This window comes from Bacillus sp. PS237, from assembly GCF_037963345.1.
GTDB lineage: Bacteria > Bacillota > Bacilli > Bacillales > Bacillaceae > Bacillus > Bacillus subtilis.
Window position 1 is genome coordinate 216,031 of the sequence record NZ_CP150156.1, and the last position, 57,671, is coordinate 273,701.

The following is a 57,671-nucleotide window of genomic DNA, read 5'->3' on the forward strand; positions in this document are numbered from 1 at the left end:
TAGTTTAGGAGTGACTTCTCTGCTGTTTAACTTATTGGAGAAAAAGCAATATTTACGAATTTCACCTGAGCTTTCTAACCGAACTGTCTTTCTATCAGGTTTTACCTTTAGGCAAGGATTGAATATGAGCATACAAAGTTCAATTGGAGAAGAGGTCATCTATCGGCTATTAATGATTCCAGTCATTTGGTGGATGAGTGGAAATATCCTCATCTCCATTATTGTATCTTCCTTTTTATGGGCGGTGATGCACCAAGTAACTGGATATGACCCAAGGTGGATACGTTGGCTGCATCTATTTATATTCGGTTGCTTTCTGGGAGTTCTCTTCATCAAATTTGGTTTTATTTGTGTATTAGTAGCTCATTTCATTCATAATTTAGTACTCGTCTGTATGCCGCTGTGGCAGTTCAAGCTTCAGAAACATATGCATCATGATCAGCCAAAGCATACTTCACTCTAATGATTAGGAGAAGATTTGATGCAATTGATGCAAGTACAAAATTTAAGCAAATGCTATCGAAATGGTGATGGGGTTGAACATTTGTCTTTCTCAATTCAACGAGGAGAAATCGTGGCGCTATTGGGGCCAAATGGAGCTGGAAAAACAACGACAATTCGATGTTTGACAGGTCTCTATAAGCCGGATAAAGGAGATATCCTCATTGAGGGTTCTCCTCCAGGAGATATAAATGTTCAAAAAAAAGTCGCGCTTATTCCTGATCAGCCATATTTGTATCCCGCTTTAACTGCTGCTGAACATATTCAGTTTAGGGCAAGAGGATATCATCCAGGTAAAAAAGATGTAAAAGAAAGGGTTTATCATGCATTGAAGGAAGTGCACTTGGAGGAGAAAGCAAACCAATTGTGTGGTCAGCTGTCAAGAGGCCAAAAGCAGCGGGTTGTCCTGGCGGGGGCGATTGTTCAAGACGCTTTGCTGTATATATTAGACGAACCGACTGTGGGCCTTGATATCCCATCAAAACAGTGGCTCTCTAACTGGTTAAAAACTAAAACCGATCAAGGGTGTTCAGCATTTGTATCAACTCATAGTCTAGAGTTTGTTATAGAGACAGCAGACAGGGTGATATTAATTAGAGACGGCAAACTCATGCAGGATTTGTATGTTCCTCAATTCGAAGAACAAGCGGAATGGAGAAAAGAAGTGATTCGTCTTCTAGGGGAATGGTCAGATGAATAATATCATTTCTTTTTTATGGCTTCAGTCAAAAAGGCGTTTTGTAAGTCAAGGTCAGGAAAAAAAAATGCCTTTTTTGATCATGCTCCTTTTTGTTGGGGCCATCGGATTTCAAGTAAGTTTTGTTTCTAGATCTACGACATGGGATATGAGTATTGCTGGTTGGGTACTTACAGGTGTTTTTATCCTTTATACGGCATTTGGACTTTTTTCAAATCGATTACCAAGTCAAATGGCAGATATTATATGGCTTTATGGCACTGCCACATCTTTTTCAAAAGTTGTGTATAGTGTTTTATTTTTCAGCGTCACTTGGAAGGCGTTGCTTTGGATCATCTCAGCCATATTCGGTGATGTATTAATTGTGCTTCTGTCTGGTGATCATATCAATTTATTAGGCCGATCCATAATTTTTGTAGGGCTCTTTTTTATCGCTGAAGTGTGGTTGATGTCGGTCTCTTGTGCCAGAACAGTGAAGAAAATGAAAAGGGTATACGTTTTAGTCTTTCTTCTAATGTTAGGCATTTACTCCATATGTCTTTATCGCTTCTTCTTTCTCCAACATTCATCTGGGATATGGGAGAGCATTGCCCGTTTTATTAGTGGCGTTGGATTAGTGTTTGATACATTGTCACCGTTGTATGTGGTTGTATTTATTGGGATTATCACAGTCTCTTTTATGACAATTGCTTTTACGAGCCGTCAGGTAGAAATGAAGGAATCGTTGGTGAAAGAAGCTGAATTCTGGGAGGAATTTCAAGAACGTCAATTTGGTTCAGGTCAAATTATACAGAAACCAAAAACGACTTGGTGGGGCTTGCAAGGTCTAAATGGCATTTGGTCTTTTCTGTGGTTGGAACTGTTGCTTTTTAAAAAATATTTATTTTTTCATAGCATTCATACGGTCATGCTCAGTGGCGTCTTTTATGTCGTCATTTTCATGTATCCAGAATGGTTTTATCTTCTATTCTTTCTTATCGTCTCGGCAGTCATGTTAAGTTCCTATTATTCAGGAATTGTCAGACATTCTCAATCAGGCACCCTTCATTTATTCCCCGGTGCCCTTTGGAAAAAAATCATTATTCTAGAGCTGACGAATACAGTCTGGTTGTATATTCTTTACTGTGTTTCTATTACTTTTATGGCAGTTGGGAATTTAGTTTATTGGTATATATATGGCTTAGGGATATATATATGGTTCATGACAATAAGGCTTTTTGCTTTTACCCATACAAACCGAAACGATATTAAGCTTTCATTGCCTCAATACTACAAGTCATTTTTTATGGCATTAGGCCTGAGCGGCATTTGTTTGTATGTCATTCATTTATTGACTGCTGACTGGTATACATTAGTGGTGGTCGTCTGCATAGGGAGCCTAAGTTGGTGCCTGTTTTATCGTTTCAGATAGTGGTTATGTAGAGTTATTGTTTTAAAACGAGGAGAGGGGCTCTTTTATGAATTCAAATGGTGATAAATTGTCGTTATCTGTTCAGAATTTAGCGAATACAAATGAGATCACAATTGTTCAAGCGATAGGTGAGCTAAAGAAATCGGGAAAAGATGCAATACCAGTTTTGGTTGAGGCCTTAAAAGAGGAAGGCTCTTTGTGTAATATTGCTGCAGCTGTTTTAGGTGAGTTTGGGGAAGACGCGAGTGAAGCAGCGGAGGAGCTATCATGTTTATTAAAAAGTCATGCGGAAGATACAAGAATGGCAGCGGCGATTTCATTAATGAGAATCGGGAAGCCCAGTCTGCCCTTTGTCATCAAAATCGCTCAAGAAAGTGAAGGGCAATCGTGCTTTTGGGCATCTTGGTGTATTGCATGGATTGATCCGTCTTGCATTGAACCTAAGATGTATAAATGTCTAAAATACGAGCATGAACATCCTTCAGGAATAGTTGCTCCGTTTGCGGCTGAAGAGGCATTAGGAAAGCTGATTGCTTTTCAGCTGAAAGATAAGGAGGACTGAAAGGATGAAAGATGAACAAATGTTGACTGAATGGCCAAGTCATTTACCATGGTTGAATCAATCACAGAATGATTTTACATTTCCAAGTGACACATATCTTCTTCTTTATTTTTGGTCAATGAGCTGTCCAAACTGTCACCAATTAACAGACAAAGTCCTTCAAGATATAAAGGATATGAATGTGAAAGTAATCGGAGTACATGTCCCCTATATAGAAGAAGAGAAATCTATGGAGGTTGTCTTGACGTATGCTCTTGATAGGGGACTAGCTATTCCGATTGTATTAGACCAAAACTATGAGATCGTCACAACTTGTCACGTACAAGGCATCCCCAGCTTTTGTCTATTAAGTCAATACGGTCAGATCATTACTAAAACGATGGGAGATGTTGGTTGGGATAAGATGTTAAAAAAGATTGCAGGCTTGTGAAATTTTCCGTCTTGTATGTGCGACAAACGGTTGAATATTATGATGAAACGGTCCTTCCTATAAGCAGGAAGGTTTTTTAATGAAATATTTTTTTATTAGTAGGTAAATTCATCAAATGTTCTGCTATGCTCCAAATGTACACCTTTCCGTAAGGGCAAAGTCAAATGTGAAAAAAAACTGTTCCAAAGTTAATCAGAAATTTATTTTCATATTGTATCCTTCGGTATCAAGTGAAAGGAGCATCATATGAAAACATTATGGAAAGTCCTCAAAATTGTTTTTGTCAGCTTGGCTGCTTTGGTTTTGCTTGTATCCGTCTCGGTATTTATTTATCACCATTTCCAGCTAAATAAGGAGGCGGCACTGCTGAAAGGTAAAGGCACAGTAGTCGATGTTGACGGTAAAAAGATGAATGTGTATCAAGAGGGAAGCGGGAAGGATACGTTTGTGTTTATGTCCGGTTCGGGTATTGCTGCGCCTGCTTATGAAATGAAGGGGCTGTACAGCAAGTTTTCAAAAGAAAATAAGATTGCTGTTGTAGATCGGGCAGGTTATGGATACAGTGAAGTGTCTCACGATGACAGAGATATTGATACGGTATTGGAACAGACGAGGAAAGCGCTTATGAAAAGCGGAAATAAGCCTCCTTATATTTTAATGCCTCATTCGATATCCGGGATTGAAGCGATGTATTGGGCACAGAAATATCCTAAGGAAATCAAGGCCATTATTGCGATGGATATTGGATTGCCCCAGCAGTACGTCACGTATAAATTGAGCGGAGTTGACCGATTGAAAGTGAGAGGGTTCCACCTGTTAACCTCGATTGGTTTTCATCGGTTTATACCTTCCGCTGTATATAATCCTGAGGTGATTCGACAGTCGTTTTTAACTGATGAAGAAAAAGAAATCTATAAAGCCATTAACTTTAAGCAATTTTTTAATGCAGATATGGAGCATGAGCTTTTACAGTCTTACCAAAACGGCAGCAAATCTGTGAATCTGCCTGCGCCAAAGGAAACTCCCGTCTTGATTTTAGATGCAGTCTCTGACCAAAATAGACATTCAAAGTATGCTATACAAAACCGAAAAGACTATGAAGCGTTTGCGGCTCAATTCAATACTGCCGATATAAAGGAACTGAGGGGAACACACAGTATTTATTTATATCAGCCTGATCAAATATATAAACTGTCCATGGAGTTTATGAGAAAGGTTCGCTAGGATGAAGGGTTATCGTATTTTAATCGTTGAGGACGATGTGATGATTGGTGATTTGCTGCAAAAGATTTTGCAGCGCGAGGGATATCGTGTGATATGGAAAACAGATGGAGCGGATGTGCTTTCGGTGATTCAGAAGGTGGATTTGGTCATTATGGATGTGATGCTGCCGGGTGAAGACGGGTATCAAATGTCTGCAAAAATCAAAAAGCTGGGGCTGGGCATTCCGGTTATTTTTCTCTCAGCCCGCAATGACATGGACAGCAAGCTTCAAGGTTTGCAGATCGGCGAGGATTATATGGTAAAGCCCTTTGATCCGAGAGAGCTGCTATTAAGAATGCGGAATATGCTTGAGCATCATTATGGGACCTTTACGCAAATCAAACATTTGTATATTGATGCGGTAACGAAAAAAGTGTTCAATGAAAGCCTGCATGATGAGGTATTATTTACTGCGATTGAGCGGAAAATTTTCTTTTATTTATATGAAAATAGAGACAGTATCCTGACAAAGGAACATTTCTTTGAATATCTATGGCAGCTCGAAGATAGAAACCCGAATATTGTCAATGTGCATATTAAAAAAATTAGAGCTAAAATCAATGATCAAGCGGGTGAGATGATTGAAAATATATATGGAGAAGGGTATCGGCTGAATACCGTTGTGAAGAAATGAAGCTCAAGACAAAATATCAGTTGTTATTGTTTACGGCCGTCATTAGTGTTCCGATGCTATTGCTGGCGGTCAGTGTTTTGATGTCGGTGATTTATGACAGCATGTTTAAACCGATGAATCATGGTATGCCCTTTCACAGGTCGTTTGCATACCCGGCAATGATCGTTGTATTTTTGATATCACTCTTATTGTTAGCTTTTTTATTTTCAAAGTCGATTCATTCTCTGTTGCATAAAATCAATCTATTAAATCAAACCATTCGGCATTTGGCGAGTGATCAAAGGGTGCCCGATAAAATTGAAGTGAAGCGTGCTGATGAAATCGGGGAACTGATCAAGTCGGTCAATTTGTTAATTGAACGGACGACATATCGTGAACTGGAGCTGAGACAGCAGGAGGAAATCAAAAAGGAGCTTTTGCAAAAACTGCGGCATGACATTAATACACCTTTAACGGCTCTCAGGCTGCAGTTATTTTATTTGGAAGACCAATGTCATGGTCAGGCTGTATTCGAATCATTGTATCAGCAAATCGAATATATCTCGGAATTAACTAATGAATTCAATCTATATTCCGCTGAGACGCTGGAAAGCTCTTATATTGTAAATGAAGAAGTGCGTCTAAACGAGCTATTAGAAACAGCGGTGAAAAAGTGGGATTATTTATACAGTATGAGTGGGATTGAGCTGCACTATAAGCCGGCAGATCAAGATGTGATATGGATGAGCAACACGTTATGGATGGAAAGGCTGTTTGATAATATTTTTCAAAATACGTTAAGGCATTCAAAAGCTAAAAAGATGGAAGTCACGATTGAACATGGCGATGTTTTTATTCGTGATGACGGTATTGGATTTGATCGGAATGAGAGCAGTGAGGGACTTGGGTTAAAGATTATTGAGGATACATGCAGGCTGCTTGCGATTACTTATGAGCTGCATACAAATGATAACGGAACGGGGTTCTTGTTTTCAAAAGAGTGACCCCGCTGATGTTTTTCTTTCTCCTATAAAATTTATATAATAGGGAGAAAGAAATGGGGTGAACATCATATGTTTAAAAAAATCATCAAAACGATTAAGTACCTCTCAAGCAGTTCTAGTGACCGATATCGCAGACACCGGCATTACAGCAGCAGCCGGCGCAGACATTATCGCAGCTACAGCAGCAGTTCGGGCAAAAGAAGACACTACGACCGTTATGGCGGCAGTCATCGTTACAAACGCCGGAGCTACAGCAGCAGTTAATCCAAAAAAAGTTCTTGTTCCGCTTTTGGGACAAGGGTTTTTTTATGTGACCGATTGAATGGCCCGGTTTAGATCCTCGCGAATGGAAGCGGTGTGCTGATACTCTTCCTCAATGCCCAATAATCTTTTCAGCAGCAAGGTTACTTCCTTTGTCAGTGTTAATTCCTCCAGCCAAGTGCCGTTTTTCTTCTTTTTTCCTTTATATTGAGAGTACAGCAAGAATAACAGCGTTTCTCCGAGATCGAAGAAGTCATCCTGTTTTCGTACCTTTATTTCCTCCATTTCTTCAGGAGTCAATTGTTTGGCAAGGCCGAAATCGATGAGGCAGAGCCTGCCATCATTGATGATGATATTAGGCGTTCTGATGTCGCTGTGGAAGATAAGGCGATCATGCAGGTATTCTATAATCTCAAGCAGCTGCGAAATCAGTTGTAACGCCATAAGCTCTGTGAACGGCTGTTTTCGAAAAAATAATAATTCTTCTATATTCTCTCCCTCAATGAACTGCATGACATAATAAGCCTGTCCGTCTATGATGAATTCATCTATGAAGCCCGGAATTTGCGGGTGGTGAATGTTTTTGAGCAGTTTTATTTCCTGCTGGAATCGGACTTTCTCTTTTTCCTTTTTGGCTTTTGTCGGCCGAAGCTGTTTTAAGACATAAGGTGTTTGAGCTAGGATATCGGTGCACAAATAAACCAAACCGTAGCCTCCCATACCGAGGCACTCTTCGATTTTGTATTGATGATTTAAGATAACGCCGTTCTTTAGAGGGCGGTCAAATAGCAGTTTTTTTAGAAGTTTTAATGCCATGTCTGCACTTCCCTTGGTTGTACTGACTATAGTTTACCTTCTAGACGGAGAATAAAAAAGAGCCGGATAACCGGCTCGGTATAAGTTAAAACTGCTTTGTCACGTCGTATTCATAATCTATTTTTGCTTTTACGTTGCTCATCGTCGATCTGGCTGTCGCTAATGTATTATATTTAAAACTCCATACCTTTGCCACACTGAGTTGATCCGACAAAGAGATATCATAAGACCCTGAAGTCGAGCTGTTTACAAGGGCACGGCTCCATTCGTTATTTTCGCTTGTCATGATCAGATGGCGTGTATTTCCCTGGCTTGGTGTTTGAGTGGCGGTTGTTTGAACTCTGGTTACAATGGCATCACGCGGTATCCCAGATTGGTTTGTTAAATCAACCTTGATCACGCTGGAGTCAGAACCTGAGGGGCTAAGGCTTGTATTTCCTTTATTTTCAGCAACGCCGCTGAATTGGAACGTTCCGCTGCCTGATTTGATTCGGTCTTCAATTGAAAGCGTAAAGTACATGTTTCCAGTATAGGTGCCTCGTGACACTTTCACATAGAAGGTATCCGTCGTGTTTTGGGCGTCTGCATTTGCATAAATAAAAGAAGAAAACGTATTAGGGTTAATAACTTCTGTCCCTTGAGAAACAGGTATTCTGTTCTTGTCATAAATTTCAATTTTCATCCCTGTATACGCGCTCTGGTATGTACTCCTCATGTATACTTTTTCTCCCTTATTAGCCGTAAAAGTGAAATAGGCTTCATCTTGACCAGCTTCCAGTATTGTTGTATCGATATTTTTATATTTCCAATAACCGATCGGCATTGCGGTATCAAATGAATTGTTTCCTGTGATAGCAGTGACTCCGACAGCTGATGCCGAATACGTAAAGGTAGATAAGACAGAAAGCATAACAGCGAATTGAATAAGCCATTTTTTCACCATGCAAACAACCTCCTTTTATTTCCATCATACATAATAACGATTTAGGTGTAAATAAATGTTTTTTGAGGTTAATATATACATTATATTCGCCGATAAAAAAGAATAAGAGAGAATACTCGGGAGGGAATTCAATGCGTCTGAATCGGCAATTTATCCGCACTCAGCTGATTGCACAGAACATATTGAGCAAGAATGCGCCTGCCAAACGGGAGAATGCGACTGAAAATCCAGCGGCAGTTCTGGAAAAGGCATATAGCAGGCTTAAGTCACAATCTTCAACTGGGGGAATCAATCAGTTCAATTATTCTAAAACCAGCGTGTCGGGAAACAGCGGGACGTTCAGCAAAGTGTATCAATCAGCGAATGATCGAACAGTGACAGACACAGGGGAAGAAACAGTGATTCAATCCCAAAACCCCTATGAATCTGAGAGTGATATCAGAATCAAAATACTAGATGAAAAATACAGCAGGATGAATGCGATTAATAAAACAAAGTCTGATCCATTAGGCTATATTAAGGATAAGTACCAAAATTCAAAGTCTCCTTATTTCAGAAGTGATCTGTCAGCTGCAGAAAGACAGGCCGCTTACGATAATGAAACAGAATGGTTATTCAAAGGGAAGGCGCAAAACTATAACCTTCAGGATGCTGTGTTTCGGAATGTCACATTTCATGGGGAAGTGGAAGCTGAGAATGAAAAGGTGTATCAGCGGGGACAGGTTAACCAGCAGCTGCAAGTACTGTTGAATCGAAACCATATTCATATTCCAGAGGGGACAGAGCTGACGTTTACAATCACACCGATTGACTATCAGGTGCGGGTAAGCGGGACAGACGATCAGGATCTGATCAAGCAAATTGAGCAAGTGCTGCAATCTGGAGACAACAGCAAAGAACTATTTTTACACATCATGAAAAGTCAAAGCAGTGATTCAGCACAATTTTCCGAAGAGGCCTATAAAAAGTATCAGGCAGCTCGTGAGATGTATGAAGTTACAGGCTACCATTTGAAGGATTTAGAAGTGATTGATGGGCGGTACGTCACGCCTGAGGGACGTGACTTAATGGATGTATATAAGGAAGAGCTTGAAAAAGATCCAGTGCAGAAACAAACGGCTTCTTATGCTATATCTTACTATCGTTCAGAGCTCAGTAAAATCGCGGAAGCCGGGTATAATGCCATTCCGGATTTCATCCTATCAATTGATTACAGCAATGGATCTCTGAGAGATGTGGGACAAAGCAAGAGCTATGGGACCGGAGATACCGGGTGGCTTGAAGCATTAAAGCGTCAAACGGGTGTGAATTATTAGGTAAGCTGTTCATGTAGGACAGCTTATTTTTTATGAGAATCTAAGGGGTGAATTAATCCCAATATTCAAATAATTTTATTATTTTTATATAAAAGATTTTAAAAGAAGTGAACGATTCAAAACTCTGAACAAAGGTGTTTACCTGAAAAAAACAATTGTATTTTCCAGAGAAATTTATTATGATGAAATAAGTAATTTAGGAGATTATATAACAATTTTAAGTTTGAATTTTCTGATTGTTATCACTGATTCATGTGAAGGCAAGCAGGTCTGCTGTTTTCTCATTTATGAGTATTTTGTTAGGAGGAGGAAGAGGAGTGGCAAATAAAGAATTAAAGAGGGGCCTGGGCGCGCGCCATATTCAGATGATCGCCTTGGGCGGTACAATCGGTGTTGGCTTGTTTATGGGTTCTGCCAGCACGATTTCATGGACTGGCCCATCTGTCCTTCTGGCTTATGCAATATGCGGAATTTTTATCTTTTTTATTATGCGTGCGATGGGTGAAATGCTGTATGTCGAGCCGAGCACAGGTTCTTTTGCGACGTTCGGCCATCAATATATTCATCCGATGGCAGGTTATATAACAGCATGGAGCAACTGGTTCCAGTGGATTATCGTCGGCATGTCAGAAATTATCGCTGTCGGTTCTTATACGAAGTATTGGTTCCCGGATTTGCCTGCTTGGATACCTGGTATCGTGGCAATGGTGATTCTTGGTGCGGCGAATTTAATTTCTGTTAAGTCGTTTGGGGAATTTGAGTTTTGGTTTGCGATGATTAAAATCGTGACGATTATCTTGATGATTATTGCGGGAATCGGAATTATTTTCTTCGGTTTTGGCAATGGCGGAGATGCGATCGGTTTGTCGAACCTGTGGTCTCACGGGGGCTTCTTTGCAGGAGGTTTCTCAGGTTTCTTCTTTGCACTGTCTCTTGTCATTGCAGCCTATCAAGGAGTTGAGCTGATCGGGATTACAGCGGGTGAAGCGAAGGACCCGCAAAACACGCTAAGAAATGCGATTCAAAGTATTATCTGGCGTATTTTGATTTTCTACATTGGCGCTATTTTTGTGATCGTGACGGTGTATCCTTGGGATGAGCTCAACTCACTCGGAAGTCCGTTTGTGTCTACGTTCTCGAAAATTGGAATTACGGCAGCGGCCGGCATTATTAACTTTGTCGTGATTACTGCGGCAATGTCCGGCTGTAACAGCGGTATTTTCAGCGCGGGCCGCATGCTGTATACACTGGGTGTCAATGGACAAGCACCGAAATTCTTTAAGAAGATTTCACGCAATGGTGTGCCGCTGTATGGCACAATTGCGGTGCTGATCGGTTTGGCTGTCGGCGTTGTACTGAACTATATCGCGCCGCCGAAGATCTTTGTCTATGTATACAGCGCAAGCGTGCTCCCAGGGATGATTCCTTGGTTTATCATTTTGATCAGCCATATCGGATTCAGAAAAGCGAAGGGTGCTGCATTAGATAAACATCCATTCAAAATGCCGTTTGCTCCTTTTACAAACTATTTGACGATTGCTTTCTTGCTGATGGTTCTGGTTGGCATGTGGTTTAACGATGATACTCGTATCTCCCTGATTGTAGGCGTGATTTTCTTAGCGCTTGTGGTCATTAGTTATTATGTGTTTGGGATTGGCAAACGCACGCAGGCCAATTTGACAAAAAGCGAACAAGCAGCTGAATAACGATAAAAAAGAGACATTCACGGATGTCTCTTTTTTTATTTTTCGCGTATGGATTTTCCCTATTTTAGCAAGCTATAGGGTAAAGATAGCAGAAGGAAAGGTGTTCATAAAATGGATGTTACACTCGGTTATTTGCGCGAATCACTTTCGAATCATCTAGAAAATGAAGTCTGCCAGCGTATTTGCAAGAAGATGCTGGCGAAGCGTTATGCAAATGAAGAGGAATTTGTAAAAGACTTAGATGATAATGAAATGTCTTTTTTGAACCATGTATTAGAAAAAGAAATTAAGTATGCCCAGAATGAACAGGATCAAAAACGGGCCAAGGAATTAAACGAGGTGTATGAATTACTGCTTTGAGAAAGGCGGGTAAGAAATGGGAGCAATTGAACGAAGCGGATATACATTTCAGCCGGAGTTTAGCGTTGTCCGTCAAAACGGAGCCATCCATGTGTACCATCAAGGAGAATTTGTGGAAGAAATCGAATTTGAATTTAACGGGGAATATCCCGATCATGATTTGATTGAAGAGCTTGTGAATCATTATTGTTTTGAGCATGAGATTTAGAGCCCTGCCGTGCAGGGCTCTTTTATTTAGGATGTAATCAGGCCATACTTTTTCAGGATATCCACGGTGATGTTTTTGGCTTTTGTGCCGGAATCATCGACATTGGTGACAAAGACATAAGAGCCATGCTCTGTTTTGATGAATCCGACAAACCATCCTAATCCCATATCAGTCAGGCGGGTTCCGGTTTTCCCGTAGAGCGTGTAATGATCGCCTTCCTCTTGAATCATCATGCGCTTGACGATTTTCATCACCGGCTTGTCAAATGGAAGCTCCTCTTTAGCCAGTTTCTCCAAAAAAGTTTCTTGTTCCAGCGGAGATATTGTGAGCGAGCTTTGCAGCCAAAACTGGTCGATTCCCCCGCTGATATCCTCGTTGCCGTAAGATAGAGTATGAAGCCATGTTTTCATTCTTTCCTCGCCGATATCTCTCGCTAATGCCTGATAATACCAGATTGCGGATTCGCGCATGGCCGAGCCAAGCGTATGGTCGCGGTTCCATGATTCGAATTCACGCTTGACCCCGTCCCATCGTTTAACATCGTATTCATCTCTTACAGCTTTGACCTGCAAACCGATTAAAGCGTTCACGACTTTAAAGGTGGATTGCGGAGTTTGTCTTTGATTTGCCCGTTTTCTGTTATAGACAAATGTCTGATCCTTTTGTAAATCGTGAAGAATGAAGGTTCCATCCGTATCCTTGAATTCATCATCGACATTCATTTTGCTGACATTCAAGTGTTTTTCATGAGCAGATGATGCTGCGTGGACGGAGAAGCCGCCGATCCCTGCAATACTCAGCACAAGCACAACATATATCCATTTTTTCATTTTGTTCTCCCCTTCGTTTTGATTAACTACCTTTTCTCTCTTTCGTTTGTTCTTCCTTTAAAAAATAATCAAAAAGCGCTTAAATTTGGTTTTGCAAACAAATACTGTTACTGGGTTTATAGTCGGAAGATAACGTGAAAATAGAGGGTAAAAAGGAAGGCAGGGTAAGCGGATGAATGAGCAGATTCCACATGACAAAAGTCTCGATAACAGTCTGACACTGCTGAAGGAAGGGTATTTATTTATTAAAAACAGAACAGAGCGCTACAATTCAGATCTGTTTCAGGCCCGTTTGTTGGGAAAAAACTTTATTTGCATGACTGGCGCTGAGGCGGCGAAGGTGTTTTATGATACGGATCGATTCCAGCGGCAGAACGCTTTGCCTAAGCGGGTGCAGAAATCGCTGTTTGGTGTTAATGCGATTCAGGGAATGGATGGCAGCGCGCATATCCATCGGAAGATGCTTTTTCTGTCATTGATGACACCGCCGCATCAAAAACGTTTGGCTGAGTTGATGACAGAGGAGTGGAAAGCAGCAGTCACAAGATGGGAGAAGGCAGATGAGGTTGTGTTATTTGAAGAAGCAAAAGAAATCCTGTGCCGGGTAGCGTGCTATTGGGCAGGTGTTCCGTTGAAGGAAACGGAAGTCAAAGAGAGAGCGGATGACTTCATTGACATGGTCGACGCGTTCGGTGCTGTGGGACCGCGGCATTGGAAAGGAAGAAGAGCAAGGCCGCGTGCGGAAGAGTGGATTGAAGTCATGATTGAAGATGCTCGTGCCGGCTTGCTGAAAACGACTTCCGGAACAGCGCTGCATGAAATGGCTTTTCACACACAAGAAGATGGAAGCCAGCTGGATTCCCGCATGGCAGCCATTGAGCTGATTAATGTACTGCGGCCTATTGTCGCCATTTCTTACTTTCTGGTGTTTTCAGCTTTGGCGCTTCATGAGCATCCGAAGTATAAGGAATGGCTGCGGTCTGGAAACAGCCGGGAAAGAGAAATGTTTGTGCAGGAGGTCCGCAGATATTATCCGTTCGGCCCGTTTTTAGGGGCGCTTGTCAAAAAAGATTTTGTATGGAATAACTGTGAGTTTAAGAAGGGCACATCGGTGCTGCTTGATTTATATGGAACGAACCACGACCCTCGTCTATGGGATCATCCCGATGAATTCCGGCCGGAACGATTTGCGGAGCGGGAAGAAAATCTGTTTGATATGATTCCTCAAGGCGGGGGGCACGCCGAGAAAGGCCACCGCTGTCCAGGGGAAGGCATTACAATTGAAGTCATGAAAGCGAGCCTGGATTTCCTCGTCCATCAGATTGAATACGATGTTCCGGAACAATCACTGCATTACAGTCTCGCCAGAATGCCATCATTGCCTGAAAGCGGCTTCGTAATGAGCGGAATCAGACGAAAAAGTTAAATTAAAAAGCTCTCTTCCTTTATCGAAGAGAGCTTTTTGATTACTTCTTTTTTTCATCGTAGTATTGGACGGGATACATGGAGCCTTCTGATACCATTTTGTTGTCCTCGATATCTTGCGGGTCCGGGTGGCCGGCTTTATCAACTGGGAACGTTTCCATGTCTGGCTGTTTTGTTATTTTCATCTTCATGCTGTGAATGAATTCTCTTGCCTTTTGGCGATTTGACGGGTCTTTTAATAGATAAGAAGTGATGCCGACAGTTGAAACAGCGAGACCTGAAAGTAACAGCTTTTGTTTCATGGTGATACTCCTTTCTATTTTAAGAATAGTGTTTCCTGTATCATTCCCGTTTTGGAAATTGCTAAACCTGTTGTGTTTTTATCATTGGAATTAACAGTAAATTCCATTTAAGAAGAAACTAGTGACTTCATTCCTGTATTGGAAGGTAATATACATTGACTTATTATAGATTTCAGTCAAAATTCGATAAATATTGACAAAGTAAAGTAATCAGAATAATAATATAATTAGCAAGAGAATGTCATCATACATGAAAGGTGTTTACGATATGAATCAATTGCATCGAAGAATGGGAACGTTTTCCCTCATGATGGTCGGGCTCGGGTCGATGATCGGTTCAGGCTGGCTGTTCGGGGCTTGGCGTGCGGCTCAAATAGCAGGACCAGCTGCTATTATTTCATGGGTTATTGGAATGGTCGTCATTTTATTTATTGCTCTTTCTTATAGTGAACTAGGTTCTATGTTCCCTGAAGCGGGGGGAATGGTCAAATACACGCAATATTCACACGGTTCGTTTATCGGTTTTATTGCGGGCTGGGCCAACTGGATTGCGATTGTGTCCGTCATTCCGGTTGAAGCGGTGGCCTCCGTTCAATATATGAGTTCTTGGCCTTGGGAATGGGCGAAATGGACAAGCGGTTTGGTGAAGAATGGAACGCTGACTGGGGAAGGACTAGCGTTTGCCTCTGTATTGCTTCTCATTTATTTTCTGCTGAACTACTGGACAGTCAATCTATTTTCGAAAGCGAATTCATTAATTACGATTTTTAAAATTATTATTCCGGGTCTTACGATTGGAGCTTTGCTGTTTGTCGGATTCCACGGAGAAAACTTTACTGGCGGTCAAAGCATTGCGCCGAATGGCTGGGCAAGTGTGCTGACGGCGGTTGCCACTTCCGGTATCGTTTTTGCGTTTAATGGTTTCCAAAGCCCGATTAATATGGCGGGTGAAGCAAAAAATCCGGGGAAATCAATCCCGATTGCGGTTGTTGGCTCTCTTTTTGTTGCGACAGTGATTTATGTCCTGCTGCAGATCGCCTTCATTGGAGCTGTGAATCCTTCTGATATTGCTCACGGCTGGAGCCATCTGAATTTTAATTCTCCTTTTGCTGATCTGGCGATTGCGCTGAATATTAACTGGCTTGTTATTGTGTTATATGCAGATGCATTTGTATCACCGTCTGGAACGGGGATTACGTATACGGCGACAACGTCCCGAATGATTTACGGAATGGAAAAAAACAAATACATGCCGAGTATATTCGGGAAGCTTCATCCGATTTACGGCGTTCCGCGACAAGCAATGTTCTTTAACTTGATTGTTTCGTTCATCTTTTTGTTCCTGTTCAGAGGATGGGGCGTATTAGCGGAAATTATTTCTGTTGCTACGTTAATTTCTTATATCACCGGCCCGATCACAGTGATGACATTGAGACGGACGGGGAAAGACCTGTACAGGCCTCTTCGTTTAAAAGGCTTAAATGTGATTGCTCCGCTTGGATTTATCTTTGCGTCACTGGTGCTGTATTGGGCGCGCTGGCCGTTAACAGGACAGGTTCTGTTTATTATCCTGATCGGTCTTCCGATTTATTTCTATTATCAGGCGAAGGCGAAATGGAAAGGGTTTGGCCGGAACTTTAAAGCCGGCGTCTGGATGGTGTTTTATCTGCTGGCCATGATGGTTATTTCTTATTTGGGCAGTGATAAATTCGGCGGCCTGAATGTCATTCATTATGGCTGGGATATGGTTCTGATTGCGATGGTATCCCTTGTATTCTATGTGTGGGCGCTGAAGAGCGGCTACCAGACAGAATACTTAAAGGATGCGAAAGAGATAAATTCTCAGCTGCTTAATGGACAGTCAGAAGCTGCTGCCGGAAAAGAATAAAATATAGAAGAAAACCTTGCGATAGTTGTCGCAAGGTTTTTTGCTTTTAATAACCCTTTTTTACTTTGTGGAAAAGATCAGGATAGTTGGTGAACACTCCTGTTACGCCCCAATCAAGCAGGCGATGCATATCAGCTTCATTATTGACTGTGTAAGGATGAAGCAGGAGGCCGTGGCTGCGGATCATACGGACGTTTTCTTGATTTAAAGCTTTATAATCCGGGCCCGCACCGACAGCGTATGTTTTGATTTCTTCCAGGGCAGCATCTGTCATTGACGCCATTTGTTTGGCTTCCAGCAATTGAACGGTCGGCAGGTTTGGCTGTAATTGATGGACTTTTACCAGGCTTTCTTTGCTGAACGATTGAATGATCACCTGGCCTGGCTTAGAATGCTTTCCCAGTAATTTATGTTTCTGCAAAGAAGCGATCAGTTTTTCTTCCATACCTGGGTAGGTGTCAGGCGATTTTGTTTCAATGTAGTAGTTCGCGTGCTTTCCGAAACGGTCTAATACCTCTTCTAATGTAGGAACTTTAAGGCCGACGTACTGCGGCTTTGCTTTTTCCGGATAGGCTTCATTAAACCAAGAACCGGCGTCAAGCTTCTTAATGTCTGCGAGCGTATGGTCTTTCACCCAACCCATTCCGTTTGTGGTGCGGTCCAGTTTTTCGTCATGCATGACAATCAATTTTCCGTCTTTTGTCATTTGCAGATCCAATTCAATAAAATCAGCTTTCATTTTCTGAGCGGTTTCGTAAGACAGAATCGTGTGCTCAGGCACATATCCAGAAGCCCCTCTGTGCGCGACGGTCAGGATACGGTCAGGTGACAGCAGGTTTCCTTTTGACGCTGCCGACACTGGCGTTACCATAAATGAGAGTAAGCCCAGCGACAGAACAAACAAGGCCAGTATTCTATTTTTTCTCATGATTTCTCCTCCTTATAGATAAGCACTACCTGTCTTTCATAATAAAAAACGGATGTAAACGGCGTGTTGGAAAACTATTAATCTTTTATGTGTCTTTCTTAAACATGCTCTGCCCGTTTTCCTGTATTCCACGTCAAAGCCAAGAAGACGATGGCAAGAATGCAGGATGAGATCAGCATGATAAAGCCGCCGTTCCAGTTAAAACGGTCCACGACAAAGCCCATAATGGCGTTTGCGAAGGCGGATCCGCCGATGTATCCGAAAAATCCGGTCAAACCGGCTGCAGTTCCGGCTGCTTTTTTCGGTGCTAGGTCAATTGCTTGAAGGCCGATCAGCATAACAGGTCCGTAGATTAAGAAGCCAATGCTGATCAGGGCGATATTGTCCACGAGCGGATTGCCGGCCGGATTCAGCCAGTACACCAATACGGCAATGAAAACACCCGCCATAAACAAAACGCCTGCCGGTGCCCGGCGGCTTTTGAAGAATCGGTCACTGATCCAGCCGCACAAGATCGTTCCCGGTATGCCTGCGTATTCGTAAAGAAAATACGACCAGCGTGAGTCTTCAGGAGAAAAGCCTTTGGCTTCTGTTAAGTAAGTAGGCGCCCAGTCAACCACGCCGTATCGCACGAAATAAACAAATACATTGGCAAAAGCGATGTACCAAAGAAATTTGTTGTTCAGCACATATTGAAAAAGAATTTCTTTTGTTGTTAATTCTTTTTCCTGATTTTTAAAAGCGTGTTTTGGATAGTCATTCCGATACTCTTCAATTGGCGGGAGTCCGCAGGATTGAGGCGTATCACGAACCAATAAAACAATTAAAAATGAAATGATAATGGCGATGATGGCAGGGAAGAAAAACACGCTTTTCCAAGTGACGAACATCGCGATCCCAAGAGTGACAAGCGGAGCAAGAATACCGCCGCCTATGTTATGGGCGACATTCCAGATCGACATTTTTGTGCCGCGTTCACTTATGGAGAACCAATGGGCCATCGTCCTGCCGCATGGCGGCCAGCCCATTCCTTGAAACCATCCGTTGATAAACATAAAAATAAACATGATGGTGACGCTCGAAGTCACCCAAGGCATTGAAACGAATAGAATATTAACGATTGCTGATAAAAATAGGCCTGTCGCCAGAAAATATCTCGGATTACAGCGGTCAGACACCATTCCCATGATGAATTTGCTGAAGCCGTACGCAATGGACACAGCGGCCAGCACCAAACCCAGTTCTGTTTTCGAAAATCCCTGTTCCTGCAGATAAGGAATGGCAAAGGCAAAGTTTTTCCGCAGCAGGTAGTAGCCTGCGTAGCCAATGAAAATACCAATGAATACTTGCAGTCTGAGCCGTTTGTATGCCGCATCCATCTTTGAATCATCCAGTCTCTCAATATGAGGAGCCGGTTTAAATATATTAAGCATTAATAATTATCCCCCTTTGCTGTTTGTGCTGGATGTGTGGCGTGCCTCCTTTCCCGAAAAACAAAAAGAGCCAGAAAACACCCCTTGTCAAAAGGGGTTGGATTCCTGGCTCTCCTCATCTCCATCCAAGCTATTAACTTATCATGATAGCGCTTTCTTAAATTATCATAGTCCGGAGCGAATGTAAACGGGTAATTTTCAAATTGGGCCTTAGGGAAGTGAATATTATCCTTTTACTAAATGCAATTATATTTTTTTACTAGTAACATAAAAATCTGGAGGGAGGCTGTTTAAAGATGGATGAATTAGATATCGCATTCTTTATTTTACCGTTAGGAATTATGCTGCTATCGATTGTCGGGACCTGTATTTGTAAAAACCCGTATCTGATGCCAATGCTTAGTTTGGTGATTTCTCTTGTGCTCACCTTTACCATTTTTAATCAATCATTTTTGGGATGGGCTGTTGTCTATAGCTTGGTTTCTCTGGCTTTATCCTATATCACATTGATTGTGGTAAGGAAAAGGAAGGAATCAGGAAATTAAAAAGACCTCACTTTCTAACATATCGTTGACTAAAGCAACTATATGTGATTATAATTGCTTTAGTCAACGATATTAGAAAGTGGGAATTGATTTGAAAACAAGAGAATCATCTGTCGGGTTAAAATTCAGAAAGTTCAATCGATTTTATACAAACGTCCTTGGTTTCCTTAATGAGCACATTTACGACAGCCCGTTTTCCTTAACAGAAACACGGATTTTATTTGAGATTTATAATACGCCTAATTGTACGGCAAAAGCTCTTCAGGATAAGCTGGGGCTTGACCGGGGATATGTCAGCAGGATTGTGAAGCAGTTTGAAAAAGAAGATTTGATTTATAAACAGAGGAGCAAAGATGACGCCCGCCACCATTACATTTTTGTCACAGAAACAGGAAAAACGATTTATAAAAAGCTGGAGGAGAAAGCCAACGAACAAGTAGAACTGATGCTGAAGGTAATCAACCAAAAGGAGCAGCACAAGCTTGCCGAGGCGATGGCAGAGATTGAAGCGATCCTTTCACAGTCGCTTTCTGCCAGAGCATCAGAGATATCGATTAGAGATTATTTTCTTTCGGAGGATCTTCAACTCCTTATTGAGAAACAAAGACAATTTTACGCGGAGGCTCACGGTTGGGATGACACGTTTTTAGCTTATCTTCAGGAGACATTTGACGCTGACATCGAAAAAATATGGATTGCGGAAAGCGGCGGGAAATTTGCCGGCTCTGTCGGGTTGGTCAAGCACGATGAAAAGACAGTCCAGCTCAGATGGTTTCTGGTTGATGCGGATTTTCGGGGCAGGGGGCTTGGCACGCAATTGCTGGAGCATCTGGTTGCATACTGCCAAGACATGAAGTTTGACCGCATTTTCCTTTGGACGGTGAGCACGATGGCTGAGGCTCGTCCGCTCTATAAAAAATTTGGATTCAGGATAAGTGAAGTAAAACAAGAAGCGCCATTATGGGGACAGCAGCTGACAGAAGAACGGTGGGATTTGGAGCTGTCATGAAAAGACTGCATTATGCGTGGATCATCGTCTCCGTCACCTTTTTGATCTTATTGGCGGTTCAGGGGGTGCGGCTGTCGTTTGGTGCGTTTGTGGAGCCGTGGGAACGGCAGTTTTCAATCGATAGAAGCACCATCTCGCTGATTTCGACGGTGAGTTTTATTGTTTATGGCATATCACAGCCTGTGATCGGTCGGCTTGTGGACAAATGGGGTGCCCGGGCTGTTTTGGCATGGAGTGCGTTACTGACAGGAGTCAGCATTTTCTTAACATACCTTGTGACTTCGCCTTGGCAGCTGTTTTTGCTTTACGGGCTGGGTGTCTCGCTTGGAGTGGGCGGAGCATCGAATGTGGCGGCAAGTGTATTGGTCGTCAATTGGTTCAGCAAAAAGCGGGGACTAGCCTTTGGGATCATGGAAGCAGGCTTTGGCGCGGGGCAAATGCTTCTCGTTCCCGGCTCACTCATGTTGATCCATTGGTTTAGCTGGAAGCTGACGGTTGTGGTGTTGGGACTGCTGTTAATCGTGATTGTCTTTCCGGCTGCGCTGCTGATGCTGCGGAACAATCCTTCAGAAAAGAATACAGAGCCGATAGGCGGACTGGCTGCATCAGAAAAAGAAACAGCACCCAAAACAACAGCTCTTTCAGTGGCCGGGATGTTTCGTATGAGGCAATTCTGGTTCTTGATTTTTCCGTTTTTGATCTGTGGATTTACGACCGTGGGGCTGATGGATACCCATTTGATTCCGTTTTCTCATGATCATGGCTTTTCAACGACAGTCACGAGTGCTGCTGTCAGTCTGCTAGCAGGCTTTAATATTGCTGGGATCTTGCTGTCCGGAATTGTAGCGGACCGGTGGAGCAGCCGGAAAATCCTGTGCATTTTATATGCGGTGCGGGCGCTGTCGATCGTGATTCTTATTTACAGCCACGAGCCCTACTTGCTTTTAGCCTTTGCGATTCTGTTTGGATTAGTGGACTTTGCAACGGTAGCACCGACTCAAATGCTCGCCACCCAGTACTTTCAAAACTACTCGATCGGCCTCATGATTGGCTGGCTGTCACTCGCCCATCAGATCGGATCGGCACTAGGTGCGTATGTGCCCGGCGTCATCTACACGGTAACGGGTGAGTATACACTGGCTTTTTATTTGTCGATTGGAATGCTCGTGCTTGCGAGCGTAATGAATGTGATGCTGAGGGAGCCAGCTGCGGTTACGCGTGACAGTGCGGCTGTGGTAGACAAGTGATGAGGACAAAGGGAAAGCATCTCTGATTTCGAGATTATTCAGAGATGCTTTTTTTGTATTTTTGTTCTAATACGAAGTCGATCATACCGACTATGCGGGCGTTTTCGGATTTTTGTTTGAAGCGTTCAGAAATTTGAACTTTTCTTGAAAATGGGGAAACAATAAAAACCCAAAAAAGGCCGATCAAGGCAAAAAACATTTGTACAGCTAATTCTATTAATTCATTAAAACGAGTGCTGAAAAAATAGAAGTATAACGTTATTAATGTCACAGTACATACGATTTTGGCAAGTGTGTTTGAATGTAAGCAATGGTTCACTAAAGAATACCTTTAATTGATTCAGCATGATTGAATCATATTTGTTTAGGAAAATAAGAAGTTCTTTATCATCTTTTTTATGTTCTAAAATAAAGTTGCTGTTTCTGTTTCTTTATATGTATGGTGGTCTACATTCAATATATACATCTCTTAAAGTATAAAAATTGAGTATTTCTTAGTAAGGATGAAACAAAATTACATGATTTTTTTGTTATATCTTTCAGTTAGAATAAAATCTATAACTCCTCTCATTCGCAAATATTCGGCTCTCTGTGCAAAGTGCAGAACAGTATGTAATTGTCCTTTTCTAGATATATTTAAAAGCTTTATCAAATCAATAAGGATTTTCAAGAAAATAATTAATAATAGAAAGATAAAAATGTGTGGTATGTCAATGTAATTGATTTGTCCTGAAAATAAAGAAGTTGCATAGACAACAATAATACTTCCGCAAAACATCAAACTCATATAATGTGGAAGGGAAAATGGACGAGTTGAAAAATATGCTTTTAATTGGCTTAGCATAGCATTATCTCTTGTATCTAAGTAGCCCAAAAGCTCTTTATCATTTTTACTAATTGTAAGAACATGATTCAATACAGCACTAAAATTCATTGAATCTTCATTATCAGAGGCAGTATGTTTATTAGCCTGTATGTTTTGTTGATCCATTTTATATTTTTTATAAAGTATTGTATTAATTAACTTGTTTTTCTCATAGAATTCAGATCGTTGATTAAGGGATGCTTTTCCTTTGTTTTTATTTCCTTTTTTTATGATTTTAGTATAAGTCATAAAAATACAAATGACTGTAAAAATAGAAAACACTGCAGGTGAAATATCTGAAAGAATAGTATTGGTGAAGACTTCTTTTGCTTGGATGAAAAGGAAAGAAGCTAAAGTCATAGATATAAACATGCATAAAACTGCTACTTTCACAAGAAACTGAAGCGGAAGAGAAGGTTCCGAATAATAGTGCTTCAACTGGTTGAGTGTCAGAGAATCTTGGCGAAAAAGATAATCTATTATCTCCTGCTGATTTTGCATCTGATTGATATCATGAGCGATGTTTTTTGTTTTTTCAAAAACTATTTGATCATTTTTCATTTTTGATAAACCTCCAAAAGACGATAGATAAACTAAAAAAACTGCATGAGCATATTTTAACTTATGTTCATGCAGTTTTGTATTAAAGTTAGCTAGTATAATAAGCAAAAATGGCCAGTAACATAGCAGATAATGCGGTAGCGACTTTGACTCCTTTATTGTTCGTTAAATCACTGCCCATATTCCCAATTAGTAAAAGTGCAGCAACACCTACAACAGGGAATAAATATTGATCATAAGACGGCCAATCTAACGCTAATTCACTCTCGGGAGACGTAACTGGTACTCCCTTGTACGTCTTTATTTTAAACGTAATCGTAGTCGTTAGTCCAGTTGTGACATTGTCACCGACTGGAATATCAGGTGTATAGATTTTAATTTGAATGTTTAAAGATTCAGCTGTTGGATTTACATAAACCTCCAAATAACCGTTGCGTACTGATAAGCTCAGACTATTTAAAAGGTTTTGATAAGAGTCGATTTGTGACGCAGTGAGAGACGTTTGAGTGTCGCCCAATAAACCCGTGATATAGGCACCTGGTTTACCATTTGTAATGGTAATTGTGTTTGGTGAACCTTCACTTGGTATGGTTGCCAGAAGTGAAGTTGATAGAATAATATCCAACTCAGGTGATGTGAAAATGGTTTCTGTCGTATCAAATTCAAACATCGCGTTTGCCAGACTTGTTAGATTTTCTAAAGCTGGAATGGTAGATAAAATGTCTGTCAGTGTACGCAGTCTTGCATCATATACCGGATCAGACGGCGGATTTACATTGCTTGCACCTGAGTCTCTTCCTGAATACCCGTCTTTATCAATCCCGATGCTTCCAGAGCCGCTTCCGATGGTTCCTTCATAAAATTGATCAAAGGCCCAGTTGTTTGGCATCGGATAGCCGAGATTGCCGCTAAATCCTGTTGACATATTTGCCACAAAACTATACTTTGTCAGTCCTGCTTCAGATGTACGGATACAAATGTTTCTTGGTCCGTAAACCCCTATTTCATACTTAGGTGCGGTTGAAAATGTCTGCATTTTTGTAAATGCTGACTTAATCTCTTGGAAATAAGGAATGATTTTATCGGTCACTTCATAATCGTATGCATCAAAATCGACAGCGAAATAAATGGTCGTGCCTGACGGAAAACCTAATCTTCTAGCAGCAGAAGCGGCACTATATGCATCTCTTGTGCCTTGGTCTTTGACAAAATAAGAAGATTCATAGCCGCCGTCTTGATAAATTGGGAAAACCTTCAATCCGGCATCAAGAATAACTGCAAGCTCTTTAGATGTCAGGGCTTTAGATGTGAGGCCGCTGCTTGTCCGCACATTTCCGGTCAAATATCTGCCAACCGTTTTATAACCGTTATTCCGCAGTGTTTGAGCTTTTTCTGCGGTTATAATTGTAGCAGTGTCACAAGCAGAAGCGGTGCGAGTTGTGTCTCCTGAGCTTGATAATAAAGCTTTAATGGTTGGCATATCTGCATAACCTGTTTGCGGCAGGCACATGAACTCTTGAAATGCTTTAACAGCTGAAACAACACCCACACCATATTTGCCGTCAAACTCACCAGGATCGAACGATTTTCCGTTACAATAGAGGGCGTACTGAACAATTAAGACAAATCCTGTTCTTGAATCGCCGGGAGTTAAAGTAGGGCACAAACTTGTGGTGCCGTTTCCGAAAAATCCATTGGCAACACTTGTGCTCATGCCTTCTTCTTTTTGCAGGGCATAAATAAGAGCTTTATTTGTATCGCGGCCATACAGTCCGTCACAAGGCATTAACCCGATATAGTCATTGTAGTCTCGATTTAAGTTTTGTTGAATCTGGCGAATTCTTGAATCACCCCCAGACACCAGCTTAAAAGCGCTCATGTCTAATAAGGCTTTCATAATTAACGTGGTGACAATCCCATCCTGTGTTGTCAGTCCGGCAGCTTTTTGAAATTCTTTTACCGCATTTTCTGTTTTTTCGTAAAAGACGCCTGTAAAACCGCCGGGATTAAAGCCTTTACACCATAAAGCCCCTTGTAAAATAAAATTCATGTTGCTTGGTTTTGAATCTGGAGCTTGGCGTTTAAGAGGCTTAAATAAGCGCTGTGTTGTCGGCCCGAAGTTATCGGCTGGCTCTGAGATACCCAATTCAATTTGAAGCGCCCGAGTCAGACCGTAGATCGTATCCCACCCAGTTTTCCCGCTTTCTTCAACTGGGTTATACCCATGTTTGCCGCTGTACGTATCGTTCAGCCATTGCTGTGTGATTAAGACCATTTCATCAACCATTTCGATTCCTCCTTTGTTAGATTGCGTTCATTTATAGGTGGCAAACGTAGGACAAAATAAAAAAATGGATGCCGTTAAGCATCCATTTTACATCCGTTCTCCAACAGCTTCGCTTTCGGTTTCAGCTCTGAAATGTAGAGGCCTAAAAGTGTAAGCGCGCCTCCTAGAAGAGCGATCCATGTCATGTTTTCGTGCAGAATCAGGACAGAAGCGGCGATCGTGATAACCGGGACCATGTAAATATACGCACTGGATTTGACGGCTCCGAGCACTCCAACTGAATAATTCCAAGTGGCGAAGCACAGGGCAGAAGCGCCAATCCCTAAGAAAAGCATGTTGAGTATATTTGAAGCAGATGAAAATCGGCTTAGGTCAAAATGGAAGTCGAACAAAAATAAAGCGGGAACCATAAACAATAAACCATACAAAAATACTCTCTGTGTCAGCTCGATGATGTGGTATTCGTAGGCGCTTAATTTTTTCATGAATATCGAGTATCCGCCAAACACGAGAGCAGCCCCGGCTGCCATGATGTCTCCGAGCGGATTTAGACGCAGTACCACATTGCCGTTAAACGTAATCAATAAAAGCCCGATCAGTGCCGAGATAAATCCAATCAAAAAAGTCAGACGCAATTTTTCGCCTTCGAGCAGAAAATGGGCCAAAACCGCAGTGATCATCGGTATAATGGACACGATCATGCCGACATTGGAGGCGTATGTATAGGTGAGAGCTATATTTTCTAATAGAAAGTATAAGGTTACGCCAAATAAACCAGCTCCGGCAAACAACAGCTCCTGCCGCCAATTTCTGAACGGAATCATGTTGGGACGGACGAGGATAAGAGCGATAAAGCCCATCAAAAACCGATAAAATAATATTTCCATTGGAGAGAAGTCAGCCAGCAGAACTTTTGTCGAAATAAAGGTCGTCCCCCAAATCAGAATGGTCACAATGGCTGCGATATGCCCCGAAGTTTCTCTTTGTATGTTCATCTGTGAAGCTCCTTTTCAAAAATCTTCATGTATTGCTTCGGCGTCAGCCCCACCTGCCGTTTAAAAAACTTCGTCATATGACTCTGATCGCTGAATCCTGTCTGAAATGCCGCATCAATCGGCCTTACCCCTTGTTCAAGGAGTTTTTTGGCTTGATTAATCCGGATTGTTTCCATGTAGCTATTAGGGGTAATGCCTTTTTGTTTTGTAAATGAACGCAATAAATGATACTTGCTCCAGCCTGTTAATTCACTCAAATCATTGAGTGTAACATTTTCGGCATAATGCTCTTCTAAAAATTCACAAACCATTTTGACTTCGTCTGATGGTTCTGGAACGCTGCTAAGGAACGTGACATCTGAATAATGGCGGATCAGCTCCTCTAATAGATGAAGAAACAGCTCCTCCTTACGCAAAGCTTGTTTTTCCTCGGATATCAAAATATGCAATTCCTGCAGGCTGGCTGTCAGCTCATGGCGGAATAACACATGCTGGGAGAAATAAGGGAGATGCCCGGAGCCAGTAATCTCTTTCACCGCCTTCTCCATGATATCCGGCATGACATTGATACACCGATAATCAAGCGTCCGGCCGTCAATCTGTTCACAGCTATGCGTGTCACGGGGGTTAAAGAGGAGAAGATCACCTGGATTGATGATATATTCTTGATCCTGACAGGCCAGATACCGTTGCCCTTTTTCAATAAATCCAATCACATAATAATCGTGAAAGTGGTTCGGGAACTTCTGCATAATTCCCTTGAAGCGGTAGGCTTCTATATGAAGGTGTGGGTCAAGCTGCAGTGTGCGGGTTTCGTTTTGCATGGGATGCCTCCTGTCGGTGTGGTGGTCTTGGATTAAGTGTAGCATGATTTTGGGGGATTTCTTGTATGATGTTGCTGTTTAGGAATAGAGAAAGCAGACCGTTATTTGTCTGCTTTCGTTTAAGAATTTAAAAGATTTTAACCCTCAATAATAATTTTATCTTTTTTAATAAAAATTTATTTTTCAAATATTTCAGTTATAATGGTTTGGAACAGATAGGAGGGGCAAAGATGTATCAATCAAAGAAGGTTTTATTGTTAGGTTCAGGTGAATTAGGTAAAGAGGTAGTGATTGAAGCCCAGCGTCTTGGGGTACAGACGGTGGCAGTTGACAGTTACGAGCATGCTCCGGCGATGCAGGTCGCGCATAACAGTTATGTCGTTGATATGCTGGACCCAGAGCAGATCAGAACCATCATTGAGAAAGAAAATCCGGATTTGATTGTGCCTGAGGTTGAGGCGATTGCGACGGATGAATTGCTGAAGCTTGAAGAGGAAGGATTTCACGTTATCCCGAATGCCCGTGCGGCCAAGCTGACGATGGATCGGGAAGGCATCAGACGACTTGCGGCGGAAACGCTTGGACTTGCGACAGCTGGCTATGAATTTGCGAATACATATGATGAATTTATACAAGCGGCAGCTCAGATCGGTTTTCCTTGTGTCGTTAAACCATTGATGAGTTCTTCTGGAAAAGGCCAAAGTGTGTGCCGCTCTGAAGCGGATTTAGAGAGCTGCTGGGAGACGGCGATGGAAGGCGGACGGGTGAAAAACGGCCGCGTGATCGTTGAGGAGTTTATCCCTTTCGAATCAGAAATCACACTCTTAACCGTACGTGCGGTTAACGGTACGGCATTTTGTGAGCCGATCGGTCATGTGCAAAAGGACGGGGATTATATCGAATCGTGGCAGCCGCATGATATGACAGAGCAGCAAATAGAAGAAGCGAAGCATATTGCGAAAACGATCACGGATGAGCTTGGCGGATACGGCCTGTTTGGTGTTGAGCTGTTCCTTGCGAAAGATAGGGTATATTTCAGTGAGGTATCTCCTCGTCCGCATGATACGGGTCTTGTCACGCTGGTGACGCAAAATTTGTCAGAATTTGCGCTGCATGTCCGGGCGATTCTCGGCTTTCCGATTACAGAAATCACACAGCTTTCTCCTGGCGCCAGCAGGCCCCTCAAAGCGCCGGAAGAATTAGCGGATTACACTGTTGAAGGATTGGAAAACGCACTGGCAGTCCCAAAGACTCAAGTGCGCGTCTTTGGAAAGCCGATAACAAAAGCCGGACGTCGTATGGCAGTTGCGCTTTCTGCTGCTGATTCAGTTGAAACGGCAAGAGAGAATGCAAAGAAAGCGTTGGACCAGCTAATTTTAAAATAGAGTTTGAACAGGTCTTGTCATGGGACAAGGCCTGTTTTTTTCTTTCTCCGTAAAAGTTTTATCATAAGAATCAGAAACCTGATTATAATGTAAAAGTCTTCCATCGATACGGGTGGTTGACACTAAAGGAGGGAGATGACAAAATGAAATTAGTTCCAAGATTCAGAAAACAATGGTTCGCTTACTTAACGGTTTTGTGTTTGGCTTTGGCAGCAGCGGTTTCTTTTGGCGTACCGGCAAAAGCGGCAGAGAACCCGCAAACTTCTGTATCGAATACCGGTAAAGAAGCTGATGCTACGAAAAACCAAACGTCAAAAGCAGATCAGGTTTCCGCCCCTTATGAGGGAACCGGAAAAACAAGTAAATCGTTATACGGCGGCCAAACGGAACTGGAAAAAAACATTCAAACCTTACAGCCTTCGAGCATTATCGGAACTGATGAACGCACCAGAATCTCCAGCACGACATCTTTTCCATATAGAGCAACCGTTCAACTGTCAATCAAGTATCCCAACACTTCAAGCACTTATGGATGTACCGGATTTTTAGTCAATCCAAATACAGTCGTCACGGCTGGACATTGTGTGTACAGCCAGGATCATGGATGGGCTTCGACGATAACCGCCGCGCCGGGCCGCAATGGTTCGTCATATCCGTACGGTACTTATTCAGGCACGATGTTTTACTCCGTCAAAGGATGGACGGAAAGCAAAGACACCAACTATGATTACGGAGCTATTAAATTAAACGGTTCTCCTGGAAACACGGTTGGCTGGTACGGCTACCGGACTACAAACAGCAGCAGTCCCGTGGGCCTTTCCTCGTCAGTGACAGGATTCCCATGTGACAAAACCTTTGGCACGATGTGGTCTGATACAAAGCCGATTCGCTCCGCTGAAACGTATAAGCTGACCTATACAACCGATACGTACGGCTGCCAAAGCGGCTCGCCTGTTTATCGAAACTACAGTGATACAGGGCAGACAGCTATTGCCATTCACACGAACGGAGGATCGTCATATAACTTGGGAACAAGGGTGACGAACGATGTATTCAACAATATTCAATATTGGGCAAATCAATAAATACAGCAAACTAGCCATATTCATGTCTATTTTGTTTTTATGCGGGTGCAGTTCGCAGACGCATTCTTCTCAAAAAGAAACGACTATTCCTGTCACTCTTCATGTGGAGGATGCTAAGGGGCTGCCGGTCGAAGGGGTTCAAGTGACGATTGTCAAAGCGCCCTCTTCAGATGAGGAGCCGAGTACAGAGATTGGCGAGATACTCGGTAAAACAGACAAAAACGGAGATATCAAATGGGATACCGGCAGAAAAGGCGATTACTCAGTCGCGTTGACGAAGGGTGAAACATCAGTAACCCATCACATCTCGTTAACAGAGGATAAAAAAGATCATGCCATTCCATTAGTCTTCAAAGAATAGCAGTTTCCTTGATTTTAAGGGAACTGCCTTTTTTATTTATTGCAGGAAACCAAACTATATACTGGAAATTTATTATGTGAGATAATAAGAAATAGGTATTTTTTCTTACGAGACAAAAGGGGCGTTATCCTTTATATCAATCAAACCCGGAGGAAAAAGAAGAAGATGATACAAGATTCAATGCAGTTTGCCGCGGTTGAAAGTGGTCTGCGCTTTTACCAGGCATATGATCAAAGCCTTTCTTTGTGGCCGATTGAGTCGGAAGCATTCTATGTTTCTACTCGTTTTGGAAAAACACATATCATTGCAAGTGGGCCAAAGGACGCACCTTCGCTCATTTTGCTTCACGGAGGCCTTTTCAGCTCTGCGATGTGGTATCCGAATATCGCAGCGTGGAGCAGTCAATTTCGTACATATGCGGTCGATATAATAGGAGACAAAAATAAAAGTATACCATCAGCAGCCATGGAAACGAGAGCTGATTTTGCAGAATGGATGAAAGATGTCTTTGATTCTCTTGGACTTGAGACGGCACATCTGGCCGGCCTTTCGCTTGGCGGGTCCCATATCGTGAATTTCTTACTCCGCGCGCCTGAAAGAGTAGAGCGGGCGGTTGTTATCAGTCCCGCTGAAGCGTTTATTTCATTTCATCCGGATGTCTATAAATACGCTGCAGAGCTTACAGGGGCAAGAGGAGCTGAATCATATATCAAGTGGATCACAGGCGACAGTTATGATCTGCATCCTTTACTGCAAAGACAAATTGTGGCGGGCGTGGAATGGCAGGATGAGCAAAGGAGCCTGAAGCCGACAGAAAACGGCTTTCCGTACGTGTTCACAGACCAGGAATTGAAATCAATACAAGTCCCGGTACTTCTGATGTTCGGTGAGCACGAGGCTATGTACCATCAGCAAATGGCCTTTGAGCGGGCTTCGGTATTGGTGCCGGGAATTCAGGCTGAAATCGTAAAGAACGCCGGACATCTGTTATCTCTGGAGCAGCCAGAGTACGTCAATCAACGCGTCTTGTCCTTTTTATGCGGGGGGATAAAATAGTAAGGAACATGAAAAGATTGGCATTCATTTTTCAAAAGGTAACAAATGTTGTATAATAATAGAATTTGAATGCTGCTTTTTTTGGGAGCATTCTATGTTATCATGCTTATTGGAGAAAAATTTTTCCTGTAACGCTATTCGATCACTATCGTCAAATAATATAGATGGTTTTACAATTGGAGGTTTGGTTACACTGTGAATTACATCCCCTGTATGATTACGATAGGAAACTTCATTTGCGGATTGCTGGCGATTCATTCCTTGCTATATCACAACATTCATTCAGCAGTGCTTTTTATTTTTACAGGCATGTTCCTTGATTTCTTTGACGGGATGGCTGCTCGTAAGCTGAATGCCGTTTCTGATATGGGGAGAGAACTGGATTCGTTTGCCGATCTGGTTACGTTTGGGGTGGCTCCTTCTATGCTTGCTTACAGTGTCGCGTTGTATACCCTGCCATTTATCGGGATCTTATGCGCATTGACGTACAGCATTTGCGGAATGCTTCGCCTCTCTAAATTTAACATTGAACAAAGCAAGCTCCCGACGTTTATCGGTATGCCGATTCCGTTTGCGGGCATGTGTCTCGTTATTCTAAGCTTCACCTATAACCCGATCCTTCTGGCAATCGGCACTTGCGGACTCTCATATTTGATGGTGAGTAAAATAAAATTCCCTCATTTTAAAAAACATGCGGCAGAAAACCTGGAGTCTGGGAGATGGAATTAGTTCAGCAGCTCATAGCGGATTACGGTTATCTCGCTATTTTTTTGATGCTGGTATTAGGAATTGTAGGATTGCCGATTCCAGATGAAGTGATGATGACCGTTGTTGGCTATTTCACGCATACCGATGTATTGAATTATGAGCTTTCGATATTGATTAGTTTTGTCGGGGCTTTGTTAGGTATGCTGATCAGCTACATGATTGGCAGAAAAGCCGGACGCCCGTTTATCGACAAGTACGGCAAGTGGGTCGGCTTAAAAGAAAAAAGAATGATGAAAGTGGAAAAATGGATGAAGAAATACGGTCCATATTCTCTTATTTTAGGTTATTTTATTCCCGGCGTCAGACATGTGACGTGCTACTTTTCGGGGATCGGCAAAATGGATCTGAAAACGTATGTTGCGTTTGCTGCAATCGGCGCCTTTTTATGGTGCTTTGTTTTTATTACAATCGGAAGGGTTATAGGGATTATTCATGTTTAATACGGCTGTAAAGATTCTGTATCGATCATTGATAGAGCTGACGAATCATCGTCTGTCATCCTATCTGATTAAAGGATTTTGCGAGTCGAAAATCAGCAAACCGGTCATTCCGCTTTTCTCAAAACATTTTCGGCTGAATTGGGATGATGTGGACGGTACGGCTGCTGATTACGGATCGCTGTCCGAATTGTTCATTCGACAAATAAATCTGGAGCGGCGCCCTGTGTCAAAAGAGGCGCATGCGGTGGTCAGCCCTGTTGACGGTGTGGTTCAGACGGTAGGAATCATCAACCCGAATCAAACCTTTACGGTGAAGGGAAAAGATTACTCATTCGCTGAGCTGACCGGCTGTAAAAGCGCAGACCATCAATACAACGGCGGATATTTCGTCGTGCTGTATTTAAGCCCGAGGCATTATCACCGTTTCCATTCTCCGATCAGCTGCAGGTATCAAAAGCTGGCCGAGCTCGGAAATCGCTCATACCCGGTAAATCAACTAGGCTTAAAATACGGGAAAGATGTGCTGTCGAAAAATTATCGGTTTGTGTACGAGCTGAATAGCGGCAGCCGAAATGTCCTGATGATTCCTGTCGGCGCGATGAATATTAATTCTATCGTGCAGACGAATACCCGTACTGAATTGGAGATCGGCGAGGAGCTGGGATACTTTTCATTTGGCTCAACCGTCATTTTGGTTTTTGAAAAAGACGCGTTCCAGCCGTCCGCCCATTTAGCAGAAGGCCAAGAAGTCCAAGTCGGAGAACTGATAGGTTACGAAGAATAAAAAGAGGAGCTTGCATAAACGCAGCGCCTCTTTTTTTGAAGAAAGGTGAGATTCATGGAGAAACAAATCATCAGCTGGATTACAGATTATCAGAACACCGGAGATGAAGCCGTCCTGCGGCAAGTGCGAGAAGTGTGCTGGCCGATCGTTGAAGCGGTTTTGCAAGAGAAAGTAATGGATGATGAACAAGCGAACAATTTGCGCGAAAAAGGAATCGAGCGGTTTCCATTCATCATCAGCAAATACCAAGCGGATGTGCAGCTTCCGGTTGAGACATTTTTACAAAATACGTATCGGTTTTACTTTCATCAGGTGATGAGAGAATCCAGCTAAAGCTTCTTTCAACAGAGAAGCTTTTTTTTGTTGGCAGGAAAAGGAAACTTTTTCTATATCTATCTCGTAATGACTAGAGAACCTAGCAGAAAAGGAGAGATAGAATTGAAACGAATGATAGTGAGAATGACCCTGCCGCTGCTGATCGTTTGTCTGGCGTTTTCTTCTTTTTCAGCCTCAGCCCGTGCTGCTTCTGAAGAAAAATATTGGGATCACTGGATTGAACGACATGCACAGCCTCTGGATGCTTCCAATGCTTCAAACAAAGACCTTCGATTTCTAAAAAAGGTGCTGAAGGGAAAACGAATCGTTCAGTTAGGAGAAACCACACACGGTGCTGGCGAAATCAATGCCACAAAGGTCAGAATGATCAAATACCTCCACGAAGAGCTGGGATACGATGTATTGGCCTTTGAATCCGGCTTTCCTGATACAAATGCATCCTACCTTAATATGGACCAATTAACCCCTAAAAGCACGATGAAAAACTCCATTTACGCTGTATGGCACACAGAAGATGTCGTCGAATTGTTTGATTACATGAAAGAGCAAAAAGAGAAAGGCGATCCGCTGATCCTTACCGGTTTTGATATTCAAAGCATGAAGAATTCATTCAATGTAGCTGCGACTCAATGGGTAAAAGCGGTGGACCCTGAGAAAGCAGAGTTGCTCTCCCAATCAGAAAATGATTTTTCAACATTAGTGACAGACAGCAATACGTTTGATGAATTTTCGCAAAAGAAGGAAAAGCTTGTGAAAAACTATCAGAAGCTGATCAAGTTCACTAAAACACATGCTTCAGAGCTAAAAGAAAACCTTCCAAAAGAGCCGAAAGCTTATGAGATGTTTATGCATTCTCTTCAGCTGAGAATTGACGTAATGGAAACATATATGCTGGAAGAAATGAAAGAAAAACTAGAGGAGTATCCGGAGAATATTGAGGATTTTTCATTCTTTATGAGAGACCGCATGATGGCTGAACAATTTCAGTGGGTAGCCGACACCCTTTATCCGAAAAAGAAAATCATTGTCTGGGGCCACAATTACCATCTACGCAAACAGAATACGAAGATGATAAAGGACTGGGTACAGCTAAACGGCCCTAACATGGGTGATTATTTGCCGGAGCGGCTGAAAAAACAAACATATACGATTGGCATTTATGCTTACTCAGGTGCGAGTCTTGATAGCTCCGATAATAAGACTGTTAAGCCGGTTACAAGCCCGCCGCCGTCTGGGAGCCTTGAAGCTTTGCTGAAAGCGGCGGACCGACCGGCTGTTTTTGTTGATTTTCTCCATACAAAAAACAAGAAAGGCACTTCGTGGATGTATACCCCGCGGACTGCGCTCTATTGGGGGTACATGGAAGAGCAGATGATCCTGAAGGAACAATATGACGGTGTCATTTGGCTGGAGCATATCACGCCCTCTGTCATTATCAAGTGAGCGGTGTCCCCTGTGGTAAACAGGGGATTTTTACATATCGCAAAAATAATCAAAACATATAATCCGTGATCCATTATTCTAAAACAGAAAGGAGATTGGAGCGTGCAATGTATTATGAAAAAGCTGTCCAGAAAACAATCAATTGGATTGAATCACATTTACATGAGCAAATATCAAACGAGGATATTGTTAACGTTTCAAGCTTTTCAAAATTCCATTTTCATCGGATTTTTCAAAAAGAAGTCGGCATGTCGGTTGCTTCTTATATTCGGTTAAGACGTCTTGCGAATGCGGCGGCAGCTTTGCTTTATACAGATCATCGTATTATCGATATTGCTTTGTATTATCAGTTTGAATCTCAAGAAGCATTTACGAGGACGTTCAAAAAGATGTATCACATGCCGCCAGGAGCATACCGAACATTTATGAAACGCTTTACTTCAAAAAAGGAGGAATCTTACATGGAGAAAAAAATGAAAGGCTGGGTATTGAGCGGGAGCCATCCGTTCCAATTCGAAATGGGGATTGACCGGGAAAATGTACATCAGGGAAAAGCTTCAGGGTATTTAAAGTCAACGATGGTTCAGGATATCGGTGAATTTGCGACGATGATGCAGCAATTCAAAGCAGATCGCTATCTAGGAAAAAGGCTTCGTCTATCAAGTTTTATCAAAACAAAGGGGGTGCAGCATTTTGCCTCACTTTGGATGCGGGTTGACAGTGCTGCTGATGATGTTCTCCAATTTGATAATATGAGCAACAGACCTATTACCGGAACAACCAATTGGAATCATTATGCTATCGTTTTAGATGTCCCAGAAAATAGCGCTGTGATATCTTTTGGCGTTCAATTATCTGGGCCGGGTCAGGTGTGGATGGATCATGTTGTTTTTGAAGAGGTAGATGAGAGCGTTCCTTCAACAAACCTTGAAATGCCGGGAGAACTTTTAGATGAACCGGTAAATTTATCTTTTGAAGAGGAACTACAAAAATAGTTTTCAGACAACTACTTTTATTAGTGAGTTAATGGAAAATACTATTTGTTATTAATAAACCCTTGTGCTGCTTAGGTTTGTAAGAGCTTGGATATTTTTATCAGTCTGGGCGGATCTGTTCATCTTTGCGGCATTTTCCTGTATGATATAGTAAGAGTGTGCATAGCAACTAACTATAATTGAACAGGGTGTTTAAAACATGGAAAAACAATACAGAGTATTACTTTACTATAAATATGTTCCGATTGAAGATCCAGAGGCGTTTAGAGAGCAGCATCTGGCTTTTTGTAAGGAGCTTGGTTTGTTAGGCCGTATCCTTGTTTCTTCTGAAGGAATTAACGGTACGGTATCAGGTACGGTTGAACAGACTGAAAAATATATGGAAACAATGAAAGCTGATCCTCGCTTTGCGGACATGGTATTTAAAATTGATGAAGCAGAAGGCCATGCCTTCAAAAAAATCTTCGTCCGCCATAAAAAAGAGCTTGTAACGCTTCGTCTTGAAGATGATGTCGATCCGAACGAAACAACAGGCCAGCATTTGAAGCCTGCAGAATTTTATGAGAAGATGCAGGATCCAAACACAATTGTCATCGACGCGCGTAACGATTACGAGTATGACCTTGGCCATTTCAGAGGTGCGGTCCGTCCTGACATCGAAGCCTTCCGTGAATTACCTGAATGGATTGAAGAGCACAAAGATATGCTTGAAGGCAAAAAGATTTTAACGTACTGTACAGGCGGCGTGCGCTGTGAAAAGTTCTCAGGATGGCTGGTGAAGCAAGGCTTTGAAGATGTAGCTCAGCTTGATGGCGGAATCGTGACATACGGAAAAGATCCAGAGGTGCAAGGCAAGCTTTGGGACGGCCAGTGCTACGTATTTGATGAAAGAATCAGCGTGCCTGTCAACCGTGTCGAGCATGTGATTGTCGGCAAGGACTACTTTACAGGAGAACCGTGTGAGCGTTATGTGAACTGCGCAAATCCATCTTGCAATAAAAAAATGATATGCACACCGGAAAATGAGTATAAATATATGCGCAGCTGCAGCCACGAATGCCGCACGAACCCAAGAAACCTGTATGTGAAAGAGCATAATATGACAGAAGAAGAAGTAAACGCAAGACTGGCAGCGATTGAAACAGAAGATCACGCTGCTGCTGAATAAAAAAAGAACACCTCGTATTGAGGTGTTCTTTTTTTCTATATGCTTTCAGTTTGGCTGTTTGCGGAAACCCATTCTTTTTGGCGGAAGGCCTTTTCCCATTTTGATACCACGATACAGGCGATCGCATGTCCCGGTACGTTCACGCCTGTTCTCGCCATGTCCATGACGCGGTCAACACCCGCGATAATGGCAACGCCTTCAGCCGGCAGTCCTACAGCATTGGCAGTCGCCAGAAGAACTACAAGCGATCCTGAGGGTACAGCTGCAATGCCTTTACTGGTCATCACAAGCACAAGCATCATGAGCAGCTGCTGGGACAATGTCATGTCTACTTGAAAGGCCTGTGCGAGAAAGATACAAGAAACCGATAAATATAAGCTGGAGCCGTCACAGTTCAATGACAAGCCGGAGGGAACGACAAATGATACCACTCGTTTGGGACAGCCGTATTTCTCCATTCTATCCATCAGCTGAGGGAGAATGGTTTCAGTGCTTGTGGTGGAAAATGCAATTAAAAACAGATCCCATATCATTTTCAATACTTCGAAATACTTAATCTGAAAGATGAGACCGACAAGCGGAAAGAGGACAAAGAGGATCAGGAACAGGCCAAGGAATACGGTGCCAACCAGCTTAAACATAGGGAGGAGGAGTTCAATGCCATATTGGCCTACAGAAGCAGCCATCAGGGCTAACACGCCGATAGGAGCAGTGACCATGACGATTTGCGTGAGCTTGAACATAATCTGAGCTGTAGATTCAAAAAACTTCATTACTGGTTCAGAAGCTTTGCCGATACCAGCTGCGGCGACACCAAATAAAATGGCGAAGAAAATAACGGCAAGCAAATCATTTCTGGCCATGACATCAATAATGTTTGTAGGGATAATATCCAGGATCATTTGCTTGAAATCAACAACTTTGTCTGTGTAGCCGGAAAGTTCATGAATATCTTTTTTTGCCAAATGGGAGAGGTCAAGCCCGACACCTGGTTTTAAGACATTCGCTAATAAAAGTCCAAGCCCTAATACCAACGTTGTAATCACTTCGAACCAAATGATCGTCTTGATGCCGAGACTGCCCATTTTTTTCATGCTTCCGCTTCCTGCGGCTCCAATGACAATGGTAGAAAATACAATCGGCACAACAATCATTTTAATCAGGCGGATAAATCCATCTCCGACAGGCCTCAGTGCCATCCCGAAATCAGGAAAAAAGTGGCCGATCACCGCGCCGACAGCCAAAGCGATTAAAATTTGAAACGCGATTAATTTTTTCAAATGAATCCCCCTTTAGAACGATAGAATGTAGGCATATTCATATCATTCGTGATTCAAATGCAAACACCTTTTTTCAAGTTATTTTATTTTGACAGCGCTTTCATTATGTTGGCGAAAAAGTCCCCCGCAGCAGGGGGGACTTTTTTACTTCATTTGAATGTGCTTTAGATCTTCTTCAGAGGTATTTGTGAAAATAACCGGTGTTATGGCTGAAGCGGCATGCTGCTTGATGTAATTGAGATCAAAGGTGAGAAGCAGTTCGCCTTGTTTGACGGCTTGTCCGCTTGTGACATGTGCTTCAAAGCCTTCCCCATTCAGTTTGACGGTATCGATGCCGACATGAATCAGGATTTCAGTGCCGCCGGCGCTCATAAAGCCGATGGCGTGTTTTGTCGGAAAAATCGAGACGATCTCGCCGTCCGCAGGTGCAACGACTTTTCCTTCTGATGGTATAATCGCAAATCCCTCGCCCATCATTTTTTCTGAAAAGACCTGATCAGGCACATCCCCTAAAGAGACTGTTTCTCCTTTAATCGGATAAATAAAGGTCTCATCGGAATCGGGCTTCAGCGGTTTGTCAGTTACCGTGTCCAGCGCGGCGGCGGTGGCAGGGACGCCTCCGGCCATGATTGTTTTGATGTCGTCTTTTAAGGCATCGGACTTGGTTCCGAATATTGCCTGGAAGTTGTTGTTGACCTCCAGCACACCTACTGCACCAAGCCGTTTTAATTCATCCTTGCAGACTTGGCTTGGCTGATGAACGGTCACACGAAGCCTTGTGATACATGCATCCAGGTTAGCGATATTTTGCTGTCCGCCCAAGGCCTGCAGCACGTGAAAGGCAAGCTGGTCTTTTGCAACTGGAGCTTTCTCCTCATTCTGACCGTCTTCATCTGTCTCACGGCCGGGCGTTTTCAAATTCCATTTCAGAATCGCAAATCGGAACAAATAATAATAAATGAAAGCAAACACGATCCCGACAGGAATGACAACCCAGCCGTTTGTAGACAGTCCGTAGTTCAAGACGTAGTCAATTCCTCCGCCTGAGAACGTATAGCCGTGGCGGACATGGAATAAATCACAAACGACAAAGATGACGCCGGCAAGAATAGAGTTAATCAAATAGAGCACGGGCGCAACGAACAAGAAAGAAAACTCAACCGGTTCTGTAATTCCGGTCAGCATAGATGTGAGCGCCGCAGAAATCATCACGCCGGAGATCATTTTTTTCTTTTCCGGACGCGCGGTATGGATAATGGCAAGAGCAACGGCCGGCAGACAGAAAATCATGTAAGGGAAATCCCCCATCATAAAGCGCCCGGCTGTCGGGTCTCCCGCGAAAAACCTTGTCAGGTCGCCGGTTACGGTGTTGCCTGTTGATGGGTCTGTGTATTCTCCCATCATAAAATAGAAAGGCGTATAAAAAATATGATGCAGGCCAAAAGGAATCAGCAAACGATAGATCGTTGCATAAAAGAACAGGCCGACTGTTGAATCGGCAATTAAACTGCTGGCTGCGTTAATTCCGTTTTGGATCAGCGGCCAAACGAATGAGAAAATGACGCCGATCACCAATGAACTGACGGAAGTAATGATCGGGACAAAGCGTTTTCCAGAGAAAAATCCAAGGACCGGATGCAGCTCGATTGATGAAAATCGCTTATATAAATAGGCGGCGAGAAGCCCGATAATGATTCCTCCGAAAACCCCCATATCAATCAGGTGCTCGGCTCCTTCATACGGAGGCTGAAGGCCGAGTAATTTTCCCATATTGTCGAGGGTGACGGTTAAAATTAAGTATCCGATGACAGCGGCAAGTCCGGCTACACCTTCTCCGCCGGCTAATCCGATCGCGACCCCCACGGCGAAAATCAGCGGAAGGTTATCGAATACAACGCCGCCCGCATCCTTTATAATAGGGATGTTCAGTAAATCCTTGTCTCCGAAACGGAGCAAAAGACCTGCTGCCGGCAGGACGGCAACCGGAGTCATCAACGCGCGGCCAAGCTGCTGCAGAATTTGAAATGCCTTTTTAAACATGACAGTCTCCTTTTATTGTGTTATGAGAATGATGCACTCTTTAATTTTTGAGCTGCTTTATAATCGGCGATAACGGTTACATGATTGTGTTTTTGAAGAATGGAGGCTGGTACATCTGTCGTGACAGGACCTTCAGCCATCTTTTGAATGGCGTCTGCTTTTTCCTCGCCGCTTGCTAAAAGCACAATATGTTTGCTGAATTCCATGATGGTTTTAATGCCCATTGAAATCGCGAGTCTCGGAACCAGCACCGGATCGCCGCCGAAGAATCTGGCATTTGCCTGTATCGTGCTTTCCGAGAGCTTCACAACACGTGTCCGGTCTTCAAAATCAGATCCCGGTTCATTAAAACCGATATGGCCATTGGCGCCGATGCCGAGAATTTGGACATCAATGCCTCCCGCCTGGCGGATGAGATCCTCGTATACTTTGCATGCCGCCTCAAGCTGCGGATTGTCTCCTTGCGGGATATGAATATGATCAGGCTGCATATTGATATGCTGAAAAAGATGCTCATGCATAAAATGGTTATAACTTTGCGGATGAGATGGAGAGAGACCAGCATATTCATCCAAATTAAATGTAGTAACCTTTGAAAAATCAATTTCGCCTGCCTGATAGTCTGAAATCAACTGCTTATACAAGCCGACCGGTGTGCTTCCTGTTGCCAGGCCGAGAACGGCATCTTTCTTAGCTTGTATTTGTTCTTTAATAATGGCAGCGCTTAACTTACAGAGTTCTTCGTAGTGCTCGGCGATCAGAATCTTCATGTGACACCCCCTCAAAGAGATAGACAAGCACCATATTTGTTATGACCAATTTATGATACTTGTCATTACGAATTTAGCACCGCCCTTATCAAACTGTCAATATTAATTTCTGAAAATTTGTTATAAAAGAAGGATACAAATCTTTCATATTGGGAGGGCAAATGGTATTATGGTCTCAATGAAAAAGAACGGATTGCATACAGAATGGGGAGAATGAAATGACAGCTTTATATTCTGTTATCAAGTTTAAAATCATTGAGTTAATTAAATCGGGCAAATATCAGGCGAATGATCAGCTGCCGACGGAGAGTGAGTTTTGCGAACAATATGATGTCAGCAGAACAACTGTGAGACTGGCTCTGCAGCAGCTAGAGCTTGAGGGATATATTAAAAGAATTCAAGGAAAAGGGACATTTGTATCGGCGGCCAAAATACAAACGCCGATTCCGCATAAGATTACGAGCTTTGCAGAACAAATGAGAGGACTTCGTTCTGAATCAAAAGTGCTTGAGCTTGTGGTGATTCCTGCCGATCATTCCATCGCCGAGCTTTTGAAAATGAAAGAGAATGAACCTGTCAACAAGCTTGTCAGAGTCAGATACGCCGAGGGGGAACCTTTGCAGTATCATACCTCATATATTCCCTGGAAGGCGGCACCGGGGCTGGCGCAGGAGGAATGCACCGGCTCGCTGTTTGAATTGTTAAGGACAAAATACAATATTGAAATCAGCAGGGGCACGGAATCGATCGAACCGATTTTAACGGATGAAACGATCAGCGGACACTTATTAACCAATGTCGGAGCGCCTGCGTTTTTATCAGAATCCCTTACCTATGATAAAAATGAAGAAGTGGTGGAATATGCGCAAATTATTACACGGGGAGACCGAACGAAATTCACCGTAGAACAGTCATATCATTCATAAAGCAATGTGTTTTAAGAAGGGAATGGTGGTTCTATGTTTTTATTTACGAATGGAAAAGTGCTGTGGGGAGCAGTGATTGCTGCATTCATCCTTTCAATTGTATTTTACCCTTTTCTGCCGACGCAGATGCCGATTCATTATGATGTTGCGAACAGTCCGGATCTGACGGTTAACAAGCTGGCGGGGACTGTGATGCTGCCTGTTTTGATGGTGGTGTTTGCATGGGCGCGGAAGATCAATTGGCAATTTGTATTCGCAGTGTATATTTTGCTGATTTGCCACATTGTCGTCCTTTGTTTAGCGCTCTAAATCAAACAGCCAGAATAAAACTGGCTGTTTTCTTTAATTTCAGCTTCATCTGACAATGAATGTGGTGTATAATAGCTGATGATCCTAAAGAATATTCTGAAATTTATAGGTGTGAAGCGGCGTATTATTAAAGGAAAGGCTGTATACTTTTTGCAGCTTTAAAAAGACTGAATATTTAAACAATTATGTGAAAGGTGTGCTGATTAGATTGAATAAGCTTATTGAACGAGAAAAAACTGTATATTATAAGGAAAAGCCCGACCCGTCTTCCTTGGGGTTTGGACAATATTTTACAGATTATATGTTTGTGATGGACTACGAAGAGGGGATTGGATGGCATCATCCGAGAATTGCGCCGTACGCACCGCTTACGCTTGATCCGTCTTCATCTGTTTTTCATTACGGCCAGGCTGTTTTTGAAGGATTAAAAGCATACAGAACAGACGACGGCAGGGTGCTGCTGTTCCGTCCGGATCAAAATATCAAACGGCTGAACAGATCGTGTGAGCGCATGAGCATGCCCCCTTTAGACGAAGAGCTGGTGCTTGAGGCATTGACGCAATTAGTTGAGCTGGAGAAAGATTGGGTTCCAAAGGAAAAAGGAACGTCACTGTATATTCGTCCTTTTGTCATTGCCACAGAACCGAGTCTCGGTGTGAAGGCATCCAGGAGCTATACATTTATGATCGTGCTTTCGCCTGTCGGCTCCTATTATGGCGACGATCAGCTGAAGCCGGTTAGAATCTATGTCGAAGATGAGTATGTGAGGGCGGTCAACGGAGGAGTCGGGTTTGCAAAAACGGCTGGAAACTATGCCGCCAGTCTTCAGGCACAGCGGAAAGCGAATGAACTGGGCTATGACCAGGTACTGTGGCTGGACGCCATCGAAAAGAAATATGTGGAAGAAGTAGGGAGCATGAACATCTTTTTCGTCATAAACGGGGAAGCTGTCACACCTGCTTTAAGCGGAAGCATTTTAAGCGGGGTTACACGTGCGTCTGCGATTGAATTGATTCGAAGCTGGGGCATTCCGGTTCGTGAAGAGAGAATATCGATTGATGAGGTGTATGCGGCCTCTGCACGCGGAGAATTGACAGAGGTCTTTGGCACAGGCACGGCAGCAGTCGTTACGCCTGTCGGTGAACTCAACATCCATGGAAAAACGGTGATTGTAGGCGACGGGCAAATCGGGGACCTCTCGAAAAAGCTGTATGAAACGATAACAGATATTCAGCTTGGCAAGGTAAAAGGCCCGTTTAACTGGACAGTGGAAGTGTGAAAATCGAAAAAGAACCTGCCCGGAGGCAGGTTCTTTTTATTTTGAATGAGTCATATCAGCAGCCGGCTGGCTTTTGCGGTTTTTTACATAATATATTGCATAGCAAATGGCCATAAATGGAACGCCGCAATAGAGTGCGATTCTTTGATTCGGATCAAAGGCAATGCCAACGACGGAAGCCAGGCATAACAGGAACGCAGCAATCGGCACGAACGGATACAAAGGGGTTCTGTATTTCAAATCAGTAACCTTGTTTCCCGCTTCGATATAACGTTTTCTGAACATGAATTGAGAAGCAGCGATTCCCATCCACACGACAACGACGGCAAAACCGGAAATCGACACGAGCACAACGTATACAGTGTCTGGCGCAAATACGCTGGACAGCAACGACAGAATGCCGCCGATCATGCTGAACACCAGCGCGTTAAAAGGGGTTCCTTTTGACGTCAGCTTTGCAAATGTCGGATGAAGCGTTTTTTCTTTTGATAAAGACCACAGCATCCGGGAAGAAGCGTAGAGTCCGGAATTAGCCGCTGACAGGATCGCTGTCAGGATAACAAAGTTCATGATATCGGCTGCGTATGGTACACCGACTCTGTCAAAGACAGCGACAAACGGGCTTTTGATGACACCTGCATCTTGAATCGGAATCAGCCCTGACAGCACAAAAATTGTTCCGACAAAGAAGAGCGAGAGACGCCAGACCGTTGTTTTTATCGCTTTTGGTATCGTCTTGTCAGGATCAACGCTTTCACCGGCTGCGATTCCGATTAGTTCCGTTCCCGAAAAGGCAAAATTGACGGACAGCATCGTCATCAAAATCGGGACAAATCCATTGGGAAAAAGCCCGCCTTCCGCCGTGAAGTTGGACAGCATCGGAGCGGCTTCTCCGCCTTTGATCGGGATGATGCCGAACATGGCAGAGCCGCCTAAAAGAATAAATAATACAATGGCTAATACTTTGATGCTGGAAAACCAAAATTCTGATTCAGCGAAAAACTTGACCGAAAATGCGTTAAGCAAGAAGATGAACAGCGCAAAGACGGCACTCCACATCCAAACCGATGTATGGGGGAACCAGCGCTGCATTAACAGGCCGGCTGCTGTGAATTCTGATCCCAATGCCACGGTCCATGTCAGCCAATACAGCCAAGCGACCGTAAATCCGGTGCCCGGCCCTATGTATTTGGCTGCATAGGTGTGAAAGGCGCCGGTCACAGGCATGGCGACTGACAGCTCACCGAGGCATAGCATGACCAGATAGACGATGCCGGCCCCGACTAAGTAGGCGAGTATCGTTCCGGCCGGGCCTGCTTGCTGAATGGTATAACCTGAGCTTAAAAACAGCCCGGTTCCGATGACACCTCCCAAGGAAAGCATAAAGAGGTGCCGGCTTTTCATACTTCTCTGAAAGGTTGTCTCATTCTTGTTGTGGGCAGAGTTCATCTTTTTCCAACTTTCTATCAGCGATTTATTTCCTTCCTAATAAAAAATCTCATGTCAGAAAGTGACACGAGACTCCGGCGAACCGGCTTTAAGTTAGAATATACAAACTATTCCGATAAGTCAAGTTGTTTTTAAAGAGCGGGCCCAAGCCGCAATTTCTTGAATATTTTCGGGTTTTGTCCGGCAGCAGCCGCCAATCAGCCTCGCTCCTTTTTCATGCCAGGTGCGGGCGCTCGCCCCGTAAGATTCTGCGCATGCTGCGCCGTTCCACGTTTTTGTTTCCGGATCATATTGCTCACCTGAATTCGGGTAGACAATGATCGGTTTTGACGTGTTCTTTTTTAACTCCTCTATCAAGGAAGGGATATGCTGAAGCGGCGTGCAGTTGATGCCGAGTGCTGCAATTTGGCGGTGTTCATCAAGCCACGATGCGCAGTCAGCTGCAGGTGTTCCGTCACTGATATGCAAGCCGTCTTTAGCACTGAAGCTGATCCATGCATACGTTTCAGGAAATTCCTTCAACAGCCGAACAATCGCTTTGGCTTCAGTCAGACACGGAATCGTTTCGCATGCCAATACATCAGCTCCGGCTTCAATCAGCGCCTTCATCCGGGGGCGATGAAATTCAATCAGTTCATCTTCTGATATTGCGTAGTTGCCGCGATACTCAGACCCGTCTGCAAGATAAGCGCCATAAGGGCCTATAGAAGCCGCAATGATCGGTTTTGGCCGATTCAAACGGTTCTCTTCAAGCGACCAAAATTCATCACGTGCTTCAGCTGCGATGCTGACGGACAACTCGATGAGCCGGCGTGCTTCCGCTTCGCTCAGCCCGCGTGCGGCAAAGCCTTCAAATGTAGACTGATAGCTGGCGGTGATTGCACAATCGGCGCCTGCCGCAAAATAATCAGTATGAACTTGTTTAATCAGCTCCGGCTCTTCCATCAGGATTTTTGCCGACCACAGACTGTCATTCAAATTACAGCCCTTGCGTTCAAGCTCGGTCGCCATGGCGCCGTCTAGCACAATAAGCGGGTATGTATCTAATATGTGTTGGATAGGATTCATAGAATGTACCGATGCCTTCTTTCAGATTTTTTTGAAAAAGATATGAAAATCGTAATGGAGGCTTACGTGTTTGTCAATAAACGCAAAAAGAGAAAGGTGTTCAGCCCATATGTCTGAACACCCTTTTCTTATGATATTTGTTTGTTGTGCGTGTCAGTCTTTGTGTCTGAAACCGGCCAGCACTCAATGCCATTATGGTTTTTGAGCACATCTTTATAAAAGACCGGATCCTTGCCTGCTTTTTTCTGGCGTGTATAGTCTTTCAGCGCCGTAAAAACGACCTTTGATAGTAAGAAAATCGCGATTAAATTCACGATGACCATCAAACCCATGAACAAATCAGCAAGATCCCAGACGAGCTGGACTTTGGCAACACAGCCAAACACGATCATTGCCAGCACGCCGATACGGTAGACAAAAATCAGTTTTTTGCTTTTGTTCAAAAAGCCGATATTGGTTTCGCCATAATAATAGTTTCCAATTAGAGCACAGAATCCGAATAACAAAATCAGAATCGCGAGAAAGCCTGATGCCCATGATCCGACATGGGAGCTGAGGGAGGCTTGTGTCAAGGCGATTCCGCTCAGACCCGGAGTATGATAGGCATCCGAAAACAGAATGATAAAAGCGGTGCTTGTACAAATGACCAGTGTATCTGTCAGTACACCAAAAGCTTGGATCAGCCCCTGTTTGACGGGATGGCTTGTTGTGGCGGTGGCAGCGGCATTTGGTGCGCTTCCCATTCCCGCTTCGTTTGAAAAGATTCCCCGTCTGACGCCTTGCATGAGTGCCGCGCCCAAAGCCCCGCCGGCGGCCTGGTCAAAACCAAACGCATTTTTCACGATTAGCGCAAGCACACCTGGCAGCTGCGTAATGTTGGAGAAAATGACGAAAAACGCAACTCCGATATACAGGACAGCCAATACGACGACAATGGATTCAGCCAGCTTTGCAATGCGCTTGACTCCGCCAAAAATAATCGTGCCGAATACAGCAATTAAAATGAGTCCCAATGTCAGGCGGTTTGTGCCAAACGCGTTTTCAAAGGCAAGGCTGACTGTATTGGATTGAACCGAGTTGAAGACGATACCGAACGATAAGGTGATTAACACAGCGAACAGCGCGCCCATCCACCTTTTGTTCAGCCCTTTTTCCATGTAATACGCCGGCCCGCCGCGGAAGCCGTTTACATCTTTTACTTTATAAATCTGAGCCAGTGTGCTTTCCACAAAGCTGGATGCTGATCCGATAATGGCGATAATCCACATCCAGAAGATTGCACCGGGCCCGCCGAGTGCAATGGCGATAGCAATGCCCGTAATATTTCCCGTTCCGACACGGGCCGCCATGCTGATGCAAAAGGCTTGAAACGGAGAAATGCTGTTTTTTGACCGGGAAGCAGCACCTTCTCTTAATACCCTGACCATTTCTTTCAGCATGCGAACCTGTAAAAACTTAAGCCTGAACGTAAAATAGATTCCAAAAGAAAGGAGCAAAACAATTAATAGCTTTGACCACAAAAGATCATTTGCAATACCGACGATATGTTCTAGGATTTGCTGCATAGAATCACCTCTTTTTTCATGTTTAAAAAATGCTGAGCTCCCATTCCTGCGCCATATGCTTCAGCAGCATACCGCCAGTGAGGCTGTTGCCGTATTCATCAATGGCAGGCCCGTAAATGCCGATGCCGCATCCGGATTGAAAAGGCTGTTCTCTTCTGGCGCTTGGAGGCACCAGCGCCATGATGCCGCCGGAGACGCCGCTTTTGGCCGGCACGCCGACAAACGCCGCATATTTGCCTGAAGCGTTGTACATGCCGCACGTCAGCATTAATGCCTTGGCCAATTTTGCCACATCTTTTGGAATCACCTGCTCGTGTCGAATCGGATGATACCCGTCATGAGCAAGGATCAGGCCGATCAACGCAATATCTTCTGTAGTGCTCTCCATAGCGCATTGCTTCAAGTACACCTCAAGTGTTTCTTCTACTTCAGCTTCTAAAAAGTTTGTTTCTTTTAAATAGTAGGCCAGCGCTCTGTTGCGGTGGGCGGTTTCCCATTCAGAACGGAATACTTCTTCATGAATTCTTGGCCGTTTTCCTATCAAAGTTTCCATCACCGAGTAAAGAAACTCGAGCTTTTCGTATGCAGATTCTCCGGGAAGGATCGAAGCGATGGTGAGGGCACCCGCGTTGATCATGGGATTGAAGGGCTTTCCCGGCTTGTTGATTTCGAGCCGAATGATTGAATTAAAGGCGTCACCTGTCGGCTCGACATCTACGCGGTCAAGCACATAGGGAATGCCGCGGCTCATGCAGGCGGCAATAAAGCTAATCACTTTTGAAATGCTTTGCATGGTAAAAGAGACGTTCCAGTCGCCGGCGTGTATCATCGTTCCATCAGGCTCCAATACACAGATGCCGAGCTGTGAATCATTGACTTTTCCTAAAGCGGGGATATAGTTTGCGCTTTGTCCATTGGCGGCAAAAGGGCGATAGTATTCAACCCAATCATGAAGCTGTAACGCCGGGTTTATGTCTTTCTGGTGCTCTTTTATCAATTCTTTCATCGAATTCCTCCTCACTGATTTTTTTCTTAAAGGACTGAGGTGTATCAAAACGAAGGCTAAGGGGGCGTTAAACGCTTTCATAATAGCGGAAGGTATAATTACTGTATAATGGAGACTACAGAATCATACAAAATACGACAAAAACATTTTGAAAATAAGCAGTAAGATTTATAAAAACCTCATGTTCTGGGTCAAAAGCAATTTGCAGGTTTTCTCCCGATTCCCCAAAATAAAAAGCGAGGATGTGATCAACATAAAACTGGAACGGTTTATTGAAAAAGACGGATATATACTGGCCCTCATGCTGATTACGGTGCCGCTGGCCGGTGAACTGAAATTTTATCCCCTCAATGAAGAATTCCGGGTCAGCTTTGGGGCACCGGTTTTTTTCTTCTTTTTATCATTGTTGCGGCATGTGCCCGCTGTGCTGCCGGGTTTTCTGACTGGAGCGGCTGTTTTCATCTTTCGCGTCTTTCTGGAATTATGGGGCGGAGGACACAATGGGCTGACTCCGATTCTGTATGATCAAGCGTCTGGCTTTTTCTTTTATATGACTTACGCCTGTCTGTTTTCCATATTAAAGGCCAATCGTTTCCGTGAACGGCCGATTATGCTCGGTTTCATTGGGTTTATGATTGAAGTTGTGTCAGATTGTGTCGAGCTAACTGTGCAATTTCTCATTTTTCATACGGTTGTCACGCCTGAGAAAATCACTGACATTGCGGTGATTGCGATTTCTCACACATTTATTGTGATGAGCTTTTATAGTGTGCTGAAGCTGTATGAAACACAATCGAGAGAAAAACAGACAAGGCAGCAGCACGAGCACATGCTGATGATCGTTTCCAATTTATATGAAGAAACGGTGCACCTAAAAAAGACATTGAAAACGACAGAGAAAGTGACAAACGATTCGTATCAGCTCTATCGGGAAATGAAGGGCAAGGATGTTCAGCTGAGCGGCAGAATCCTGAGACTGGCCGGAGAGATTCATGAAGTGAAAAAGGACAACCAGCGGATATTCGCAGGGCTTTCAAAACTGATTTCGAATGAGAGTTTGAGAGATTATATGAGGGCTTCTGATTTGCTGCAGCTCGTGATTCGAATGAATGAAAAGTACGCTGAAGCACTAGGGAAGCAGATTGATTTTTACTGCTCGATCGAGGGAGAGCATGACGAATATCACGTATTTATCGTGCTTTCGATCATTAATAATCTAACAGCAAATGCGGTAGAGGCTATGGATGAAGAGGGAATGGTCAGCCTGAGGCTCCGTAAGCCAAATGAGAGTATGGTAGAATTCCAGGTGGAAGACAATGGCCCCGGGATTTCCGAGAAAATCGGAGACATTGTGTTTGACCCGGGCTTTACTTCAAAATATGACGAATTTGGCACGCCTTCTACGGGTATCGGACTTTCCTACGTAAAGGAAATCGTGACAGAGCTAGAAGGGGATATCACGTTTGATAATCAGCAGCGGGGAGTGGTGTTTGCCATCAGGCTGCCTGTCCGGCATTTGATTCAGAAAGGGTGAACCAAAAGCTATGCGTTTTTTTATTGCAGATGATGACCGTGCGGTGCGGTCAATTTTAAGGCAGATCATTGAGGACGAAGATCTCGGGGAAGCTGCTGGTGAAGCAGACGACGGAAGCCAAGTGGAAGGGCATATGCTGCAATTTAAGCAGATTGATATTTTATTAATCGATCTGTTAATGCCCGGAAGAGACGGCATTGAGACGATTCGTCAGATCCAGAATACGTACTCCGGCAAAATCGTAATGATCTCTCAAGTGGAGGCGAAGGAAATGGTCGGGGAAGCGTACTCGCTCGGCATCGAATATTTTATCCATAAGCCGATTAACCGCATTGAAATTGTCACGGTTCTCCAAAAGGTGAAGGAGCGGATCGAGCTTGAACACTCGATTGGAGCCATTCAGCATTCTCTAAGCCGGCTTGTCAATCGGACTGAACGGAAAGCGCGTCCCCAGCAGAAGAGTGACAGCGGTTTAAAAGAGGCAGGAACATTCCTGTTGTCCGAGCTGGGCATGATGGGAGAAGGCGGCGCACATGATCTCATGGCGGTCCTGCAGTATTTAGCAGAACACGAGCAATCCGAGCCGCACGAAAAACAAAGCCCTTCGCTAAAACAAATATTCACCCAAGTAGCGGTACGGAAGCTGGGGACAGGAGCCTCACAGACGGAAGTCAATCGCGAAATGAAAGCCTCGGAGCAGCGTATCCGCAGAGCGATTATTCATTCGCTGCACCATTTTGCTTCACTGGGCACAACTGATTTTTCGAATCCAAAATTTGAAACCTATGCATCGAAATTCTTTGATTTTCCGGTTGTCAGCCAGAAAATGAAAGAACTCCAATCCAAGGATGCAAAACCCCTTGCACCTGCTAGAATAAATATGAAAAAATTCATCCACGTGTTTTTTTTGGAAGCAAAGCTTTTGCATGAGACGATGAAACAAAGAAGGATATAAACCAAACAGCCGGCTGACCAGGCTGTTTTTTTGCTGCGCAGAATCCCGGCCGGACAGTGATTTACCGCTTTTTTATAAAATATCAGAAAATAAAGATATTGACTTATTGTTTATTTGTCTTACAATTAAACAAAAGGATATATGGGAAGGAGCGGATGTGAAAGAAAAATTAATAAAAGCGCTTACAGATAGAGGCCGTATACACAAATAACAGGAGGTTATGTTGATGAGCCGTATCAGAAAAGCACCCGCTGGAATTTTAGGTTTTCCGGTTGCTCCTTTTAACACACAAGGAAAACTGGAGGAAGAAGCTCTTTTTCAAAACATTGAGTTTTTGCTGAATGAGGGCTTGGAAGCGATATTTATCGCTTGCGGGTCTGGTGAATTCCAATCTCTCAGCCAGAAGGAATATGAGCAAATGGTGGAAGTCGCAGTCTCGGCAGCCGGAGGAAAGGTGCCGGTCTACACGGGGGTGGGCGGCAACCTCAGCACAGCGCTTGATTGGGCGCAGCTGTCGGAGAAAAAAGGCGCCGACGGCTACTTGATTCTGCCTCCGTATTTGGTGCATGGCGAACAGGAGGGGCTGTACCAGTATGCGAAAACGATTATTGAAAGCACTGACTTGAACGCGATTCTTTATCAGCGCGATAACGCAGTTCTCTCTGTTGAACAGATCAAACGTCTGACCGAATGTGAACAGCTTGTCGGTGTCAAAGACGGGGTAGGAAATATGGATTTGAATATCAATCTCGTCTATACGATCGGCGACCGCTTGGGATGGCTCAACGGAATGCCGATGGCTGAAGTGACGATGCCGGCTTATCTGCCGATCGGGTTCCACTCTTACTCTTCAGCGATTTCAAATTATATCCCGCATATTTCGCGAATGTTCTATGATGCATTGAAAAACGGAAATGACGAGCTTGTGAAGGAACTCTATCGGCATGTGATTCTGCCGATCAACGACATTCGCAAACAACGAAAAGGCTACGCCGTATCCTTGATTAAAGCCGGTATGGAAATCATGGGTTTGAATGTAAGGAATACAGCCAGACCGCCTGTCGGCCCGGTTGAAAAAGATCATTATCAGCAATTGGAAGCAATTTTGAAGCAGGCGGCTGACCGTTTTCCGAAAAAAGCCGCGACGGTTTGACCAGAAAAAACACGAAAGGGGCAATGGGCATGTCTGTGATCACGGAACAAAACACGTACCTCAACTTTATTAACGGAGAGTGGGTTAAGTCTCAATCAGGCGATATGGTCAAAGTCGAAAACCCTGCCGATGTGAATGATATTGTCGGATATGTACAGAATTCAACGGCTGAAGATGTGGAACGTGCCGTCACCGCCGCCAATGAAGCCAAAACGGCTTGGAGAAAGCTGACGGGTGCCGAGCGCGGCCAATACTTATACAAAACAGCGGATATCATGGAGCAGCGCTTGGAGGAAATCGCCGCCTGTGCAACGCGTGAAATGGGTAAAACATTGCCGGAAGCGAAGGGAGAAACAGCCCGGGGGATTGCCATTCTGCGCTATTACGCCGGAGAGGGCATGCGAAAAACGGGTGACGTCATTCCGTCTACTGACAAAGACGCGCTCATGTTTACCACCCGTGTTCCGCTCGGTGTGGTCGGTGTGATTTCTCCGTGGAACTTCCCAGTGGCGATTCCGATTTGGAAAATGGCGCCGGCATTGGTATACGGCAATACCGTTGTCATCAAACCGGCGACAGAAACAGCTGTGACATGCGCGAAGATCATTGCCTGCTTTGAGGAAGCGGGGCTCCCGGCAGGGGTCATCAATTTGGTGACAGGCCCGGGTTCTGTTGTCGGGCAGGGGCTTGCTGAGCATGACGGTGTAAACGCCGTTACGTTTACCGGTTCAAATCAAGTCGGAAAAATCATCGGGCAAGCCGCTTTAGCGAGGGGAGCCAAATATCAGCTTGAGATGGGCGGCAAAAACCCTGTCATCGTAGCTGATGACGCTGACCTTGAAGCTGCGGCAGAAGCTGTCATAACGGGGGCCTTCCGTTCAACCGGCCAGAAATGCACCGCGACAAGCCGTGTCATCGTACAAAGCGGAATTTACGAGCGCTTTAAAGAAAAACTGCTCCAGCGCACAAAAGATATTACAATCGGAGACAGCTTAAAAGAGGATGTCTGGATGGGACCGATAGCCAGCAAGAATCAGCTTGATAACTGCCTGTCATACATTGAGAAAGGCAAACAGGAGGGCGCTTCCCTTTTAATAGGAGGAGAAAAGCTGGAGAACGGAAAGTATCAAAACGGCTATTATGTTCAGCCTGCCATCTTTGACAATGTGACATCTGAGATGACAATTGCCCAGGAGGAAATTTTCGGTCCGGTGATCGCCTTGATCAAGGTGGACTCGATAGAGGAGGCGCTGAACATCGCCAATGATGTGAAGTTCGGTTTAAGTGCATCCATCTTCACGGAAAACATCGGCCGAATGCTTTCTTTCATTGATGAAATCGATGCCGGGCTGGTTCGGATCAATGCAGAAAGCGCAGGTGTTGAGCTGCAGGCGCCTTTTGGCGGCATGAAGCAGTCGAGCTCCCACTCCCGAGAACAGGGTGAGGCAGCGAAGGACTTTTTCACAGCGATCAAAACTGTTTTTGTGAAGCCGTAATGGTGCTGGAAAGAGGCGTGCGTCTCTTTCCCGGTTTATCACAACCAGCATATGATTCTCTACTTTGAAAAGGAGAAGATACTATGAAAAAAGACTTTGCGAGTGTTACTCCGGCGGGCAAAAAAACGTCCGTGCGCTGGTTCATCGTGTTTATGCTGTTTCTTGTGACCTCTATTAACTACGCGGATCGAGCGACGCTTTCCATCACCGGAGATTCCGTCCAGCACGATTTGGGATTGGACTCGGTCGCCATGGGATATGTCTTTTCTGCCTTTGGCTGGGCCTATGTCATCGGACAGCTTCCGGGCGGCTGGCTGCTGGACCGTTTTGGTTCAAAGACTATCATTGCGTTAAGCATCTTTTTCTGGTCGTTTTTTACGTTGCTGCAAGGGGCGATTGGCTTTTTCTCCGCCGGCACAGCGATTATCCTGCTGTTTGCACTGCGTTTTCTGGTTGGTTTATCAGAAGCGCCTTCATTTCCCGGAAACGGCAGAGTTGTTGCCTCATGGTTTCCAAGCTCCGAGCGCGGGACAGCTTCAGCCTTTTTTAATTCAGCACAATACTTCGCAATCGTCATTTTTTCTCCTTTAATGGGCTGGCTTACCCACTCTTTCGGCTGGCATTCCGTTTTCGTTGTCATGGGTATTGCAGGCATTCTTCTGGCTGTCATCTGGCTAAAAACGGTGTATGAACCGAAAAAACATCCGAAGGTTAATGAAGCTGAGCTTGCGTACATCGAACAGGGCGGCGGGCTGATTTCCATGGATGACAGTAAAAGCAAACAAGAAACAGAATCGAAATGGCCGTATATCAAACAGCTGTTAACGAACCGCATGCTGATTGGCGTGTACATCGCGCAATACTGTATTACGACTCTCACCTATTTCTTTCTCACATGGTTTCCGGTATATTTGGTTCAGGCCCGCGGCATGTCTATTCTTGAAGCTGGGTTTGTCGCTTCCCTGCCGGCGCTGTGCGGATTTGCCGGCGGCGTGCTTGGGGGCATTGTGTCAGACATCTTACTCAAAAAAGGCCGTTCACTGACCTTTGCAAGAAAAGTGCCAATCATTGCCGGCATGCTGCTGTCTTGCAGTATGATTGTCTGTAACTACACAGATTCAGCATGGCTCGTCGTTGTCATTATGTCGCTCGCGTTTTTCGGAAAAGGCTTCGGCGCATTGGGTTGGGCTGTCGTGTCGGACACGTCTCCGAAAGAATGTGCAGGATTAAGCGGCGGTTTGTTCAACACTTTCGGGAATATTGCCTCAATTACAACACCGATTATTATCGGATACATTGTCAATGCCACTGGATCTTTCAATGGCGCGCTTGTGTTTGTCGGCGCTAACGCGATTGCGGCGATCCTCAGCTATTTGCTGCTGGTCGGGCCGATCAAACGGGTCGTGTTAAAGAAACAAGAACAAGACCCCGATCAATCGTTGCCTGTCTAATATTTATGAAAGCGCTTTATAAAGGGAGGAAAATGCATGAGTTCACCGATACAAGAGCAGGTTCAAAAAGAAAAAAGATCGAATATTCCCTCAATTTCTGAAATGAAGGTGATTCCTGTTGCGGGACATGACAGCATGCTGCTGAATCTAAGCGGAGCACACAGCCCGTTTTTTACCCGGAATATCGTAATCTTAACAGACAGCAGCGGAAATCAGGGAGTCGGCGAGGTGCCTGGCGGAGAGCATATTCGCCGCACACTGGAGCTGTCAGAGCCGCTTGTTGTCGGAAAATCTATCGGTGCGTACCAGGCGATATTGCAAACGGTCAGAAAGCAGTTTGGCGATCAGGACAGGGGAGGGCGAGGAAACCAGACGTTTGATTTGCGCACCACTGTGCACGCCGTCACCGCACTGGAAGCGGCTTTGTTGGATTTGCTTGGAAAGTTTCTTCAGGAACCGGTCGCGGCTTTGCTGGGCGAAGGGAAGCAGCGTGATGAAGTAAAAATGCTCGGTTACCTCTTTTACATCGGCGACCGAAATCGGACGACCTTGCCGTATCAAAGCGATGAGCAGTCAGATTGTGCGTGGTTCCGTCTGCGCCATGAGGAAGCGCTGACGCCGGAGGCCATTGTGCGTCTTGCCGAATCCGCACAGGAGCGCTATGGCTTTCAGGATTTCAAATTGAAAGGCGGGGTGCTGCGGGGAGAAGAGGAAATCGAAGCTGTTACCGCATTATCGAAACGTTTTCCAGAGGCAAGGATCACTCTTGATCCGAACGGGGCATGGTCATTAGAGGAAGCTATTGCATTATGCAAAGGAAAGCAAGATGTGCTCGCGTATGCGGAAGATCCATGCGGGGATGAGAATGGCTACTCCGCTCGTGAAGTAATGGCTGAATTCCGCCGCGCGACAGGGCTTCCGACTGCGACAAATATGATTGCGACTGACTGGCGGGAAATGGGTCACGCGATTCAGCTCCACGCGGTCGATATACCGCTGGCTGATCCGCATTTTTGGACGATGCAAGGGTCGGTGCGGGTTGCGCAAATGTGCCATGATTGGGGTTTGACATGGGGCTCGCACTCCAACAACCACTTTGATATTTCCCTTGCGATGTTTACCCATGTGGCAGCAGCGGCTCCGGGGCGGATCACGGCGATTGATACCCATTGGATCTGGCAGGACGGGCAGCGATTAACGAAACAGCCTTTTGAGATTTCTTCTGGCTGTGTCAAGGTGCCGGATAAGCCTGGACTAGGCGTCGATATTGATATGGAACAAGTGGAAAAAGCGCATGAGATCTATCGGAAAATGAATTTAGGCGCACGGAATGATGCGATCCCAATGCAGTTCCTGATCAGCAACTGGGAATTTGACCGGAAGCGCCCGTGTCTTGTGCGATAAGTTTGATTGTAAATATTGTCATATCCGCTATTTTGTCTTACAATTGAACAACTGAAGGGAGAGTTGTTCGTGTACGAAGGTTTAGAGGATTTGAAAGTCGATACAGTCAATCGGAAAACATTAGCCAAGCAGGTCATCGAACGGATTGTCCATTTATTATCGAGCGGACAGTTGAGGGCCGGAGACAAATTGCCGACAGAAATGGAACTGATGGACATTTTGCATGTCAGCAGGCCGGTGCTACGGGAAGCACTCAGTTCACTTGAAACGCTGGGCGTCATTACGAGAAAAACACGAGGGGGCACATATTTCAACGATAAAATCGGCATGCAGCCATTTTCCGTCATGCTTGCTTTGGCCACTGATAATCTTCCGGCTATCATTGAAGCGCGGATGGCGCTAGAACTCGGGCTCGTGACAATTGCCGCGGAAAAAATCAATGAGGAAGAGCTTCAGCGTTTGCAGAAGACGATCGACGATATTGCCAACAGCACTGACAATCATTATGGTGAAGCGGATAAAGAGTTCCATCGAATTATTGCGTTAAGCGCCAATAACCCCGTCGTTGAAGGGATGATTCAGTCCCTGCTGATCACCCATGCGAAAATTGACAGCCAAATTCCGTACAGGGAGAGAGATGTAACGGTCGAATATCACAAAAAAATCTACGACGCCCTTGCCAAAAGAGATCCGTACAAAGCACATTACCACATGTATGAGCATCTGAAATTTGTCCGTGACAAAATTCTAAAAGGAATGGATGAAAAATAATGGTGAGCAACCGCAGTTGAAACGTAAGAGCTGCGGTTTTTTTAAACCAATTTAGAAAACGCTTACTAAAATATGAGGAGTGATTTTCATATGGCGATGAACCTCAGGAAGAACCAAGCCCCCCTTTACATCAAAGTGCATGAAATAGATAACACCGCGATTAT

The 57,671-nt window shown here is 44.0% G+C and carries 57 protein-coding genes (2 of these 57 only partly in view); 40 read left to right on the forward strand and 17 right to left on the reverse strand.

The annotated features are described in order from the left end of the window. The 9 genes from skfC to NST22_RS01255 form a co-directional block, all read left to right on the forward strand. Positions 1-463, forward strand: partial view of a sporulation killing factor biosynthesis protein SkfC gene (skfC, locus tag NST22_RS01215; RefSeq protein ID WP_003246417.1) — the end only. The gene continues 1,028 nt to the left of window position 1, outside the view; the window shows 463 of its 1,491 coding nt (coding positions 1,029-1,491); the start codon falls outside the window, past its left edge; it ends in the stop codon at positions 461-463. 18 nt (positions 464-481) lie between these two features. Further along, on the forward strand, positions 482-1,201 hold the full coding sequence (gene skfE / locus NST22_RS01220; protein WP_003234899.1) for a sporulation killing factor ABC transporter ATP-binding protein SkfE: 720 nt from the start codon (positions 482-484) through the stop codon (positions 1,199-1,201). Next, complete coding sequence (skfF, locus tag NST22_RS01225) at positions 1,194-2,609, forward strand: sporulation killing factor system integral membrane protein (protein ID WP_003234898.1); 1,416 nt, start codon at positions 1,194-1,196, stop codon at positions 2,607-2,609. Before skfE ends, skfF begins: the two co-directional genes overlap by 8 nt. 46 nt (positions 2,610-2,655) lie before the next feature. Then, positions 2,656-3,171, forward strand: a complete 516-nt coding sequence (gene skfG, locus NST22_RS01230) for a sporulation killing factor biosynthesis/export protein SkfG (protein ID WP_003234897.1) — start codon at positions 2,656-2,658, stop codon at positions 3,169-3,171. A 4-nt stretch (positions 3,172-3,175) separates the two neighbouring features. Next, on the forward strand, positions 3,176-3,601 hold the full coding sequence (gene skfH / locus NST22_RS01235) for a sporulation killing factor biosynthesis/export protein SkfH (protein WP_003246390.1): 426 nt from the start codon (positions 3,176-3,178) through the stop codon (positions 3,599-3,601). Between the two features lie 246 nt (positions 3,602-3,847). Beyond that, on the forward strand, positions 3,848-4,825 hold the full coding sequence (locus NST22_RS01240) for an alpha/beta hydrolase (RefSeq protein WP_003234896.1): 978 nt from the start codon (positions 3,848-3,850) through the stop codon (positions 4,823-4,825). A gap of 1 nt (position 4,826) precedes the next feature. Next, complete coding sequence (ybdJ, locus tag NST22_RS01245; RefSeq protein WP_003234895.1) at positions 4,827-5,498, forward strand: two-component system response regulator YbdJ; 672 nt, start codon at positions 4,827-4,829, stop codon at positions 5,496-5,498. Continuing rightward, positions 5,495-6,481, forward strand: a complete 987-nt coding sequence (ybdK, locus tag NST22_RS01250; RefSeq protein ID WP_003234894.1) for a two-component system sensor histidine kinase YbdK — start codon at positions 5,495-5,497, stop codon at positions 6,479-6,481. Before ybdJ ends, ybdK begins: the two co-directional genes overlap by 4 nt. A gap of 58 nt (positions 6,482-6,539) precedes the next feature. Further along, on the forward strand, positions 6,540-6,803 hold the full coding sequence (locus NST22_RS01255) for a hypothetical protein (RefSeq protein ID WP_009966423.1): 264 nt from the start codon (positions 6,540-6,542) through the stop codon (positions 6,801-6,803). On the opposite strand, the gene NST22_RS01260 is transcribed toward NST22_RS01255, so the two are convergent. Together NST22_RS01260 and NST22_RS01265 are read right to left on the reverse strand one after the other, a co-directional pair. Then, positions 6,788-7,558 (reverse strand): protein kinase, encoded by a 771-nt coding sequence (locus NST22_RS01260; protein WP_003234892.1) that lies wholly within the window; start codon positions 7,556-7,558, stop codon positions 6,788-6,790. The genes NST22_RS01255 and NST22_RS01260 overlap by 16 nt on opposite strands. A gap of 85 nt (positions 7,559-7,643) precedes the next feature. Continuing rightward, positions 7,644-8,501, reverse strand: coding sequence for a hypothetical protein (locus tag NST22_RS01265; RefSeq protein ID WP_003246309.1), 858 nt, complete (start codon positions 8,499-8,501; stop codon positions 7,644-7,646). A gap of 131 nt (positions 8,502-8,632) precedes the next feature. Here NST22_RS01265 and NST22_RS01270 point away from each other — a divergent pair, with 131 nt between their 5' ends. The 4 genes from NST22_RS01270 (at position 8,633) to NST22_RS01285 (ending at position 12,091) form a co-directional block, all read left to right on the forward strand. Then, entirely contained in the window at positions 8,633-9,817 is a 1,185-nt protein-coding gene (locus tag NST22_RS01270; protein WP_003246341.1) for a DUF4885 domain-containing protein, read from the forward strand. A 317-nt stretch (positions 9,818-10,134) separates the two neighbouring features. Beyond that, on the forward strand, positions 10,135-11,523 hold the full coding sequence (locus tag NST22_RS01275; protein WP_003246273.1) for an amino acid permease: 1,389 nt from the start codon (positions 10,135-10,137) through the stop codon (positions 11,521-11,523). 111 nt (positions 11,524-11,634) lie between these two features. Further along, positions 11,635-11,883: a sigma-G-dependent sporulation-specific acid-soluble spore protein CsgA gene (gene csgA / locus NST22_RS01280; RefSeq protein WP_003234887.1), complete on the forward strand. Its 249-nt coding sequence runs from the start codon at positions 11,635-11,637 to the stop codon at positions 11,881-11,883. A 16-nt stretch (positions 11,884-11,899) separates the two neighbouring features. Then, positions 11,900-12,091: a DUF5370 family protein gene (locus NST22_RS01285; protein WP_003234886.1), complete on the forward strand. Its 192-nt coding sequence runs from the start codon at positions 11,900-11,902 to the stop codon at positions 12,089-12,091. A 26-nt stretch (positions 12,092-12,117) separates the two neighbouring features. Here NST22_RS01285 and blaOXA read toward each other — a convergent pair whose 3' ends face one another. Continuing rightward, positions 12,118-12,921, reverse strand: a complete 804-nt coding sequence (blaOXA, locus tag NST22_RS01290) for a class D beta-lactamase (protein WP_003246349.1) — start codon at positions 12,919-12,921, stop codon at positions 12,118-12,120. Between the two features lie 172 nt (positions 12,922-13,093). Between blaOXA and cypC the strand changes: the two genes are divergently transcribed. After that, positions 13,094-14,347, forward strand: coding sequence for a fatty-acid peroxygenase (cypC, locus tag NST22_RS01295; protein WP_003246284.1), 1,254 nt, complete (start codon positions 13,094-13,096; stop codon positions 14,345-14,347). A gap of 40 nt (positions 14,348-14,387) precedes the next feature. Here the strand turns inward: cypC and NST22_RS01300 are convergent, their stop codons facing one another. After that, positions 14,388-14,648, reverse strand: a complete 261-nt coding sequence (locus NST22_RS01300) for a hypothetical protein (RefSeq protein WP_003234883.1) — start codon at positions 14,646-14,648, stop codon at positions 14,388-14,390. Between the two features lie 268 nt (positions 14,649-14,916). Between NST22_RS01300 and NST22_RS01305 the strand changes: the two genes are divergently transcribed. Beyond that, entirely contained in the window at positions 14,917-16,536 is a 1,620-nt protein-coding gene (locus NST22_RS01305) for an APC family permease (protein ID WP_003246447.1), read from the forward strand. Positions 16,537-16,582: 46 nt separating this feature from the next. Here the strand turns inward: NST22_RS01305 and NST22_RS01310 are convergent, their stop codons facing one another. Both NST22_RS01310 and glpT read right to left on the reverse strand, forming a co-directional pair. Further along, positions 16,583-17,464 (reverse strand): glycerophosphodiester phosphodiesterase, encoded by an 882-nt coding sequence (locus NST22_RS01310; RefSeq protein ID WP_003246382.1) that lies wholly within the window; start codon positions 17,462-17,464, stop codon positions 16,583-16,585. A gap of 98 nt (positions 17,465-17,562) precedes the next feature. Continuing rightward, entirely contained in the window at positions 17,563-18,897 is a 1,335-nt protein-coding gene (gene glpT, locus NST22_RS01315) for a glycerol-3-phosphate transporter (RefSeq protein WP_003246460.1), read from the reverse strand. Positions 18,898-19,193: 296 nt separating this feature from the next. Here glpT and NST22_RS01320 point away from each other — a divergent pair, with 296 nt between their 5' ends. From NST22_RS01320 to NST22_RS01330, 3 genes are all read left to right on the forward strand, one after another. Next, the gene (locus tag NST22_RS01320) at positions 19,194-19,442 is read left to right on the forward strand and encodes a YbeF family protein (RefSeq protein ID WP_003234879.1); all 249 of its coding nucleotides are present in this window, start codon (positions 19,194-19,196) and stop codon (positions 19,440-19,442) included. A 91-nt stretch (positions 19,443-19,533) separates the two neighbouring features. After that, entirely contained in the window at positions 19,534-20,451 is a 918-nt protein-coding gene (locus NST22_RS01325) for a helix-turn-helix domain-containing GNAT family N-acetyltransferase (protein WP_003246419.1), read from the forward strand. After that, positions 20,448-21,698: an MFS transporter gene (locus tag NST22_RS01330; RefSeq protein WP_003246425.1), complete on the forward strand. Its 1,251-nt coding sequence runs from the start codon at positions 20,448-20,450 to the stop codon at positions 21,696-21,698. The genes NST22_RS01325 and NST22_RS01330 overlap by 4 nt, the downstream gene beginning before the upstream one ends. 514 nt (positions 21,699-22,212) lie before the next feature. Here NST22_RS01330 and NST22_RS01335 read toward each other — a convergent pair. The 4 genes from NST22_RS01335 to NST22_RS01350 form a co-directional block, all read right to left on the reverse strand. Beyond that, the gene (locus tag NST22_RS01335; protein WP_003246251.1) at positions 22,213-23,124 is read right to left on the reverse strand and encodes a hypothetical protein; all 912 of its coding nucleotides are present in this window, start codon (positions 23,122-23,124) and stop codon (positions 22,213-22,215) included. An 88-nt stretch (positions 23,125-23,212) separates the two neighbouring features. Beyond that, positions 23,213-25,411 carry a glycoside hydrolase domain-containing protein gene (locus NST22_RS01340; protein WP_003246323.1) on the reverse strand — a complete coding sequence of 733 codons (2,199 nt, stop codon included), beginning with the start codon at positions 25,409-25,411 and terminating at the stop codon, positions 23,213-23,215. Between the two features lie 74 nt (positions 25,412-25,485). After that, positions 25,486-26,406, reverse strand: a complete 921-nt coding sequence (locus tag NST22_RS01345) for a DMT family transporter (protein WP_003234873.1) — start codon at positions 26,404-26,406, stop codon at positions 25,486-25,488. Continuing rightward, positions 26,403-27,230, reverse strand: a complete 828-nt coding sequence (locus tag NST22_RS01350; RefSeq protein ID WP_003246321.1) for an AraC family transcriptional regulator — start codon at positions 27,228-27,230, stop codon at positions 26,403-26,405. The genes NST22_RS01345 and NST22_RS01350 overlap by 4 nt, the downstream gene beginning before the upstream one ends. Before the next feature lie 215 nt (positions 27,231-27,445). Here NST22_RS01350 and purT point away from each other — a divergent pair, with 215 nt between their 5' ends. From purT to NST22_RS01405, 11 genes are all read left to right on the forward strand, one after another. Then, positions 27,446-28,615, forward strand: coding sequence for a phosphoribosylglycinamide formyltransferase 2 (purT, locus tag NST22_RS01355; protein ID WP_256683523.1), 1,170 nt, complete (start codon positions 27,446-27,448; stop codon positions 28,613-28,615). Positions 28,616-28,758: 143 nt separating this feature from the next. Next, entirely contained in the window at positions 28,759-29,700 is a 942-nt protein-coding gene (gene mpr / locus NST22_RS01360; protein WP_003246370.1) for an extracellular metalloprotease Mpr, read from the forward strand. Next, on the forward strand, positions 29,663-30,061 hold the full coding sequence (locus NST22_RS01365; protein ID WP_003246434.1) for a YbfJ family protein: 399 nt from the start codon (positions 29,663-29,665) through the stop codon (positions 30,059-30,061). Before mpr ends, NST22_RS01365 begins: the two co-directional genes overlap by 38 nt. 165 nt (positions 30,062-30,226) lie before the next feature. Next, on the forward strand, positions 30,227-31,117 hold the full coding sequence (gene cesB / locus NST22_RS01370) for an enantioselective carboxylesterase CesB (protein ID WP_003246261.1): 891 nt from the start codon (positions 30,227-30,229) through the stop codon (positions 31,115-31,117). Positions 31,118-31,312: 195 nt separating this feature from the next. After that, positions 31,313-31,846, forward strand: coding sequence for a CDP-diacylglycerol--serine O-phosphatidyltransferase (gene pssA, locus NST22_RS01375; RefSeq protein WP_009966430.1), 534 nt, complete (start codon positions 31,313-31,315; stop codon positions 31,844-31,846). Then, positions 31,837-32,325 carry a DedA family protein gene (locus NST22_RS01380; protein WP_003234861.1) on the forward strand — a complete coding sequence of 163 codons (489 nt, stop codon included), beginning with the start codon at positions 31,837-31,839 and terminating at the stop codon, positions 32,323-32,325. The genes pssA and NST22_RS01380 overlap by 10 nt, the downstream gene beginning before the upstream one ends. Continuing rightward, positions 32,318-33,109: a phosphatidylserine decarboxylase gene (locus NST22_RS01385; protein ID WP_003246344.1), complete on the forward strand. Its 792-nt coding sequence runs from the start codon at positions 32,318-32,320 to the stop codon at positions 33,107-33,109. Before NST22_RS01380 ends, NST22_RS01385 begins: the two co-directional genes overlap by 8 nt. 54 nt (positions 33,110-33,163) lie before the next feature. Continuing rightward, complete coding sequence (locus NST22_RS01390) at positions 33,164-33,442, forward strand: hypothetical protein (protein ID WP_003246354.1); 279 nt, start codon at positions 33,164-33,166, stop codon at positions 33,440-33,442. Between the two features lie 105 nt (positions 33,443-33,547). Beyond that, the gene (locus tag NST22_RS01395; RefSeq protein ID WP_003246404.1) at positions 33,548-34,888 is read left to right on the forward strand and encodes an erythromycin esterase family protein; all 1,341 of its coding nucleotides are present in this window, start codon (positions 33,548-33,550) and stop codon (positions 34,886-34,888) included. Positions 34,889-34,995: 107 nt separating this feature from the next. Then, a complete protein-coding gene (locus NST22_RS01400; RefSeq protein ID WP_003246240.1) occupies positions 34,996-35,883 on the forward strand; it encodes an AraC family transcriptional regulator in 888 nt (295 codons plus the stop codon). A gap of 199 nt (positions 35,884-36,082) precedes the next feature. Then, positions 36,083-37,051 (forward strand): rhodanese-related sulfurtransferase, encoded by a 969-nt coding sequence (locus tag NST22_RS01405; protein ID WP_003246287.1) that lies wholly within the window; start codon positions 36,083-36,085, stop codon positions 37,049-37,051. A gap of 35 nt (positions 37,052-37,086) precedes the next feature. Here the strand turns inward: NST22_RS01405 and gltP are convergent, their stop codons facing one another. The 3 genes from gltP to nagB form a co-directional block, all read right to left on the reverse strand. After that, positions 37,087-38,331, reverse strand: a complete 1,245-nt coding sequence (gene gltP, locus NST22_RS01410) for a glutamate-aspartate/proton symporter GltP (protein WP_003234847.1) — start codon at positions 38,329-38,331, stop codon at positions 37,087-37,089. A 144-nt stretch (positions 38,332-38,475) separates the two neighbouring features. Next, the gene (gene ptsG, locus NST22_RS01415; RefSeq protein WP_003246270.1) at positions 38,476-40,371 is read right to left on the reverse strand and encodes a glucose-specific PTS transporter subunit IIBC; all 1,896 of its coding nucleotides are present in this window, start codon (positions 40,369-40,371) and stop codon (positions 38,476-38,478) included. A gap of 20 nt (positions 40,372-40,391) precedes the next feature. Beyond that, the gene (gene nagB / locus NST22_RS01420; RefSeq protein ID WP_003246480.1) at positions 40,392-41,141 is read right to left on the reverse strand and encodes a glucosamine-6-phosphate deaminase; all 750 of its coding nucleotides are present in this window, start codon (positions 41,139-41,141) and stop codon (positions 40,392-40,394) included. A gap of 218 nt (positions 41,142-41,359) precedes the next feature. Here nagB and gamR point away from each other — a divergent pair, with 218 nt between their 5' ends. From gamR to NST22_RS01435, 3 genes are all read left to right on the forward strand, one after another. After that, a complete protein-coding gene (gene gamR / locus NST22_RS01425; RefSeq protein WP_003234841.1) occupies positions 41,360-42,067 on the forward strand; it encodes a transcriptional regulator GamR in 708 nt (235 codons plus the stop codon). A gap of 33 nt (positions 42,068-42,100) precedes the next feature. Next, entirely contained in the window at positions 42,101-42,376 is a 276-nt protein-coding gene (locus NST22_RS01430; protein ID WP_003234840.1) for a DUF1648 domain-containing protein, read from the forward strand. Positions 42,377-42,584: 208 nt separating this feature from the next. Continuing rightward, a complete protein-coding gene (locus NST22_RS01435; RefSeq protein WP_003246499.1) occupies positions 42,585-43,655 on the forward strand; it encodes a branched-chain amino acid aminotransferase in 1,071 nt (356 codons plus the stop codon). Positions 43,656-43,691: 36 nt separating this feature from the next. Here NST22_RS01435 and mmuP read toward each other — a convergent pair whose 3' ends face one another. From mmuP to NST22_RS01455, 4 genes are all read right to left on the reverse strand, one after another. After that, on the reverse strand, positions 43,692-45,104 hold the full coding sequence (gene mmuP, locus NST22_RS01440; RefSeq protein ID WP_009966441.1) for an S-methylmethionine permease: 1,413 nt from the start codon (positions 45,102-45,104) through the stop codon (positions 43,692-43,694). Positions 45,105-45,224: 120 nt separating this feature from the next. Next, entirely contained in the window at positions 45,225-46,172 is a 948-nt protein-coding gene (gene mmuM / locus NST22_RS01445; RefSeq protein WP_003246467.1) for a homocysteine S-methyltransferase, read from the reverse strand. Positions 46,173-46,300: 128 nt separating this feature from the next. Further along, a complete protein-coding gene (locus NST22_RS01450; protein WP_003246395.1) occupies positions 46,301-47,737 on the reverse strand; it encodes an alanine/glycine:cation symporter family protein in 1,437 nt (478 codons plus the stop codon). Positions 47,738-47,759: 22 nt separating this feature from the next. Next, the gene (locus NST22_RS01455) at positions 47,760-48,743 is read right to left on the reverse strand and encodes a glutaminase (RefSeq protein ID WP_003234829.1); all 984 of its coding nucleotides are present in this window, start codon (positions 48,741-48,743) and stop codon (positions 47,760-47,762) included. A gap of 301 nt (positions 48,744-49,044) precedes the next feature. On the opposite strand from NST22_RS01455, the gene glnK reads away from it, so the two are divergent. The 8 genes from glnK to garD form a co-directional block, all read left to right on the forward strand. Beyond that, positions 49,045-50,277: a two-component system sensor histidine kinase GlnK gene (glnK, locus tag NST22_RS01460; protein ID WP_010886394.1), complete on the forward strand. Its 1,233-nt coding sequence runs from the start codon at positions 49,045-49,047 to the stop codon at positions 50,275-50,277. A 10-nt stretch (positions 50,278-50,287) separates the two neighbouring features. Then, positions 50,288-51,232 carry a glutamine utilization two-component system response regulator GlnL gene (gene glnL, locus NST22_RS01465; protein WP_003234824.1) on the forward strand — a complete coding sequence of 315 codons (945 nt, stop codon included), beginning with the start codon at positions 50,288-50,290 and terminating at the stop codon, positions 51,230-51,232. Between the two features lie 226 nt (positions 51,233-51,458). Further along, positions 51,459-52,385 carry a 5-dehydro-4-deoxyglucarate dehydratase gene (kdgD, locus tag NST22_RS01470; protein ID WP_003246372.1) on the forward strand — a complete coding sequence of 309 codons (927 nt, stop codon included), beginning with the start codon at positions 51,459-51,461 and terminating at the stop codon, positions 52,383-52,385. A 29-nt stretch (positions 52,386-52,414) separates the two neighbouring features. Further along, complete coding sequence (gene gucD, locus NST22_RS01475; protein ID WP_003246263.1) at positions 52,415-53,881, forward strand: alpha-ketoglutaric semialdehyde dehydrogenase GucD; 1,467 nt, start codon at positions 52,415-52,417, stop codon at positions 53,879-53,881. 83 nt (positions 53,882-53,964) lie between these two features. Continuing rightward, positions 53,965-55,332, forward strand: a complete 1,368-nt coding sequence (gene gudP, locus NST22_RS01480; protein ID WP_003234818.1) for a glucarate transporter GudP — start codon at positions 53,965-53,967, stop codon at positions 55,330-55,332. A 36-nt stretch (positions 55,333-55,368) separates the two neighbouring features. Then, on the forward strand, positions 55,369-56,736 hold the full coding sequence (gudD, locus tag NST22_RS01485; RefSeq protein ID WP_003234816.1) for a glucarate dehydratase: 1,368 nt from the start codon (positions 55,369-55,371) through the stop codon (positions 56,734-56,736). Positions 56,737-56,805: 69 nt separating this feature from the next. Then, the gene (locus tag NST22_RS01490) at positions 56,806-57,507 is read left to right on the forward strand and encodes a FadR/GntR family transcriptional regulator (protein ID WP_003246338.1); all 702 of its coding nucleotides are present in this window, start codon (positions 56,806-56,808) and stop codon (positions 57,505-57,507) included. A 90-nt stretch (positions 57,508-57,597) separates the two neighbouring features. Beyond that, on the forward strand, positions 57,598-57,671 hold the start of the coding sequence (gene garD, locus NST22_RS01495) for a galactarate dehydratase (protein WP_003246362.1). The gene runs 1,459 nt beyond the window's last position; the window shows 74 of its 1,533 coding nt (coding positions 1-74); the start codon lies at positions 57,598-57,600; its stop codon lies off the right edge, out of view.

Bases quoted from the DNA above. Each gene is read 5' to 3' on its own strand.
- nagB (WP_003246480.1), bottom strand. From the start codon at position 41,141: ATGAAGATTCTGATCGCCGAGCACTACGAAGAACTCTGTAAGTTAAGC.
- cypC (WP_003246284.1), top strand. From the start codon at position 13,094: ATGAATGAGCAGATTCCACATGACAAAAGTCTCGATAACAGTCTGACA.
- NST22_RS01345 (WP_003234873.1), bottom strand. From the start codon at position 26,406: ATGAACATACAAAGAGAAACTTCGGGGCATATCGCAGCCATTGTGACC.
- blaOXA (WP_003246349.1), bottom strand. From the start codon at position 12,921: ATGAAAAAATGGATATATGTTGTGCTTGTGCTGAGTATTGCAGGGATC.
- NST22_RS01350 (WP_003246321.1), bottom strand. From the start codon at position 27,230: ATGCAAAACGAAACCCGCACACTGCAGCTTGACCCACACCTTCATATA.
- skfH (WP_003246390.1), top strand. From the start codon at position 3,176: ATGAAAGATGAACAAATGTTGACTGAATGGCCAAGTCATTTACCATGG.
- NST22_RS01365 (WP_003246434.1), top strand. From the start codon at position 29,663: ATGTATTCAACAATATTCAATATTGGGCAAATCAATAAATACAGCAAA.
- NST22_RS01455 (WP_003234829.1), bottom strand. From the start codon at position 48,743: ATGAAAGAATTGATAAAAGAGCACCAGAAAGACATAAACCCGGCGTTA.
- NST22_RS01390 (WP_003246354.1), top strand. From the start codon at position 33,164: ATGGAGAAACAAATCATCAGCTGGATTACAGATTATCAGAACACCGGA.
- NST22_RS01380 (WP_003234861.1), top strand. From the start codon at position 31,837: ATGGAATTAGTTCAGCAGCTCATAGCGGATTACGGTTATCTCGCTATT.
- glnL (WP_003234824.1), top strand. From the start codon at position 50,288: ATGCGTTTTTTTATTGCAGATGATGACCGTGCGGTGCGGTCAATTTTA.
- NST22_RS01240 (WP_003234896.1), top strand. From the start codon at position 3,848: ATGAAAACATTATGGAAAGTCCTCAAAATTGTTTTTGTCAGCTTGGCT.
- NST22_RS01265 (WP_003246309.1), bottom strand. From the start codon at position 8,501: ATGGTGAAAAAATGGCTTATTCAATTCGCTGTTATGCTTTCTGTCTTA.
- NST22_RS01310 (WP_003246382.1), bottom strand. From the start codon at position 17,464: ATGAGAAAAAATAGAATACTGGCCTTGTTTGTTCTGTCGCTGGGCTTA.
- NST22_RS01405 (WP_003246287.1), top strand. From the start codon at position 36,083: ATGGAAAAACAATACAGAGTATTACTTTACTATAAATATGTTCCGATT.
- kdgD (WP_003246372.1), top strand. From the start codon at position 51,459: ATGAGCCGTATCAGAAAAGCACCCGCTGGAATTTTAGGTTTTCCGGTT.
- NST22_RS01270 (WP_003246341.1), top strand. From the start codon at position 8,633: ATGCGTCTGAATCGGCAATTTATCCGCACTCAGCTGATTGCACAGAAC.
- NST22_RS01260 (WP_003234892.1), bottom strand. From the start codon at position 7,558: ATGGCATTAAAACTTCTAAAAAAACTGCTATTTGACCGCCCTCTAAAG.
- mmuP (WP_009966441.1), bottom strand. From the start codon at position 45,104: ATGAACTCTGCCCACAACAAGAATGAGACAACCTTTCAGAGAAGTATG.
- cesB (WP_003246261.1), top strand. From the start codon at position 30,227: ATGATACAAGATTCAATGCAGTTTGCCGCGGTTGAAAGTGGTCTGCGC.
- NST22_RS01400 (WP_003246240.1), top strand. From the start codon at position 34,996: ATGTATTATGAAAAAGCTGTCCAGAAAACAATCAATTGGATTGAATCA.
- mpr (WP_003246370.1), top strand. From the start codon at position 28,759: ATGAAATTAGTTCCAAGATTCAGAAAACAATGGTTCGCTTACTTAACG.
- gudP (WP_003234818.1), top strand. From the start codon at position 53,965: ATGAAAAAAGACTTTGCGAGTGTTACTCCGGCGGGCAAAAAAACGTCC.
- gucD (WP_003246263.1), top strand. From the start codon at position 52,415: ATGTCTGTGATCACGGAACAAAACACGTACCTCAACTTTATTAACGGA.
- gudD (WP_003234816.1), top strand. From the start codon at position 55,369: ATGAGTTCACCGATACAAGAGCAGGTTCAAAAAGAAAAAAGATCGAAT.
- glnK (WP_010886394.1), top strand. From the start codon at position 49,045: ATGCTGATTACGGTGCCGCTGGCCGGTGAACTGAAATTTTATCCCCTC.
- NST22_RS01385 (WP_003246344.1), top strand. From the start codon at position 32,318: ATGTTTAATACGGCTGTAAAGATTCTGTATCGATCATTGATAGAGCTG.
- NST22_RS01335 (WP_003246251.1), bottom strand. From the start codon at position 23,124: ATGAAAAATGATCAAATAGTTTTTGAAAAAACAAAAAACATCGCTCAT.
- ybdK (WP_003234894.1), top strand. From the start codon at position 5,495: ATGAAGCTCAAGACAAAATATCAGTTGTTATTGTTTACGGCCGTCATT.
- ybdJ (WP_003234895.1), top strand. From the start codon at position 4,827: ATGAAGGGTTATCGTATTTTAATCGTTGAGGACGATGTGATGATTGGT.
- skfG (WP_003234897.1), top strand. From the start codon at position 2,656: ATGAATTCAAATGGTGATAAATTGTCGTTATCTGTTCAGAATTTAGCG.
- NST22_RS01305 (WP_003246447.1), top strand. From the start codon at position 14,917: ATGAATCAATTGCATCGAAGAATGGGAACGTTTTCCCTCATGATGGTC.
- NST22_RS01330 (WP_003246425.1), top strand. From the start codon at position 20,448: ATGAAAAGACTGCATTATGCGTGGATCATCGTCTCCGTCACCTTTTTG.
- NST22_RS01285 (WP_003234886.1), top strand. From the start codon at position 11,900: ATGGGAGCAATTGAACGAAGCGGATATACATTTCAGCCGGAGTTTAGC.
- glpT (WP_003246460.1), bottom strand. From the start codon at position 18,897: ATGCTTAATATATTTAAACCGGCTCCTCATATTGAGAGACTGGATGAT.
- mmuM (WP_003246467.1), bottom strand. From the start codon at position 46,172: ATGAATCCTATCCAACACATATTAGATACATACCCGCTTATTGTGCTA.
- csgA (WP_003234887.1), top strand. From the start codon at position 11,635: ATGGATGTTACACTCGGTTATTTGCGCGAATCACTTTCGAATCATCTA.
- NST22_RS01300 (WP_003234883.1), bottom strand. From the start codon at position 14,648: ATGAAACAAAAGCTGTTACTTTCAGGTCTCGCTGTTTCAACTGTCGGC.
- skfF (WP_003234898.1), top strand. From the start codon at position 1,194: ATGAATAATATCATTTCTTTTTTATGGCTTCAGTCAAAAAGGCGTTTT.
- NST22_RS01450 (WP_003246395.1), bottom strand. From the start codon at position 47,737: ATGCAGCAAATCCTAGAACATATCGTCGGTATTGCAAATGATCTTTTG.
- gamR (WP_003234841.1), top strand. From the start codon at position 41,360: ATGACAGCTTTATATTCTGTTATCAAGTTTAAAATCATTGAGTTAATT.
- NST22_RS01340 (WP_003246323.1), bottom strand. From the start codon at position 25,411: ATGGTTGATGAAATGGTCTTAATCACACAGCAATGGCTGAACGATACG.
- NST22_RS01430 (WP_003234840.1), top strand. From the start codon at position 42,101: ATGTTTTTATTTACGAATGGAAAAGTGCTGTGGGGAGCAGTGATTGCT.
- NST22_RS01320 (WP_003234879.1), top strand. From the start codon at position 19,194: ATGGATGAATTAGATATCGCATTCTTTATTTTACCGTTAGGAATTATG.
- ptsG (WP_003246270.1), bottom strand. From the start codon at position 40,371: ATGTTTAAAAAGGCATTTCAAATTCTGCAGCAGCTTGGCCGCGCGTTG.
- skfE (WP_003234899.1), top strand. From the start codon at position 482: ATGCAATTGATGCAAGTACAAAATTTAAGCAAATGCTATCGAAATGGT.